The 57,671-nt window shown below is 71.0% G+C and carries 44 protein-coding genes and 1 tRNA gene (2 of these 45 cut by a window edge); 14 read left to right on the top strand and 31 right to left on the bottom strand.

What is annotated here, in order from left to right; translation table 11 throughout:
- From dop to NQO67_RS26750, 5 genes are all read right to left on the bottom strand, one after another.
- A protein-coding gene (dop, locus tag NQO67_RS26770; protein WP_255952835.1) for a depupylase/deamidase Dop crosses the window boundary here: on the bottom strand, positions 1-1,323 show its 5' portion. Its footprint begins 189 nt before the window's first position; only the first 1,323 of its 1,512 coding nucleotides appear in the window; the start codon lies at positions 1,321-1,323; its stop codon lies off the left edge, out of view.
- A 234-nt stretch (positions 1,324-1,557) separates the two neighbouring features.
- The gene (arc, locus tag NQO67_RS26765) at positions 1,558-3,324 is read right to left on the bottom strand and encodes a proteasome ATPase (RefSeq protein ID WP_255952834.1); all 1,767 of its coding nucleotides are present in this window, start codon (positions 3,322-3,324) and stop codon (positions 1,558-1,560) included.
- A gap of 528 nt (positions 3,325-3,852) precedes the next feature.
- A complete protein-coding gene (locus tag NQO67_RS26760; RefSeq protein ID WP_255952833.1) occupies positions 3,853-4,461 on the bottom strand; it encodes a hypothetical protein in 609 nt (202 codons plus the stop codon).
- Between the two features lie 508 nt (positions 4,462-4,969).
- A complete protein-coding gene (locus NQO67_RS26755) occupies positions 4,970-5,872 on the bottom strand; it encodes a tRNA (adenine-N1)-methyltransferase (protein WP_255952832.1) in 903 nt (300 codons plus the stop codon).
- A 200-nt stretch (positions 5,873-6,072) separates the two neighbouring features.
- The gene (locus NQO67_RS26750; RefSeq protein ID WP_255952831.1) at positions 6,073-7,851 is read right to left on the bottom strand and encodes a site-2 protease family protein; all 1,779 of its coding nucleotides are present in this window, start codon (positions 7,849-7,851) and stop codon (positions 6,073-6,075) included.
- A gap of 70 nt (positions 7,852-7,921) precedes the next feature.
- Here NQO67_RS26750 and NQO67_RS26745 point away from each other — a divergent pair, with 70 nt between their 5' ends.
- Together NQO67_RS26745 and NQO67_RS26740 are read left to right on the top strand one after the other, a co-directional pair.
- A complete protein-coding gene (locus tag NQO67_RS26745; RefSeq protein WP_255952830.1) occupies positions 7,922-8,950 on the top strand; it encodes a RecB family exonuclease in 1,029 nt (342 codons plus the stop codon).
- A gap of 15 nt (positions 8,951-8,965) precedes the next feature.
- Positions 8,966-9,637 carry a response regulator gene (locus NQO67_RS26740; protein ID WP_255952829.1) on the top strand — a complete coding sequence of 224 codons (672 nt, stop codon included), beginning with the start codon at positions 8,966-8,968 and terminating at the stop codon, positions 9,635-9,637.
- A 452-nt stretch (positions 9,638-10,089) separates the two neighbouring features.
- Here the strand turns inward: NQO67_RS26740 and NQO67_RS26735 are convergent, their stop codons facing one another.
- Both NQO67_RS26735 and metH read right to left on the bottom strand, forming a co-directional pair.
- Positions 10,090-10,797: an HAD family hydrolase gene (locus NQO67_RS26735; RefSeq protein ID WP_255952828.1), complete on the bottom strand. Its 708-nt coding sequence runs from the start codon at positions 10,795-10,797 to the stop codon at positions 10,090-10,092.
- A gap of 359 nt (positions 10,798-11,156) precedes the next feature.
- On the bottom strand, positions 11,157-14,720 hold the full coding sequence (gene metH / locus NQO67_RS26730; RefSeq protein WP_255952827.1) for a methionine synthase: 3,564 nt from the start codon (positions 14,718-14,720) through the stop codon (positions 11,157-11,159).
- A gap of 463 nt (positions 14,721-15,183) precedes the next feature.
- On the opposite strand from metH, the gene NQO67_RS26725 reads away from it, so the two are divergent.
- The 5 genes from NQO67_RS26725 to NQO67_RS26705 all read left to right on the top strand — a co-directional run bounded on the left by NQO67_RS26725 (position 15,184) and on the right by NQO67_RS26705 (position 20,855).
- Positions 15,184-15,951, top strand: coding sequence for an IclR family transcriptional regulator (locus tag NQO67_RS26725; RefSeq protein WP_255952826.1), 768 nt, complete (start codon positions 15,184-15,186; stop codon positions 15,949-15,951).
- A gap of 311 nt (positions 15,952-16,262) precedes the next feature.
- Entirely contained in the window at positions 16,263-17,054 is a 792-nt protein-coding gene (locus tag NQO67_RS26720) for an MIP/aquaporin family protein (RefSeq protein WP_255952825.1), read from the top strand.
- Between the two features lie 130 nt (positions 17,055-17,184).
- Positions 17,185-18,741 (top strand): glycerol kinase GlpK, encoded by a 1,557-nt coding sequence (glpK, locus tag NQO67_RS26715; RefSeq protein WP_255952824.1) that lies wholly within the window; start codon positions 17,185-17,187, stop codon positions 18,739-18,741.
- Between the two features lie 167 nt (positions 18,742-18,908).
- Positions 18,909-19,580, top strand: a complete 672-nt coding sequence (locus NQO67_RS26710; protein ID WP_255952823.1) for a FadR/GntR family transcriptional regulator — start codon at positions 18,909-18,911, stop codon at positions 19,578-19,580.
- A 249-nt stretch (positions 19,581-19,829) separates the two neighbouring features.
- Positions 19,830-20,855 carry a PAC2 family protein gene (locus tag NQO67_RS26705; protein WP_255952822.1) on the top strand — a complete coding sequence of 342 codons (1,026 nt, stop codon included), beginning with the start codon at positions 19,830-19,832 and terminating at the stop codon, positions 20,853-20,855.
- Positions 20,856-21,214: 359 nt separating this feature from the next.
- On the opposite strand, the gene mshC is transcribed toward NQO67_RS26705, so the two are convergent.
- The 8 genes from mshC to NQO67_RS26665 all read right to left on the bottom strand — a co-directional run bounded on the left by mshC (position 21,215) and on the right by NQO67_RS26665 (position 30,835).
- Positions 21,215-22,444 (bottom strand): cysteine--1-D-myo-inosityl 2-amino-2-deoxy-alpha-D-glucopyranoside ligase, encoded by a 1,230-nt coding sequence (gene mshC / locus NQO67_RS26700; protein WP_255952821.1) that lies wholly within the window; start codon positions 22,442-22,444, stop codon positions 21,215-21,217.
- 133 nt (positions 22,445-22,577) lie between these two features.
- A complete protein-coding gene (locus tag NQO67_RS26695) occupies positions 22,578-23,405 on the bottom strand; it encodes an SCO1664 family protein (protein WP_255952820.1) in 828 nt (275 codons plus the stop codon).
- A complete protein-coding gene (locus NQO67_RS26690; protein ID WP_255952819.1) occupies positions 23,369-23,959 on the bottom strand; it encodes a DUF3090 domain-containing protein in 591 nt (196 codons plus the stop codon). The genes NQO67_RS26695 and NQO67_RS26690 overlap by 37 nt, the downstream gene beginning before the upstream one ends.
- Before the next feature lie 194 nt (positions 23,960-24,153).
- The gene (locus NQO67_RS26685; RefSeq protein WP_255952818.1) at positions 24,154-24,864 is read right to left on the bottom strand and encodes a histidine phosphatase family protein; all 711 of its coding nucleotides are present in this window, start codon (positions 24,862-24,864) and stop codon (positions 24,154-24,156) included.
- A gap of 223 nt (positions 24,865-25,087) precedes the next feature.
- Complete coding sequence (locus NQO67_RS26680; protein ID WP_445195105.1) at positions 25,088-27,433, bottom strand: beta-xylosidase/alpha-l-arabinosidase; 2,346 nt, start codon at positions 27,431-27,433, stop codon at positions 25,088-25,090.
- Positions 27,434-27,549: 116 nt separating this feature from the next.
- Positions 27,550-28,371: a carbohydrate ABC transporter permease gene (locus NQO67_RS26675; protein WP_255952817.1), complete on the bottom strand. Its 822-nt coding sequence runs from the start codon at positions 28,369-28,371 to the stop codon at positions 27,550-27,552.
- Positions 28,368-29,306, bottom strand: coding sequence for a carbohydrate ABC transporter permease (locus NQO67_RS26670; protein WP_374119130.1), 939 nt, complete (start codon positions 29,304-29,306; stop codon positions 28,368-28,370). The genes NQO67_RS26675 and NQO67_RS26670 overlap by 4 nt, the downstream gene beginning before the upstream one ends.
- Before the next feature lie 230 nt (positions 29,307-29,536).
- On the bottom strand, positions 29,537-30,835 hold the full coding sequence (locus tag NQO67_RS26665; RefSeq protein ID WP_255952816.1) for an ABC transporter substrate-binding protein: 1,299 nt from the start codon (positions 30,833-30,835) through the stop codon (positions 29,537-29,539).
- A gap of 142 nt (positions 30,836-30,977) precedes the next feature.
- On the opposite strand from NQO67_RS26665, the gene NQO67_RS26660 reads away from it, so the two are divergent.
- Both NQO67_RS26660 and corA read left to right on the top strand, forming a co-directional pair.
- The gene (locus NQO67_RS26660) at positions 30,978-32,021 is read left to right on the top strand and encodes a LacI family DNA-binding transcriptional regulator (RefSeq protein ID WP_255952937.1); all 1,044 of its coding nucleotides are present in this window, start codon (positions 30,978-30,980) and stop codon (positions 32,019-32,021) included.
- Positions 32,022-32,194: 173 nt separating this feature from the next.
- On the top strand, positions 32,195-33,193 hold the full coding sequence (corA, locus tag NQO67_RS26655) for a magnesium/cobalt transporter CorA (RefSeq protein ID WP_255952815.1): 999 nt from the start codon (positions 32,195-32,197) through the stop codon (positions 33,191-33,193).
- Between the two features lie 62 nt (positions 33,194-33,255).
- Here corA and NQO67_RS26650 read toward each other — a convergent pair whose 3' ends face one another.
- Complete coding sequence (locus tag NQO67_RS26650) at positions 33,256-34,044, bottom strand: ferritin-like domain-containing protein (RefSeq protein WP_255952814.1); 789 nt, start codon at positions 34,042-34,044, stop codon at positions 33,256-33,258.
- 235 nt (positions 34,045-34,279) lie between these two features.
- Entirely contained in the window at positions 34,280-35,353 is a 1,074-nt protein-coding gene (locus NQO67_RS26645; protein ID WP_255952813.1) for an LLM class F420-dependent oxidoreductase, read from the bottom strand.
- Positions 35,354-35,645: 292 nt separating this feature from the next.
- Between NQO67_RS26645 and NQO67_RS26640 the strand changes: the two genes are divergently transcribed.
- Entirely contained in the window at positions 35,646-36,629 is a 984-nt protein-coding gene (locus NQO67_RS26640) for an aldo/keto reductase (RefSeq protein WP_255952812.1), read from the top strand.
- On the top strand, positions 36,626-39,139 hold the full coding sequence (locus tag NQO67_RS26635; RefSeq protein WP_374119127.1) for a helix-hairpin-helix domain-containing protein: 2,514 nt from the start codon (positions 36,626-36,628) through the stop codon (positions 39,137-39,139). Before NQO67_RS26640 ends, NQO67_RS26635 begins: the two co-directional genes overlap by 4 nt.
- A gap of 109 nt (positions 39,140-39,248) precedes the next feature.
- Here NQO67_RS26635 and NQO67_RS26630 read toward each other — a convergent pair whose 3' ends face one another.
- A complete protein-coding gene (locus NQO67_RS26630) occupies positions 39,249-40,052 on the bottom strand; it encodes a hypothetical protein (protein ID WP_255952811.1) in 804 nt (267 codons plus the stop codon).
- A gap of 47 nt (positions 40,053-40,099) precedes the next feature.
- Between NQO67_RS26630 and NQO67_RS26625 the strand changes: the two genes are divergently transcribed.
- Positions 40,100-40,288, top strand: a complete 189-nt coding sequence (locus tag NQO67_RS26625; RefSeq protein ID WP_255952810.1) for a DUF5703 family protein — start codon at positions 40,100-40,102, stop codon at positions 40,286-40,288.
- Between the two features lie 203 nt (positions 40,289-40,491).
- Here the strand turns inward: NQO67_RS26625 and NQO67_RS43920 are convergent, their stop codons facing one another.
- The 3 genes from NQO67_RS43920 to NQO67_RS26605 all read right to left on the bottom strand — a co-directional run bounded on the left by NQO67_RS43920 (position 40,492) and on the right by NQO67_RS26605 (position 43,312).
- Positions 40,492-41,322, bottom strand: a complete 831-nt coding sequence (locus NQO67_RS43920; RefSeq protein WP_305126294.1) for a chaplin — start codon at positions 41,320-41,322, stop codon at positions 40,492-40,494.
- A gap of 157 nt (positions 41,323-41,479) precedes the next feature.
- A complete protein-coding gene (locus NQO67_RS26610) occupies positions 41,480-41,713 on the bottom strand; it encodes a chaplin (RefSeq protein WP_255952809.1) in 234 nt (77 codons plus the stop codon).
- A gap of 264 nt (positions 41,714-41,977) precedes the next feature.
- Positions 41,978-43,312 carry a M20/M25/M40 family metallo-hydrolase gene (locus NQO67_RS26605; RefSeq protein WP_255952808.1) on the bottom strand — a complete coding sequence of 445 codons (1,335 nt, stop codon included), beginning with the start codon at positions 43,310-43,312 and terminating at the stop codon, positions 41,978-41,980.
- Between the two features lie 196 nt (positions 43,313-43,508).
- On the opposite strand from NQO67_RS26605, the gene NQO67_RS26600 reads away from it, so the two are divergent.
- A tRNA-Leu gene (locus tag NQO67_RS26600) sits at positions 43,509-43,593 on the top strand.
- A 663-nt stretch (positions 43,594-44,256) separates the two neighbouring features.
- Here NQO67_RS26600 and NQO67_RS26595 read toward each other — a convergent pair.
- From NQO67_RS26595 to NQO67_RS26550, 10 genes are all read right to left on the bottom strand, one after another.
- Positions 44,257-45,150, bottom strand: a complete 894-nt coding sequence (locus NQO67_RS26595; RefSeq protein WP_305126293.1) for an aldo/keto reductase — start codon at positions 45,148-45,150, stop codon at positions 44,257-44,259.
- A gap of 209 nt (positions 45,151-45,359) precedes the next feature.
- A complete protein-coding gene (locus NQO67_RS26590; RefSeq protein ID WP_255952805.1) occupies positions 45,360-46,574 on the bottom strand; it encodes a metal-dependent hydrolase family protein in 1,215 nt (404 codons plus the stop codon).
- Between the two features lie 98 nt (positions 46,575-46,672).
- Complete coding sequence (locus tag NQO67_RS26585; RefSeq protein WP_255952804.1) at positions 46,673-47,650, bottom strand: succinylglutamate desuccinylase/aspartoacylase family protein; 978 nt, start codon at positions 47,648-47,650, stop codon at positions 46,673-46,675.
- A 69-nt stretch (positions 47,651-47,719) separates the two neighbouring features.
- The gene (locus tag NQO67_RS26580; protein ID WP_255952803.1) at positions 47,720-48,499 is read right to left on the bottom strand and encodes an IclR family transcriptional regulator; all 780 of its coding nucleotides are present in this window, start codon (positions 48,497-48,499) and stop codon (positions 47,720-47,722) included.
- 202 nt (positions 48,500-48,701) lie between these two features.
- The gene (locus NQO67_RS26575; protein ID WP_255952802.1) at positions 48,702-50,273 is read right to left on the bottom strand and encodes a DUF885 family protein; all 1,572 of its coding nucleotides are present in this window, start codon (positions 50,271-50,273) and stop codon (positions 48,702-48,704) included.
- A 56-nt stretch (positions 50,274-50,329) separates the two neighbouring features.
- Entirely contained in the window at positions 50,330-52,138 is a 1,809-nt protein-coding gene (locus tag NQO67_RS26570) for an ABC transporter permease (RefSeq protein WP_255952801.1), read from the bottom strand.
- Between the two features lie 32 nt (positions 52,139-52,170).
- On the bottom strand, positions 52,171-53,337 hold the full coding sequence (locus tag NQO67_RS26565; RefSeq protein WP_255952800.1) for an ABC transporter substrate-binding protein: 1,167 nt from the start codon (positions 53,335-53,337) through the stop codon (positions 52,171-52,173).
- 18 nt (positions 53,338-53,355) lie between these two features.
- Positions 53,356-54,438: an ABC transporter ATP-binding protein gene (locus NQO67_RS26560; protein WP_255952799.1), complete on the bottom strand. Its 1,083-nt coding sequence runs from the start codon at positions 54,436-54,438 to the stop codon at positions 53,356-53,358.
- 666 nt (positions 54,439-55,104) lie between these two features.
- Entirely contained in the window at positions 55,105-56,349 is a 1,245-nt protein-coding gene (locus tag NQO67_RS26555) for a flavin-dependent oxidoreductase (protein WP_255952798.1), read from the bottom strand.
- A gap of 82 nt (positions 56,350-56,431) precedes the next feature.
- Positions 56,432-57,265: a fumarylacetoacetate hydrolase family protein gene (locus NQO67_RS26550; RefSeq protein WP_255952797.1), complete on the bottom strand. Its 834-nt coding sequence runs from the start codon at positions 57,263-57,265 to the stop codon at positions 56,432-56,434.
- Between the two features lie 244 nt (positions 57,266-57,509).
- On the opposite strand from NQO67_RS26550, the gene NQO67_RS26545 reads away from it, so the two are divergent.
- Positions 57,510-57,671, top strand: the beginning of a protein-coding gene (locus tag NQO67_RS26545; RefSeq protein WP_255952796.1) for an IclR family transcriptional regulator. It continues 591 nt past the right edge of the window; the window shows 162 of its 753 coding nt (coding positions 1-162); it begins with the start codon at positions 57,510-57,512; its stop codon lies beyond the right edge, outside the window.

Genomic DNA, 57,671 nt, shown 5'->3' with positions numbered 1-57,671 from the left:
GCAGCGTCCTCGGAAGTAGGCCCTGGTGTCCTCTGGCGGCTCCGTGCGGGCCCGCGTGACCTCTTCCTCGTCCAGCAGGCGCTTCATCTTGCCGCGGGCCTCCAGACGGTTGTAGAGGCCCTTGTCGGGGCGTACGTCCGCGTACTGGAGGTCGATGAGGTGCAGCCGGGCGGCGTCCCAGTCGAGGCTGTCACGGCGCCGGTACCCCTCCATGAGTTCACGCTTGGCCACCCAGTCGAGCTCTCCGGAGAGGCTCATGGGGTCGCGCTCCAGGCGGCCCAGGACGTCCTCCCAACGGGTGAGGACATCCTTGGTCTGCTCGTCGGCATCGCCGCCGTAGCGCTCCTCCACGTACTTGCGCGCCAGTTCGAAGTACTCCATCTGGAGCTGTACGGCCGTCAGGGTGCGGCCGCTGCGGAGCGTGACGAGGCGTTGCAGCGTGGCGTCGTGGGAGACCTCGTGGAGGGTGCGCACGGGCTGGTCGACTGCGAGATCGACGGCGATGAACCCGTCTTCGATCATGGACAGGACGAGCGAGGTGGTGCCGAGCTTGAGGTAGGTGGAGATCTCGGAGAGGTTGGCGTCGCCGATGATGACGTGCAGGCGACGGTACTTCTCCGCGTCGGCGTGCGGCTCGTCCCGGGTGTTGATGATGGGACGCTTGAGCGTCGTTTCGAGGCCCACCTCGACCTCGAAGTAGTCGGCGCGCTGGCTCAGCTGGAAGCCGTGCTCGCGGCCGTCCTGGCCGATGCCGACGCGGCCGGCGCCGGTGACCACCTGCCGGGAGACGAAGAACGGTGTGAGGTGGCGCACGATGTCGGAGAAGGCGGTTTCCCGCTTCATCAGGTAGTTCTCGTGCGTGCCGTAGGAGGCGCCCTTGTTGTCGGTGTTGTTCTTGTAAAGGTGGATGGGCTGCGCACCGGGGAGCTGGCCGGCGCGTTCGGCGGCCTCGGCCATGATGCGCTCGCCGGCCTTGTCCCAGAGGACGGCGTCACGGGGGTTGGTGACTTCGGGGGCGCTGTATTCGGGGTGTGCGTGGTCGACGTAGAGACGTGCTCCGTTGGTCAGGATGACGTTGGCGAGCCCGATGTCCTCGTCGGTGAGCTGGCTGGCGTCGGCCGCTTCGCGGGCGAGGTCGAAGCCTCGGGCGTCGCGCAGGGGGTTTTCCTCCTCGAAGTCCCAGCGGGCACGGCGGGCCCGTTGCATCGCCGCCGCGTAGGCGTTGACGATCTGGGACGAGGTGAGCATGGCATTGGCATTCGGGTGGCCGGGGACGGAGATGCCGTACTCCGTCTCGATGCCCATTACTCGCCGTACTGTCATGCGGCCCTCCTTGCCAGGCGGCGTCCCCGGATGGGGGCGGCGCTCGTGTACCGCTGGTGGTGCCGTGCGTGTGCGGTGCCCGTCCCCGCACTGCGCTGCCCGGCGGTACGAAAGAGCCTAGAACGCCTTTGCGCTGGTGGGGAGATCATTTCGGTCATTGGTCAGGGTGGCTACGGTCGGTAAAAACAGCTGGCTGCGGGTACCCCGTGGAGGGCACCCGCAGCCACCCTGCTTTTACAGGTATTGCCCGGTGTTCGCCACAGTGTCGATGGAGCGACCGGTGTCTGCGCCTTGCTTTCCGGTTACCAGGGTGCGGATGTACACGATCCGCTCGCCCTTCTTTCCGGAGATCCTGGCCCAGTCGTCCGGGTTCGTGGTGTTGGGCAGGTCCTCGTTCTCCTTGAACTCGTCCACGCACGCCTGGAGCAGGTGGGAGACTCGGAGGCCTTTCTGCTCCTGCTCGAGGAAGGCCTTGATGGCCATCTTCTTGGCGCGTCCGACGATGTTCTCGATCATCGCGCCCGAATTGAAGTCCTTGAAGTAGAGGACTTCCTTGTCACCGTTTGCGTAGGTGACCTCCAGGAAGCGGTTCTCCTCGGACTCCGCGTACATCTGCTCGACGACGGACTGGATCATGGCCTGGACGGTCGCAGCCTTGTCGCTGCTGTGCTCGGCCATGTCGTCGGCGTGCAGCGGGAGCCGATCCGTGAGGTACTTGGAGAAGATGTCCTTGGCGGCCTCCGCGTCGGGCCGCTCGATCTTGATCTTCACATCGAGGCGGCCGGGGCGGAGGATGGCGGGGTCGATCATGTCTTCGCGGTTGGAGGCGCCGATGACGATGACGTTCTCCAGGCCTTCGACACCGTCGATCTCGGCGAGCAGCTGGGGGACGATGGTGTTTTCCACGTCGGAGCTGACGCCGGAACCCCGGGTGCGGAAGAGGGATTCCATTTCGTCGAAGAACACGATGACGGGTGTGCCTTCGCTCGCCTTTTCACGGGCGCGCTGGAAGACCAGGCGAATGTGCCGCTCTGTTTCGCCGACGTACTTGTTGAGCAGCTCCGGTCCCTTGATGTTCAGGAAGTAGCTCTTTCCGGCGGGCTGACCCGTTACTTCGGCGACCTTCTTCGCGAGGGAGTTGGCGACCGCTTTGGCGATGAGCGTCTTGCCGCAACCGGGCGGGCCGTAGAGCAGAACACCCTTCGGTGGGCGGAGCTCGTGCTCCTTGAAGAGGTCGGGGTAGAGGTAGGGAAGCTCGACGGCGTCGCGGATCATTTCGATCTGGCCGCCGAGACCGCCGATCTCGTTGTAACTGATGTCCGGGACTTCTTCGAGGACGAGTTCTTCGACCTCGCTCTTGGGAATGACCTCGTAGACATAGCCGGAGCGCGGTTCGAGCAGCAGGGCGTCACCGGGGCGAATGGTGACGTCGAGCAGTGGTTCCGCGAGGCGTACCACCCGCTCTTCGTCGGTGTGCCCGAGCACCAGGGCCCGCTCGCCGTCCTCCAGGATCTCCTTGAGGGTGACGATTTCACCGGCGCGCTCGAACTCCATGGCGTCGACCACGTTGAGCGCTTCGTTGAGCATGACTTCCTGGCCACGCTTGAGCTCGTCGAGTTCGATGCTGGGGCTGACGTTCACACGGAGCTTGCGGCCGCCGGTGAAGATGTCTGCGGTGCCGTCCTCGTTCGCCGCGAGGAAGACGCCGAAGCCGGCGGGCGGCTGCGCGAGCCGGTCGACCTCCTCCTTGAGGGCCACGATCTGGTCGCGGGCCTCACGGAGAGTGTTGGCGAGTCGCTCGTTCTGCGCGGAGACGCCGGCCAGATTGGTCTGCAGCTCGACGATCCGCTCTTCGAGAATTCTCGTGTGCCGCGGAGAGTCGGCGAGCTTGCGTCGCAGGACGGCGATTTCCTGCTCGAGATAGGCAATCTGACCGGCGGGGTCCTCGGACCCGCGACCCGGGCGGATGCCGCGGTTCATGTCGTCGTCGTGGGCTGCCACGGTCCTCACCTCCTCCAAGGGGAGCTGGACGCTTCCTGACCCTACCTGGGTGGGTGTCGATTGAAACCCCTAGATCACAAAGACTCCGGGAGTGTGTCCGATCTTCACCCTTGCGCTCTCCCTCACGCCAGGGGAATACCCACCCAACAACATCGGAACAACATCGGAAAGGCGGCGGTTGCGTCATAGATTCGGTCAACACCCGTCAGAGGTGGCCGGACTTGATCGGGACGGGTTTGCTACGGAGCTTCGGGGTCAGGGTGTACGAGGTGTTCGGCGAGTACCGTCGTCGCGCTCCGTGGCGGCGCTTTTGAGGTGCCTCGGTCGATCAGGGCCGCATAGGACGACGGCATTCTGGGGATGCCAAGGACTCCACAGGGGAGTGTCCTGAGAGTGTACGCACGACCGACGCATTTCGGACAAGGTGAAATCCGAGACCGGGCATCGTCCGCCGGGTGGGCTCGTCCACGAGCCGGCCGGCGCGCAGCGCGCAGGCCCGTTGGGGTACCGGGGCGCCGGGGCGCAGGTTCAGGAGGAGTGCGCCAGGGGTTTGGTGGAGCGCTGGAACGCACCGTCGCGCCACTGCCACTCGTCCTGCTGCTGCTGGTCGGGGCAGCACCTGGGCACGTCGGGTGACGAGTACCCGAGCAGCGTCGCGGAGATCGTGGCGTTGTGTACGGCGATGTCGCTGACCGTGTACTGGTCCTGCGGGTCGACGAGGGTGGCGACGATGCGGGGTTCCGCACCGGCCGTCGCGGCCGCGGTGACGACGTAGACGCCGTTGGGGGGCGTTCCCGAGCCCGCGTCGCAGTGCACGACGGACACCGTTTCGGGACGGCCGTCGCCGTCGAGGTCTCCGCTGGCCGATTTCTGGACGAGGACCTTGGCCGGTCCGCACTCCACGGGGTAGGTCACACCGTGCGGGTCGGGCGCGGGGAGGGCACCGGAGGCGCTGTTGGTGTGAGCGTGCGCCTTGGTGTGGCCGTGGGCCTCCGGCTGGGCGGCAGTGGCGTCGCCCGTCTGCACGAACGACGAACCGGCGACGACCGCAGCGATCGCCGTGGCGGTGGCGACCCAGTGGATCGGGCGGGTCGCGGTCTGTTCGAGGGCGAGTTCCGGGACAACGGATGGCTGCACTAGGAGTGTCTCCTGTGAGAGCTGCGCCGGTGGGGGGATGGGGGCGGAGGGCTAGGTGGCCAGCATGGTGCCATATCTCACACTCGCTGGGAACGGCGGGGTGCCTGTCAGCTGCTGTGGCCCGGGGGAAACGGCCAGGTAGGACGGGTTGTGCCGGCGGTAAACCACGGAGCTGGCGTGGGCGAGGCGGCGGGTTGACACCATGGCGGGCGCTCGGGGCGCGCCTCGTTTCGGTGCCTCGGACCTGCTCAGGGCGGCCTGGTGGGCGGGTGGAGGACTGTCCTGGCGGTCTGCGGGTCCCTCAATACGAAAGGGTCGCCGTCCAGTTCTCTGCGTGGTGCAGGAACTGGACGGCGACCCTGATGGGTTGTCCACGGCCCGGGACCGGTCGGCGGGCGAGCGGGCTGGGTCGTGACGGTGGGCGGCCGCTGGTGTCACCGGTCGGCTCGATGCGCACGCGGGCGGTGCCCCTGCCGTACGGGTGACGGGCTGGCCTGGAGTGGGTCGTCTAGCGGGGCGTGCCACCGTCGGCGTTGGGGCCGGCGTAGTCCTCGCCGTAGGCGCCCTTGGCCGGCCGGCGTCGACGCATCGGGGGTTCCACTCCGTCGGCGAGGCGGCGGGCGGTGAGCAGGAAGCCGGTGTGCCCGATCATGCGGTGGTCGGGGCGGACGGCCAGGCCCTCGATGTGCCAGTTGCGGATCATCGTTTCCCAGGCCGTCGGCTCGTTGAAGCAGCCCATCTCCCGGATGGACTCGACGGTGCGGGCCAGCTGGGTGGTGGTCGCGACGTACGAGCAGAGGATGCCGCCGGGGACGAGGGCCTTGGAGACGGTCTCCAGGCACTCCCAGGGGGCGAGCATGTCCAGGATGACGCGGTCGACGTCGGTGTCGGAGAGGTTGTCCTGGAGATCGCCGACGGTCAGCTGCCACGCGGGATGGGGGGCGCCGAAGTAGCGTTCCACGTTCTGTCGCGCGATGTCGGCGAAGTCGGCCCGGCGCTCGTAGGAGTGCAGCATGCCCTGGTCCCCGATGGCGCGCAGCAGGAAGGCGCTCAGCGAGCCGGAGCCCACGCCTGCCTCGACGACGCGGGCGCCGGGGAAGATGTCCGCGAAGGACAGGATCTGGCCGGCGTCCTTCGGGTAGACCACGGCGGCGCCGCGGGGCATGGACAGGACGTAGTCGGGGAGCAGGGGGCGCAGCGCAAGGTAGGGGATGTTGCCCGTGGTGCGGACGACACTGCCCTCGGGGGCGCCGATCAGCTCGTCGTGCGGGAAGGAGCCCTTGTGGGTGTGGAAGTTCTTTCCCGCTTCGAGCGTGAACGTGTAGTGGCGTCCCTTGGGGTCGGTGAGCTGGACCTGGTCCCCGACCTTGAAGGGCCCGCGACGGCGGGCGGCACCGGTCGGTTCGGACATGTGACCAGCGTACCGGTCCCGGAAGGCTCGCCGACCACGGGCGGCCCCGGGGCACCCTTGGGCGATCACCGCACACAAGCGAGTGAGCCGAAGGGCGCGCCGGTGTCGAGACTCCCACCGCGCGCAGGCCCGACGAAGGAGGGCTGAGCACGGTGGGAGTCTCGACACCGGCTGAGGCGCCCGGAGGCGAACCGAGCGTTTTAAGCAGTGCTCCGGGCCATGGCCTTGACGAAGGCGCGCTCGACGTCGGCTGCGGAGAGCACCCCGTAGATCTCGCCGGTCTCTTCGATCACCAGGTATTCGCTGGCGGGGGTGGCGCGCAGCACGTCGAGGAGTTCTTCGCCGGTCAGCTCGGCGGAGACGCGCATGCCTTCGGTGATCTCCTGGGCGAGCCCGCTGACGGCGACCCATGGGCGGCGGTGTTCGGGGATGCCGACGATGGCGGACTCGCGGACGAGGGACAGGGGTGTGCCTTCGGCGTCGACGACGACCAGGGCGCGCGCACCGGCCTCGTTGGCACGGCGGAGGGCTTCGGACAGTGGTGTGTCGGTCTGGACGGGCACGGCACGCCTGGTGAGGTTCCGGGCGCGTAGTTCGGGCAGGTGCTGGCGCAGCCGGGCCATGCGCAGGCTGTTGCCGGCGCCGGTCCACATGATGGCGGCGAGGATGGCGGCGAGCAGTGCGTCGGTGAGGGTGTCCATGCCGCTGGTCTCGTCGGCTCTGGAGCCGAGCACGCCGGACTGGGTGAGCAGTGGCAGGCCGATGAGGACGCTGATGGCGAGGGCGCGCCCGACCCAGGCGGCGGCGACGGTGCCGGCCATGGGTTTGCCGCTGATTTTCCAGACCACGGCGCGGAGCATGCGGCCGCCGTCCAGGGGCAGGCCCGGCAGCAGGTTGAAGGCCGCGACGAGCAGGTTGGAGATCATCAGGCCGGCGAGCAGCACGCCGGGGACGGTGCCCGGCTCGACGGCGAGCAGGCCCGCGTAGAAGACGCCGGCGAGGACCAGGGACAGCAGTGGGCCGACGAAGGCGAGGATGAATTCGCGGCCGGGTGTCTCGGATTCCTTCTCGATCTCGGAGACGCCGCCGAAGAACTGCAACTGGATCCGGCGTACCGGGAGCCGGAAGCGGAGGGCTGCGACGGTGTGCGCGAGTTCGTGGACGAGTACGGAGGCGTAGAAGGCGACCGCGAAGAAGAGCGAGACGAGGTAGCGCAGCGCGCCCAGCTCGGGCAGCACGCGGTCGAGCTGCCCGCCGAAGACCCAGGTGATCAAGGCGGCGACCAGGAACCAGCTCGGCGCGACGTAGACGGGGACGCCGAAGGGCCGGCCCATGAGGATCCCGCCACGGGGTTCGGGTTTGCGGGGTGGCGGCGGCCGCTTGCGCCCGCCGGAGGGTGGCGGGGGCGCCGGTGGTCCGGGGTGTCCGGAGCCGCCGGGTGCCGGGGCGGGTGCCGATCCGGGGGTGCTCCCGCTGGCGCCGGATTCCGCTGCGGGGGGCGGCTCGGGGGCCTGGGGTCGCGGTTCCGTCGCACCGGGCTCGGGCTCGCTTGACGGCTCGGGCTCGCTCGGCGGCTCGGGCTCACTCGGCGGCTCGGCGGCCTCGGACCTGGGCTCTGCGTGCGGCTCCGGTGTGGTGTCGTCGGGGTGCGGCTCGACGAGTTGCTCGGGCTGCTCAGGCGGCTCGGGCTGCTCAGGCGGCTCGGGCTGCTCAGGCGGCTCGTCGGATGCAGGTGTTTCCTCGGCGGGGGCCTGCTCGGGCCGTTCCGCTTGCTGTGGGCGCTTCAGGCTTTCCACCGTGCCCTCTGAGTCCTCGTGGTGCTGTGTGGTGTGAGAACTCGCGGGAGGCTCGTCGTGTTCCCCGGCGCTGCGACGGTCTCTCCCGTCGTCGTCGCCGGCGTCTTCGGACAGCGGCTGCCCGCTCCGGCCGCTCTCGTCCACGATGTCCCCTCGTCTGAAGCGTCCCTCGCTCCTGATCATGCAGGGCGAGAGGGTCTGACGTCGATGGTATGCGTCGGGATGTCAGTGGCGGGTCGTAGGGTCTTGGGTCATGGAGATCGGCGCGGCCGGTGGGACCGGCTCGGTGGGCGGGTCCGGCTCGGACGGGACAGCGGGTACGGAGAGCGGGGTCGTCCCCGACGACGGGGCGGGTGCGGGAGACGGGCGCGGCTCCGGCGGTTCGGGGCGGGGCAGACGGGGGTCGGGGGTGGTGCCGCCTGCTTCGTTGTCGCCGTCACGGGCGAGCGACTTCATGCAGTGCCCGCTGCTGTACCGCTTCCGGGTGATCGACCGGCTGCCCGAGAAGCCGAGCGCAGCGGCCACCCGGGGCACCCTGGTGCATGCCGTCCTGGAGCGGCTGTTCGACGCGCCCGCCGCACAGCGCACCGCGCTGCGGGCGAAGGCGCTGATCCCGGGGCAGTGGGAGCGACTGAGGCGGACGCGCCCCGAGCTGGCGGAGCTGTTCCCGGGGGCGGACGAGGAGCAGGCGGGTGCCGATCTGGCGCGTTGGCTCGCCGAGGTCGAGGGTCTTGTGGAGCGCTGGTTCACGCTGGAGGACCCCACTCGTCTGGAGCCCGCCGAGCGTGAGCTGTTCGTGGAGACCCGGCTGGACTCCGGCCTGCGACTGCGCGGCATCATCGACCGCGTCGACGTGGCCCCCACCGGCGAGGTGCGCATCGTCGACTACAAGACGGGCAAGGCCCCGCGCCCCGAGTACGCCCAGGGCGCGCTGTTCCAGATGAACTTCTACGCGCTGGTGGTGTGGCGGCTGAAGGGGGTCATCCCGCGTCGTCTCCAGCTGGTGTACCTGGGCAGCGGTGATGTGGTGACGCACGACCCGGTCAAGGCCGACCTGGAGGCGGTCGAGCGCAAGTTGCTCGCGCTGTGGGAGGCGATCCGGCTGGCGACCGAGACCGGCGACTGGCGGCCGCGCCCCACCAAGCTGTGCGGCTGGTGCGATCACCAGGCGGTGTGTCCGGAGTTCGGCGGTACTCCCCCGCCGTATCCGTTGCCGCTGGCCCTCCCCCTCGGGGCGGCTGACCCGGATGACGCGGCGCAGGGCAGAATGGGGCCCCACTAGCCGAAGGAGAGTCACGTGGCCATCCGCGTCCTACTGGTGGACGACCAGCCGCTGCTGCGTACGGGGTTCCGGATGATCCTGGAGGCCGAGCAGGACATCGCGGTCGTCGGCGAGGCCGGGGACGGCCTACAGGCGCTGGACCAGGTGCGGGCGCTACAGCCCGATGTGGTGCTGATGGACATCCGTATGCCGCGGATGGACGGGGTGGAGGCCACCCGTCAGATCTCCGGTCCCGGGCGGGACGGCCCGGCGAAGGTACTGGTGCTGACCACGTTCGATCTGGACGAGTACGTGGTGGAGGCGCTCCGGGCCGGTGCGAGCGGTTTCCTGCTCAAGGACGCCCCGGCCAATGAGCTGGTCCAGGCGATCCGGGTGGTTGCGGCCGGCGAGGCGATGCTGGCGCCGAGTGTCACCCGGCGGCTGCTGGACAAGTACGCGGGGCACCTGCCGTCCGGGGACGAGCCGGTGCCGGACACCCTGCACACCCTCACCGAGCGTGAGGTGGAGGTGCTGAAGCTGGTGGCCCGCGGGTTGTCGAACGCGGAGATCGCCGCGGATCTGTTCGTCAGCGAGACGACGGTGAAGACGCACGTGGGGCATGTCCTGACGAAGCTGGGGCTGCGCGATCGGGTGCAGGCGGCGGTGTACGCCTATGAGAGCGGACTGGTGCGGCCCGGTTCGCAGTGAGGTTGGCTGCGAACCGGTTGTTGGGGGCACCGCTTGGCGCGGGGCGCTTCGCGGACCGGCGTTCCGCCGGCGCCTCGTTGAACGGCCGGGACTTGCCCCTACGGGCCGGTGACGGTCTCGCGGTTTCGTGGTGGCCGGGCGCGCAGTTCCCCGCGCCCCTCCCGGGGTCGACGCGCCGTTCCCTCCGCCCCTCGCGGTACGACAGAGCAACCCGGTCCGCAAAGCCGCCCCGCGAGCGCGCGGCCGTAGCCGTAGCCCGGCGGCTTCGCCGCGGCCTCAAGCGTCGCGATGTGGTCCGGTCGGTCCGGTCGGTCCGGTCGGTCCGGTGACGGTCTCGCGGTTTCGTGGTGGCCGGGCGCGCAGTTCCCCGCGCCCCTCCCTGGGTACGGGGCGCACGGGGCCGTCAGAGGCCGTCCGGTGCCGTCGTGATCTGCTGCACCCGGTTTACCGGCTCATGCGCTGGCGGGCAGGGCCACCAGGTCGCGGAGGAAGGCCAGGTCGACCTCTTCGAGGGTGGTGACGATGGTGCGGCCGGGGGCGGGGGCGATGGGGGTGATCGACGGGACCGCGACGACGCGGCAGCCGGCCGCCTCCGCGGCGGCCACCCCGGTGGCGGTGTCCTCGATGACGGCGCACCGGGCCGGGTCGGCGCCGAGTCCGGCCGCCGCCAGCAGGTACGGGTCCGGGTGCGGCTTGGTGCGCGCGACGTCGTCTCCGGCGACGGTCAGCGCGAAGTGCTGGGATCCGAGCGAGGCGAGGATGCGGTCCATGACGCGCCGGTGGGTGGCGGACACCAGGGCGGTCGGGATCCCCTGAGCGGCGAGTTCGCCGAGCAGCCGGCCGGCGCCGGGCATCAGCGGCAGGCTGCGGCCGATGCGCTCCTCGAAGCCGTCGTTGAGGAGCACCGTCAGTTCGGGGATGCTGATGCGCGCACCGGTGGCCTCGATCAGGAAGGCCGCACTGCGGGTCATGGGGCCGCCGACCACGACGTTGCGCCAGGCGTCCTCGAGGGTGTGCCCGAGTCGGGCGAAGACCTCGACCTCGGTGTCCCACCAGAAGCCCTCGGTGTCCACGAGGGTGCCGTCCATGTCGAGCAGCACGGCCTGAAGAGCCGGCCCTTCTGCCATCCGGGTACCCACGGCGGGGACCGTACTGGTCATCCGTGCACCTCCGTACGGGACGAGAAGGCCGGTCGCCTCCTCACTGCGGAAGGGGCAACCGGCCAACGCTGGACCGACCAGTGTACGGCCCCCGGGAGCCGGACGCGCGGGAAAGCGGGCCGGATGACCGGGTCTGGGCAATCATGTCCGGCGCATCCGCCCTGGTCACGAGGGGCGCGCCGGACGCTCGGCGGCATAATCACCAAACGTCCGACGTGGGCGATATCACTCCATGTGGAGGGTTCGATACCGTGTGTCCGAGTGTCCGATACCCGGTGTTCGATCGCCCGACCGGTCCAGACCTTTCGCCGGCCTTTTGCCGCCTACGCGGTCCCCGCGATGCGTGTCGTGCCTCAGCGTCAGCGTGCGTTGAAGTACTTCGCCTCGGGGTGGTGGATGACGATGGCGTCGGTGGACTGCTCGGGGTGGAGCTGGAACTCCTCCGAGAGCTGGACGCCGATGCGCTCCGGCTGGAGCAGTTCGGCGATCTTCGCGCGGTCCTCCAGGTCGGGGCAGGCACCGTAGCCGAGCGAGAAGCGGGCGCCGCGGTACTTCAGGGCGAACATGTCCTCGATGCCGGCGGGGTCCTCGCCGCCGAAGCCGAGCTCGGCGCGCACCCGGGCGTGCCAGTACTCCGCGAGGGCCTCGGCCAGCTGGACGGACAGGCCGTGCAGCTCCAGGTAGTCGCGGTAGGCGTCGGCCTCGAAGAGTCGGGCGGTGGCCTCGCTGACCCGGGATCCGACGGTGACGACCTGGAAGCCGACGACGTCGGTCTCGCCGGAGTCCTCCGGGCGGAAGAAGTCGGCGAGGCAGAGCCTGCGGCCGCGGCGCTGGCGCGGGAAGGTGAAGCGGGTCCGCTCGTTGCCCTCCTCGTCGAGGATGATCAGGTCGTCGCCCTTGGAGACGCACGGGAAGTAGCCGTACACGGTGGCGGCTTCGAGGAGGTTCTCCGTCTGGAGTCGCTCCAGCCAGCCGCGCAGCCGGGGCCGGCCGTCCGTCTCCGCCAGTTCCTCGTAGCTGGGTCCGTCGCCGGTGCGGGACTGCTTCAGGCCCCACTGGCCCTTGAACAGGGCGCCTTCGTCGAGCCAGGACGCGTAGTCCTTGAGGGGAACGCCCTTGACGACGCGGCTGCCCCAGAACGGTGCAGTGGGGACGGGGTTGTCCGTGGCGACGTCCGAGCGGACGTCGCCCGTCTCGGGGCCGTCGTCCGGGAGGGCGGCGGCGGCCTTGACGCGGCGCTGCTTCAGCTCGGGCAGGGTGGCGCCGGGTACGCCGCGCTTGACGGCGATGAGGGCGTCCATCAGCCGCAGACCCTCGAAGGCGTCGCGTGCGTAGCGCACCTCGCCCTGGTAGATCTCGTGCAGGTCCTGCTCGACGTAGGCGCGGGTGAGCGCGGCGCCACCGAGGATGACGGGGTAGTCGGCGGCCAGCCCACGCTGGTTGAGCTCCTCCAGGTTCTCCTTCATGATCACGGTGGACTTCACCAGCAGTCCCGACATGCCGATGACGTCGGCGCGGTGTTCCTGCGCGGCTTCCAGGATCGCGGAGACGGGCTGCTTGATGCCGAGGTTGACGACGTTGTAGCCGTTGTTGGACAGGATGATGTCGACGAGGTTCTTGCCGATGTCGTGGACGTCGCCGCGGACGGTGGCCAGCACGATGGTGCCCTTGCCGGCCTCGTCCTCGTCGGCCTTCTCCATGTGCGGCTCCAGATGGGCCACCGCGCTCTTCATGACCTCGGCGGACTGGAGCACGAACGGCAGCTGCATCTGGCCGGAGCCGAACAGTTCGCCGACGACCTTCATGCCGTCCAGGAGGGTGTCGTTGACGATGTCGAGGGCCTTGCGGCTCTCCAGGGCCTCGTCGAGGTCGGTCTCCAGGCCGTTCTTCTCGCCGTCGATGATGCGCCGCTTGAGGCGCTCGTCCAGCGGCAGCGCGGCCAGTTCCTCGGCCTTGCCGGCCTTCAGGGACTTGGCGGTGGCGCCCTCGAACAGCTCCATGAGCTTCTGGAGCGGGTCGTAGCCCTCGCTGCGCCGGTCGTGGATCAGGTCGTGGGCGGCCTTGACCTGCTCCTCGTCGAAACGGGCGAGGGGAAGGATCTTGGAGGCGTGCACGATCGCCGAGTCCAGGCCGGCCTTGACGCACTCGTCGAGGAAGACGGAGTTCAGGACGATACGGGCGGCCGGGTTGAGGCCGAAGGAGATGTTGGACAGGCCGAGGGTGGTCTGCACGGCCGGGTGGCGCTTCTTCAGCTCGCGGATCGCCTCGATGGTGGCGACGCCGTCCTTGCGAGACTCCTCCTGACCGGTGCAGATGGTGAAGGTCAGGCAGTCGACGAGGATGTCCTCCTCCCGGATGCCCCAGTTGCCGGTGAGGTCGGCGATCAGCCGTTCGGCGATCTCGACCTTCTTCTCCGGGGTGCGGGCCTGGCCCTCCTCGTCGATGGTCAGCGCGATCAGCGCAGCGCCGTGCTCAGCGGCCAGCCGGGTGACCTTCGCGAAGCGGGACTCGGGGCCGTCGCCGTCCTCGTAGTTGACGGAGTTGATGACCGCGCGCCCGCCCAGCTTCTCCAGGCCGGCCTGGAGAACGTCGACCTCCGTCGAGTCCAGCACGATCGGCAGCGTGGAGGCGGTGGCGAAGCGGCCGGCCAGTTCCTGCATGTCGGCGACGCCGTCGCGGCCCACGTAGTCGACGCACAGGTCGAGCATGTGGGCGCCCTCGCGGATCTGCTCGCGTGCCATCTCCACGCAGTCGTCCCACCGGGCCTCCAGCATGGCCTCGCGGAACTTCTTCGAGCCGTTGGCGTTGGTCCGCTCGCCGATCGCCAGGTAGGCGGTGTCCTGGCGGAACGGCACGGCCTGGTAGAGGGAGGCGGCGCCGGGCTCGGGGCGCGGGTCGCGTTCGCGCGGTGTCATGGCGCGCACCCGGGCGACGAGCTGGCGCAGGTGCTCGGGGGTGGTGCCGCAGCAGCCGCCGACCAGGCTCAGCCCGTACTCCCGGACGAAGGTCTCGTGGGCGTCGGCCAGCTCGCCCGGGGTCAGCGGGTAGTGGGCGCCGTCCTTGCCCAGCACGGGCAGGCCCGCGTTGGGCATGCAGGTCAGCGGGATCCGGGCGTGCTGGGACAGGTAGCGCAGGTGCTCGCTCATCTCGGCGGGTCCGGTGGCGCAGTTCAGGCCGACGAGGTCGATGCCGAGGGGTTCCAGGGCGGTGAGGGCGGCGCCGATCTCGGAGCCCAGCAGCATGGTGCCGGTGGTCTCCACGGTGACCGAGCAGATCAGCGGCGCGTCGGAGCCGGTGGCCCGGCGGGCGCGGTGTGCGGCGACCAGCGCGGCCTTGGTCTGGAGCAGGTCCTGGCTGGTCTCGACGAGCAGGGCGTCGGCGCCGCCGGCCAGCAGGCCCTCGGCGTTGCGCTGGTAGGCGTCGCGCAGTTCCGGGTAGGCGGCGTGGCCGAGGGTGGGGAGCTTGGTGCCGGGGCCCATGGAGCCGAGCACCCAGCGCTGCCGGCCGGTCGCGGCGGTGGACTCGTCGGCGACTTCGCGGGCGATGCGGGCGCCGGCCTCGGAGAGCTCGACGATGCGGTCGGCGATGTCGTACTCGCCGAGGGCGCTGAGGTTGGCGCCGAAGGTGTTGGTGCCCACGCAGTCGACGTCGGCGGCGAGGTACTCCCGGTGGACGGAGCCGACGACGTCGGGCCGGGTGACGTTCAGGATCTCGTTGCAGCCCTCGAGGTCCTGGAAGTCCTCCAGGGTGGGGTTCTGCGCCTGGAGCATGGTGCCCATGGCGCCGTCGGCGACCACGACACGCGAGGCGAGGGCGGAGCGCAGGGCGCGGATGCGGTCGCGGCTGTCGGCGGGTTCCGGCGGGGTACGGTCCGCCTGCGTGGAATCGGCCGATGGGGACGACGGGCTGGGCAGCGAGGCCATGAGAGTGCTCCCTGGATGCGACGGCTGTCGGCTTTGCGCCTCCCGCGCGGAAGGCGCACCCCGCAAGGGTAGCCGGGGGTGGCCGGGTGGCGCCGGGTTGTCCAGGTAACGGACGGACCGGCGAAAGGGCGAAACACCAACGGAACAGACATGCCGGGTGGGGTGCCCGGGGCAGTGGCGCCCGGTGCCGGCGCGTTCGGCCGACCGGGGCCCCGGGGATTCGTCCGGGTGGCGGGGGGGGTGGGTGCGTCGGGGCCTGCCCCGTGGGTGCTGCATTCTTCGACGTCGGGCCCGTGGGTGCCGGGAAGGCCGGCGCTCCGGAGGCGCGATCCACACTGTTGGCAGCAGGTCGACAACGACCGATACTGTTCCGCATTGCCGAACGCCTCCTAGGAGGTCGTCGTGCGACCGTAGGGGGCCATGGGAGGCCGTGGTCGAGGAAGGAAGCGGAGGTAGCCAGGCGATGGCGCGGAACATCCAGTCCCTCGAACGAGCCGCCGCGGTGCTGCGGCTGCTGGCGGGCGGCGAGCGGCGACTGGGCCTGTCGGACATCGCCGCCGCCCTCGGGCTGGCCAAGGGCACCGTGCACGGCATCCTGCGCACCCTCCACGACGAGGGATTCGTCGAGCAGGATCCGGCCTCGGGGCGCTATCAGCTCGGCGCTGAGCTGCTGCGCCTGGGCAACAGCTATCTGGACGTGCACGAGCTGCGCTCGCGCGCCCTGGTGTGGACGGACGACCTGGCACGCGCCAGCGGTGAGCGCGCCTACCTGGGCGTGCTGCACCAGCGCGGCGTCCTCATCGTGCACCACGTCTTCCGGCCCGACGACAGCCGCCAGGTGCTGGAGGTGGGCACCATGCAGCCCCTGCACTCCACCGCACTGGGCAAGGTGCTCTGCGCGTACGACCCGGTGGCCCGCACCCAGGCCTCGCAGATGGCACGCAAGACCTTCACCGCGCGCACGGTGAGCGAGTCGAACGCGTTCGAGGCAGGGCTCGAGCGCACCGGTGCGCGGGGCTACGCGATCGACATAGAGGAGACCTGGGAGGGCGTCGCGTCGGTGGCCGCACCGATCTACGACCGGCGCCGCATACCGGTGGGCGCGGTGGGGATCAGCGGTGCCGTGGAGCGGGTGTGCGCGGCGGACGAGGCACTGCGCCCCGAGCTGATCGCGGCGGTGCGGGACTGCGCCCGCGCGGTCTCGCGCGACCTGGGCGCGTCTCGCTTCTGACGGTCCGGGCGCCGCCCCGAAAGGCGCGCCGCGGCACGTCAGGGCACCACATCGACCGCCTTGTCGACCGGCCCGGTTCAGGGCTCCCCGCACGGGGTAACGATCGGGTTTTCGGTACGCGGGCTCTTGACGAGCCAGTAACACCGGAGTGAGACTCGCGCCCGACGGTCGGCATTGTCGAACGCTTTGCGGCATTACTCGCCAGGGTGCGGCGGCGCCGCGGCCGTCACGCCCTCACCACGAGGGCGCGGACCACCGGGGCGGGAATCCTGGGGTTCGCCTTCCCTGGACGAAGGACAAAGGAGTCGCGGGTGTCCAGCTCCGACATCTTCATCGGCGAGACCACAGGTACCGCCCTACTCATCCTGCTGGGCGGTGGCGTCTGCGCCGCCGTCACGCTCAAACGCTCCAAAGCACAAGGTGCCGGCTGGCTCTCCATCACCTTCGGGTGGGGCTTCGCCGTGCTGACCGGCGCCTACGTCGCGGGCGGCGTGTCCGGCGCCCATCTCAATCCGGCGGTGACCATAGGGCTCGCCATCGAGGGCGGCACGAAGTGGAGCGATGTGCCGCTCTACCTGGTTTCCGAGCTGTTGGGCGCGATGATCGGTGCCGTGCTCGTCTGGCTCGCATACCTGGGGCAGTTCCAGGCCCACCTCACCGACCCGGAGATCGTCGGTGCCCAGCCGGCCGAGGAGGGACTGGTGGACCAGAAGTCGGCGCCCGCGGCCGGCCCGGTCCTCGGCGTCTTCTCCACCGGACCGGAGATCCGGCATGTGGTCCAGAACCTGCTGACCGAGATCATCGGCACGTTCGTGCTGCTCATCGCGATCCTCACGCAGGGTCTGAACAACAACGGCGATGGTCTCGGCCCGCTCGGCGCCCTGATCACCTCCCTTGTCGTGGTCGGTATCGGCCTGTCCCTGGGTGGTCCCACCGGCTATGCCATCAACCCGGTGCGTGACCTCGGGCCGCGCATCGTGCACGCCCTGCTGCCGCTGCCGAACAAGGGCGGCTCTGACTGGAGCTACTCCTGGATACCCGTGGTGGGTCCGCTGATCGGCGGAGCCCTTGCGGCCGGTCTCTACAACGTCGCCTTCGCCTGAGGCAGCGTGGACCTCACAGAGGCCGGTGGACCTTCGCCCAGGCCGGGCGAGCGGCCGTACGCCACTGACCCGGGCCCCTGCGGGACCCCCACCCGCCCAAGAAGCCAACGACGATCCCCTGGAGCACACCGTGACTGACGCACCCACCACCGCAGCCCACTCCCATGGCGTAGGACCGTTCATCGCGGCCATCGACCAAGGCACCACCTCGAGCCGCTGCATCGTCTTCGACCGGGACGGCCGCATCGTCTCCGTCGACCAGAAGGAGCACCAGCAGATCTTCCCGAAGCCGGGCTGGGTCGAGCACGACGCCACCGAGATCTGGGTCAACGTGCAGGCCGTGGTCGCCGGAGCCATCGAGAAGGCCGGCATCACCCGTGATGACATCAAGGCGATCGGCATCACCAACCAGCGCGAGACCACCCTGCTGTGGGACAAGAAGACCGGCAAGCCGGTGCACAACGCCATCGTCTGGCAGGACACCCGCACCGACGCGCTGTGCAAGGAACTCGGCCGCAACGTCGGCCAGGACCGTTTCCGGCGCGAGACGGGCCTGCCGCTGGCCTCCTACTTCGCCGGTCCCAAGGCCCGCTGGCTGCTCGACAACGTCGAGGGCCTGCGGGAGCGCGCCGAATCCGGCGACATCCTGTTCGGCACCATGGACACCTGGGTCATCTGGAACCTGACCGGCGGGGTCAACGGCGGTGTGCACGTCACCGACGTCACCAACGCCTCCCGCACCCTCCTGATGAACCTGCACTCCATGGAGTGGGACGAGCGGATCTGCAACTCCATCGGGGTGCCGCAGCAGATGCTGCCCGAGATCCGCTCCTCCGCCGAGGTGTACGGCGAGATCACGGGTGGCGCGCTCGGCGATCTGCTGGGCGGCATCCCGGTGGCGTCCGCGCTCGGCGACCAGCAGGCGGCGCTGTTCGGGCAGACCTGTTTCGCCGAGGGCGAGGCCAAGTCCACGTACGGCACCGGCACCTTCATGCTGATCAACACCGCCGACAAGGCGATCAACTCCTACTCGGGGCTGATCACCACCGTCGGCTACCGGATCGGCGACCAGCCGGCCGTGTACGCCCTGGAGGGCTCCATCGCCGTCACCGGTGCGCTGGTGCAGTGGATGCGTGACCAGATGGGCCTGATCAGCACCGCCGCCGAGATCGAGACGCTGGCCTCCTCCGTGGAGGACAACGGCGGCGCCTACTTCGTACCGGCCTTCTCCGGCCTGTTCGCCCCGTACTGGCGCTCCGACGCCCGCGGTGTGATCGCCGGCCTCACCCGGTACGTCACCAAGGCGCACATCGCCCGGGCCGTGCTGGAGGCCACCGCCTGGCAGACCCGCGAGATCGCCGACGCCATGAAGAAGGACTCCGGTGTCGAGGTGACGGCGCTGAAGGTGGACGGCGGGATGACCGCCAACAACCTCCTCATGCAGACCCTCTCGGACGTCCTGGACGCGCCCGTGGTGCGCCCGATGGTCGCCGAGACGACCTGCCTCGGCGCCGCCTACGCCGCCGGCCTCGCCACCGGCTTCTGGCCGGACACCGAGGCGCTGCGCGCCAACTGGCGCCGGGCCGCCGAGTGGACGCCCCGGATGGACGCCGAGACCCGCGAGCGGGAGTACAAGCAGTGGCTCAAGGCCGTCGAGCGGACCATGGGCTGGCTCGACGAGAGCTGACCCAGGGGGCGGGTGCCTGCTTCGGCCGGCGCCCGCCCCGGCCCACCCCGGAGCAAGCCCGCCACGCCGACAGCCGCCGCCGGCAAGATCGGCATAGGGGTGCGGGCACGATGCGAGAGGCGGCATAATCTCGCCATACATCGGATGTCTGGTGAGACGGGGTCCCCATGGCTGTCACGGACGAGGCCATCGAGAAGATCAAGGGAATGATCGTCTCCGGTGCGCTGCGGCCAGGCGACCGGCTGCCCAAGGAGAGCGAGCTGGCCGCGGACCTCGGCCTGTCCCGCAATTCCCTGCGCGAGGCGGTGCGCGCCCTGTCGCTGATCCGGATCCTGGACGTGCGCCAGGGCGACGGCACGTACGTCACCAGCCTGGATCCGCAGTTGCTGCTGGAGGCCCTGAGCTTCGTCGTGGACTTCCACCGCGATGACACGGTCCTGGAGTTCCTCGCGGTGCGCCGCATCCTGGAGCCGGCGGCGACGGCCATGGCGGCCGCCCGGATCACCACGGCCCAGCTGGACGAGCTGACCACGCAACTGGATGCGCTCGGCGCCGCGCCCTCCGTGGAGGACCTGGTCGCCTGCGACCTGGAGTTCCACCGGGGCATCGTGCAGACCTCGGGAAACTCGGTGCTCTGCTCGCTGCTGGACGGCCTGTCGGGGCCGACGACCCGGGCGCGCATCTGGCGCGGCCTGACGCAGGAGGACGCGGTCAGCCGCACCCTGCACGAGCACCGCCAGATCCTCGCCGCGCTGCGTGAGCGGGACGGGGAGGCCGCCAGATCGTGGGCGACGGTGCACATCGCCAGTGTGGAGCAGTGGCTCCGCTCCACACTGTGACGAAGCTCTCCTCCGAGCACGCCCCGCGGCACCCTGCGGTGTCCCCACCTCCGGTCCCTCCACCCACCCGTGTGCCCGGCCGCGGTGTGCCGTCGTGCTCGAGGGTGGTGGCACGTGGTGAGGTCTTCACTCCGGTGCGCAAAGGGGCTGCAGAGGGTGGCGGCCGGAGCCGTAAGGTTGGTGCGTACGTGAGTGGGGGTACCCCCAGGCCGTCCAAGGCTCTGGGGGAACGTTGGAAGGAGGCGCTGGGTGATCGAGCTCGAAGGGCTCCCCGAGCTGGTCGACCCGGTCATGGTGGCCGCGTTCGAGGGCTGGAACGACGCTGGCGACGCCGCCTCCACTGCGGTCGCGCATCTCGACAAGGAGTGGAAGGGCGAGGTGTTCGCGGCCCTGGACGCCGAGGACTACTACGACTTCCAGGTCAACCGTCCCACCGTCTTCATGGAGGCGGGTGTACGGAAGATCACCTGGCCGACGACGCGGCTCTCGGTGGTGCGGGTGGGCGGCGAGAAGCCGCGTGACCTGGTCCTGGTACGGGGTATCGAACCGTCGATGCGCTGGCGCTCGTTCTGCAACGAGCTGCTGGCCTTCGCCCATGAGCTGGGTGTGGAGTTGGTGGTGGTGCTCGGTGCCCTGCTCGGCGACACCCCGCACACCCGTCCCGTCCCGGTCAGCGGGGTCACCTCCGATCCGGATCTGGCCCGCGCCATGGACCTGGAGGAGACGAAGTACGAGGGACCGACGGGCATCGTCGGCATCCTCCAGGAGGCGTGCACCCATGCCGGGGTGCCCGCGGTGAGCCTGTGGGCGGCCGTGCCGCACTACGTGTCGCAGCCACCGAACCCGAAGGCCACGCTGGCCCTGCTGAACCGTCTCGAAGACCTCATCGACCTGCGCATTCCGCTGGGCGAGCTGCCCGAGGACGCGCGTGCCTGGCAGCTCGGCGTGGATCAGCTCGCCGCGGAGGACAGCGAGGTCGCGGAGTACGTGCAGACGCTGGAGGAGGCCAGGGACACCGCCGACCTCCCGGAGGCGTCCGGTGAGGCGATCGCCCGCGAGTTCGAGCGCTATCTGCGCCGGCGCGACGGCGGTGGCCCGGCAGGGCCGGGCGCACCCGGCACCGCGGGCGGCCCGGGCACGGCGGGCGGACACGCCACGGACAGCGGGGACGGTTCGTCGTTCCTGCGGGACAACCCGAGCGGGCGCACGCGGCCGCCTAAGCGGCCGCGGCGGGGGGACGAGGCGGATGGCAGCGAGGACACGTCAGAAGACTGATCCGGCCTGACGGCCCGTCGGCCGGTCGGCCCGTCGTGGCTTTTTTTGTCCGTCGTGGTGCGCCTTGTCCGTCGTGTGCGGGGTGCGGTCGTTGTGCGCAGTTCCCCGCGCCCCTTTTGGGGAACAGCGCCCTCGGGACAGTGGCAACCAGCGGGCACCGTTGTGGCTGGTCGCGCAGTTCCCCGCGCCCCTTGAGTGCGTCGTGCGTGCCCTTGGCCACAGGGACGCCCGCAGGGGGCAACCTCCTCGGGACGGTGGCCGCACCGGCGTAGTGCCGCCATCCCCTGCGTCCCCTGCCAGGGGGGCGCCCGCCAAGCAATGGGCGCCCGCGGCAGGGGCGAGGGATGCGGGGGTGCGCGCTAGAGGGCCACCCCCAGGAGTGCATCCACCGCGCGGGAGACGACTCCGGGCGCCCCTTCGTCCTGACCGCCCTGTTCCTGCTGGAGGGCCGCCCAGCGGTCCACCGCGGCGAGCGCGGCCGGTGAGTCCAGGTCGTGCGCGAGCGCCTTGCGCATCTCCTCCAGGAGCGAGGTGGCGGACGGCCCGTCGGGGCGGGACACCGCGTCGCGCCAGCGCGCCAGACGTGCCACCGCCGTCTCGAGGTCGCCGGCCGTCCACTCCCAGTCCGAGCGGTAGTGGTGGGCCAGCAGGGCCAGCCGGATCGCGGCCGGGTCGACGCCGTCGCGACGAAGCTGCGAGACGAAGACCAGATTGCCCTTGGACTTGGACATCTTCTCGCCGTTCAGACCCACCATCCCGGCGTGTACGTAGGCACGCGCGAAGGGGAACTCGCCGGTCAGCGTCTGGGCGTGCGAGGCGCCCATCTCGTGGTGCGGGAAGGCGAGATCGCTGCCGCCGCCCTGCACGTCGAAGCCCATGCCGAGGTGGTCCAGGGCGATGGCCACGCACTCGATGTGCCAGCCGGGCCGGCCGGGGCCCAGCGAGCCGCCGTCCCAGCTGGGCTCACCCGGCCGGGTCGCACGCCACAGCAGCGGATCCAGGGGGTTCTTCTTGCCGGGCCGCTCCGGGTCGCCACCACGCTCGGCGCAGAGCGGGAGCATGGCGGCCGCGTCGAGGCCGGAGACGGCGCCGAAGTGCGGATCGGCGGCGACCGAGAAGTAGATGTCGCCGTCGAGTTCGTAGGCGGCACCGGCGTCCCGGAGTCGCTCCACGAGCGGGACGATGCCGGGTATCGCCTCCACGGCACCGATGTAGTGCTGCGGAGGCAGCATCCGCAGCGCGGTCATGTCCTCGCGGAACAGGGTGGTCTCGCGTTCGGCGAGGGAGGCCCACTCGATGCCGTCGCGCTCGGCGCGCTCCAGCAGGGGATCGTCGACGTCGGTGACGTTCTGGACGTACTGGACCTGCCGCTGGGTGTCGAGCCACACGCGCTGGACGAGGTCGAACGCGTTGTAGGTCGCCGCATGACCCAGGTGGGTCGCATCGTACGGAGTGATTCCGCAGACGTAGATACGGGCGACGGGACCTGGGTCAAGGGTGACGAGACCACCGGTCGCGGTGTCGTGAATCCTGAGGTCGCGGCCTCTGCCGGGCAGGGCGGGGACCTCGGAAGCGGGCCAGGCATACATGTCATGAGCCTAACCGGATGGACGCTCCCCTTACGAACCGGAGCTGCACTGATGACCGGTTGGGCCCTCTTGCGTTCTGGGTGCCGGTGTGCATGGGCGCACCCGGTCCTCCGGTTCGGCGGTCCCGGTGGCCCTACACGGGCGGCCACGGTATGGCCGGCCACTCCCCCGACGGTTCCGGATGGGCGCCGCTCTCCAGGAGCGCCCGCACCCGCACCCGGGTGGCCGCCAGCTCGGCGGGCGTGATCAGCTCGGCGAGCCGCCCGGCGAGCGGGGTGCCGTCGGCGAGGTCGGCGTCGAGCGCGGTCAGTGCGGTGCGGGCCGCTTCGGGAAGGGGTTCCCCGGCCCACCCCCACAGCAGCGTGCGCAGCTTGTTGTCGGTGTGGAAGGTGACGCCGTGGTCGATGCCGTAGAGCCGCTCGCCGGCGGCGGGGAGGAGATGGCCGCCCTTGCGGTCGGCGTTGTTGATGACCGCGTCGAGGACGGCCATCCGCCGCAGCCGGTCGTCGTCGGCGTGCACGAGCAGGGCCGTACGGCCCTCGGCGGCCTCGGCGAGCCCGATGGCCTTCCAGCCCGGCTCGGGTTCCTCGGCATCGACGAGGGCGAGGAGTTCGGGCGCCGCGTCCGGCGGCAGGGTCTCGATCCACAGCTGGCACATGCCCTCGCCGTAGGGGCCGTCACGCAGCACGGTCGGGGGCACCAGATCCCAGCCGAGCGCCTGGGAGACCTCGTAGGCGGCCACCTCCCGCTGGGCGAGGGTGCCGTCCGGGAAGTCCCACAGCGGGCGCTCGCCGGCGACCGGCTTGTACACGCACTCCGCACGCTCGCCGTCCTGCTCGACGGTGCAGAACAGCACCGCGTTCGACGCCTCCCGGATCCGTCCGCGCACCGTCAGCTCGCCGTGCGCGAGCAGATCGGCCGCGGTCATGCTCCGCGGCGGTATCCGTTCTGGCGCGGACATACGTGTCCCTCCGGGTCGAGCGGCAGGCTGCACAGCGGGCACGGCGGGCGTCCGGCGTTGACGACGTCGAGGGCGCGTTTGGCGAAGGCCCTGGCCTGGGCGCCGCTGAGCCGGACGCGCAGCATCGGCGGGCCGTTCTCCTCGTCCTGGAGGAGCCTTTCCTCAGCGGCGGCGAGGTCGTCCTCGGAGTCGGCGTCGAGCTCGACCAGGGCCTGCGCCTCCACGATCATGCGCTGGTCCTCACCGTCCCAGGCGAGGGCCATGGTGCCGACCCGGAACTCCTCCTCGACGGGGGTGTCCAACGGGGCGGTGTCGGAGACCTCGGCCGGCGCGACCGCGGGCACCGCCGCACTGCCGCCGCTGCGCCGCACGACCTCGTCCAGCAGCTCGTCCATCCGCTCGGCAAGGGCGGCGACCTGCGTCTTCTCCAAGGCGACGCTGGTGACCCTGCTTCCCTCTGAGGCCTGGAGGAAGAAGGTGCGGCGTCCGGGCAACCCGACCGTACCGGCCACGAAACGTTCCGGTGGGTCGTAGAGGAACACCTGACGGGACACGTCCTGTCTCCATGTGAGTCGACGGTGGGATGGGCTGCGGGGGGTCGGTGCTGGTTGCTCTGTCGTCGGGCCTGCGTTCGGTTCGTGCGGTCAGTGGACGGGGGCGGGTCGTCTGGTCCGCCGCAAGGTCGGGCGTACGGCCGTGCGCCCGGCCGCCGGCCGGGGTGATCGCCTCACCCTACTGCGCGGAACGATCACGGTGCGCCCGCACCACCTCCCACCTCTGCGTCGCCCGTGCCACCGGTCGTCTCGCCGTGGCCTTCCGCCGGCGGCCGGGGGGCGATGGAGGCGAGGTCGCCGGTGTCGCCGAGGCGGACCAGGAAGGGGCGCAGGCGGGTGTAGCGGATGACGGTGACCGAACAGGGGTCGACGGCGATGCGCTGGAAGAGGTCCAGGTGGAGCCCGAGGGCGTCGGCGATGAGGGATTTGATGACGTCGCCGTGGGAGCAGAGCGCATAGACCGCGTCGTCCCCGTGGTCGCGCGTGACGCGCGCGTTCCAGTCCCGCACCGCGTCCGACGCGCGGGACGCCATCTGGGCCAGGGCCTCGCCCCCGGGGAAGGCGGCCGCGGTCGGATGCTGCTGGACGGTCTCCATCAGAGGCTCGTCCTTGAGTTCGGCGAGCTTGCGGCCGGACCATTCGCCGTAGTCGCACTCGTTGAGCCGGTCCTCGGTGTGCAGCTCGAGGCCGGGCCGTGCCTCCAGCAGGGGTGCCACGGTCTCCTGGCACCGCTGGAGGGGGCTGCTGACGACGAGGGCGAGCGGAATCCCCTCCAGGCGCTGGGGCAGGCCGGCGGCCTGGGCGAGGCCGCGCTCGTCGAGTCCGACGCCGGGGGTGCGGCCGGCGAGCACACCGGTGGTGTTGGCGGTGGACCGGCCGTGCCGGAGGAGTATCAGCGTGGGCATGTGCGCCAGCCTAGAGCCTGTCCGTGGCGAGCGGTGGCCACCACCGCTCGCGGTCCGGCCGTGCGGCGCCGGCCGGCCCATGGCGCGGCTGCGGGGCGCTGGCTGCGGCTTTGCCACGGGTGCCGTTCCAGCGGCGGTGTCCTGGGAGCGGCCCCAGGCCACAGCCCCGTGCCCCGGAAGGAAGCGTGGGGCGCGGGGCTGTGCATCACCGGTCTGGAGAGGGTCAGGCGCCTCCTTCCGCGGTGGCCGTACCGCGTTCGATCACCGCGTGCAGGGCACGGGTGTGGTCGACGTGCCGGACCGGCCCGGTGAGCTGGACCCGGGCGGTGAGCCGGACGTCGGCGCTGGAGGCGGCGAGCCGCAGCTCCAGGTCGCCGGGTTCGACGCGGCGCCTGCCGTCGCGGCCCGTGAAGGAGGTGACGTCGGCGGGGACCGCCACCTGGATCCGGGTGCTCTCGCCGGCCTCCAGGGAGACCTTCAGGTAGCCGACGAGCCGCTGCACGGGCTGGACCACGGAGACGACCGGGTCGTGCACGTACAGCTGCACCACCTCGGCGCCGGCCCGCTCACCGGTGTTGGCGAGCGTGAACGACATCCGCAGGGTGCCGTCGGTGGGCGCGGAGGCGGTCTCGGTGCTCAGGTCGGACCAGGCGAAGGTGGTGTACGACAGGCCGTGGCCGAAGGGGAAGGCGGCCGTGGGGTCGATGTTGGAGACGTCGGTGGCCTTGCCGAGCGGGGCGGCGAGGTACGTCGACGGATGCACTCCGGCCGTGGCGGGCACGCTCACCGGCAGCCGCCCGGACGGGTTGATGCGGCCCGCGAGGACGCCGGCGACTGCGCCGGCCCCCTCCTGGCCGGGGAAGAACGCCTCCACGACGGCGGCGGCCTCGTCGGCTGCGCGGCCGAGCACGTAGGGGCGCCCGGCGAACATGGTGAGGACGACGGGGGTGCCCGTGTCGAGCAGCGCGTCCAGCAGCTGGCCCTGGACGCCGGGCAGCGCGAGCGACTCGGCGTCGCAGCCCTCGCCGCTGGTGCCGCGGCCGAAGAGCCCGGCCCGGTCGCCGAGCGCGACGACGGCGACATCGCTGTTCAGGGCGGCCCGCAGCGCCTCGGCGAAGCCGTCGGTACCGGGCCCGTCGATGGTGCAGCCCTCGACGACGTCGATATCGGCGTCGGGGAACTCCGCCGCCAGCGCCTCGTGCAGGGTGGGCAGCTCGATGCCGACCGGAACCTCGGGGTGCTGGCTGCCGACGTGCACGGGGAAGGAGTAGCAGCCGAGCACGGCGGTCGGCGTGGTGGCCTGCGGTCCGATCAGCGCGATCCGGCGGGGCTGCCGCAGCGGGAGGGCACCGTCGTTGTGGACGAGGACGATGGAGGCCTCGGCGAGCCGGCGGGCGCGCTCCCGGTTGCGGGGGCTGTCCAGGTCCACGCTGCCGCGCAGCTGCTCGGCGTCGCCCCAGGTCGCCTCGCCCAGGGCCGTCAGGGCGGCCGGTACCGGCGTGAAGTCGGCGTCGAGCAGTCCGAGTTCGGCCTTCTGCAACAGCACCCGGCGCAGCGCGCCGTCCACCAGCTCTTCGGGCACCGTGCCGGCGGCGATGGCCGCGCGCAGCGGGGCGCCGTAGGCGTTCACGGTGGGCAGCTCGACGTCGACGCCGGCCTGGAGGGCGGCATGGGCGGCGTCGCCGAGGTCGGCGGCTATGCCTTGCAGCTCCTTGAGGAAGGCGACGGCGAAGTAGTCGGAGACCACGGTGCCGGTGAAGCCCCAGGTGTCGCGGAGCAGGCTGGTCACCAGGACCTCGTCCGCGTGCGAGGGGATGCCGTCGGTGTCGGTGTAGGCGGGCATGACGGAGCGCACCCCGCCCTCCCGTACCGCCATCTCGAACGGCGGCAGGATGACGTCGGCGCGCTCGCGCGGTCCCATGGAGACGGGTGCGTGGTTGCGTCCGGCGCGGGAGGCCGAGTACCCGGCGAAGTGCTTGAGGGTGGCCACGATGCCGGCCGACTCCAGGCCCTGGATGTACGCGGTGGCCACGCTGCCGACGAGGTACGGGTCCTCGCCGATGGTCTCCTCGACACGGCCCCAGCGTGCGTCGCGCACCACGTCCAGGACGGGTGCGAGCCCCTGGTGGACGCCGACCGCGCGCATGTCGGTGCCGATGGCATGGGCGATGTCACGCACCAGGCCGGGGTCGAAGGAGGCGCCCCAGGAGAGCGGGACGGGATAGGTGGTGGCGCCCCAGGCGGCGAATCCGGCCAGGCACTCGTCATGGGCGAGCGCCGGGATGCCGAACCGGTTCGCGGCCATGATCCGCTCTTGGGTGCGCATCAGGGACAGCGCGCCCAGCGCCGGGTCGACCGGCACGGTCCCGAAGGGGCGGGTGAGCTGGCCGAGCCCGTGTGGCAGCAGCTCCTCCAGGGAGGGCGGTTCCTCCATGTCGTGCTGGTGCGGGGCGACCTCGGCACCGTCCGCCGAGGCGCCCGCCCACAGCCCGTACAGCTGGGCGGTCTTCTCCTCCACGGTCATGGTGGCGATCAGTTCGTCGACCCGGGCCAGGGCGGCGTCCGACACCGGGCGCCGGGCGGGGAAAGGGTTCCCCTGGGCGGCCGCGGAGGCAACGGAGGGCGCGGGGGCGGCTGCATCGGGTGCCTGAAGGGACCCTGTGTCGTCAGCGGTCACGTCGGTGGTCACTTTCCTCCCACTCCCATCAACCCTTGGATCAGGGCGCGGCGTGCGAACAGATAGACGAGCAGGATGGGCACGGTGGACATCAGGACGGCCGCGAGCAGGGCCGGCACGTTCGTGCCGTACTGCGTACGGAAGTTGTAGAGGCCGAGCGTGATCACCTTGCTGGACTCGGACTGGGTGAGCACCAGCGGGAAGAGGAAGCCGTTCCAGGCCTGTAGGGCCGAGAAGACCACGATGGTGGACAGGCCGCCGCGGGACAGCGGCACCACCAGCTGGAAGAAGACCCTCCGGGTGGAGGCCCCGTCCATGGTCATCGCCTCGAAGAGCTCGGGCGCGATCTCCCGCATGCTGCCGGTGAGGATGAGCGCGCACACCGGCAGGCAGAAGGCCGCGGTGGGCAGGATGACGCCGATGAGGTTGTCGTACAGCCCCACCTGGCTCATCACGTAGAACATCGGCACGATCACGGCCTGGGCGGGGACGGCCAGGCCGAGCAGGAAGAGCCGGAAGACACCGCGGGTGGAACGCCGGCCGATGTTGCGCACGATCGTGAAGGTGAGCGGCGGGACGAGCAGCACCACGATGGCCACCACGCTCACGGTGACGACCAGGGTGTTCACGAAGTACTGCCCGAAGCCGTTCTGGAAGTCGTAGACGAAGTTGTGGAACGTGAGGTGGTCGGGCCAGCCGAGCGGGCCGTTGTCGCTGAAGTCGCTCTGGGACTGTAGGGCGGCGCCCAGCATCACGTAGACCGGCAGGCCGATCAGGACCAGCCACAGCAGGGTCGCGAAGCCGGCCAGGTAGTTGGGGCGCTGTTTCATGACACGCCCTCCTGGGTGCCGGACATCTTGTCGAAGCCCGACATCCGCACCACGACCAGCGAGATCACCGTCGCGACGATCACGAGCAGCAGGGCGACCGCGGCGCCGGTGCCGTAGTCGAAGCTCTTGAAGGCCTTGTCGTACATGTAGTACGCGCTGATGGTGGTGTCGGTGCCGGGGCCGCCCTGGGTGAGGATCAGCACCGTGTCGAAGGTGGTGAGGCCACCGACGATCATCAGGATCATCGACGTGATGATGGCGTTGCGCAGCTGCGGAATGGTCACGTGGAAGAACTGCCGCACCCGTCCCGCGCCGTCGATGGCGGCGGCCTGGTAGAGCACTTCGGGGATGGCCCGGGTGGCGCCCTGGTAGATGAGGGTGTGCAGCGGCGTGTACTGCCAGGCGCTGACGAACACCAGCACACCGATGGCGGTGGTCTGGTGGCCGAAGAGGTTGCCGTCCCCGAACAGCCACTGCAACTGCGAGGGCACACCGAAGTTCGGGTCGAGCAGGGAGCGCCAGAGGATCGACACAGCGGTGGCGGACAGCAGCAGCGGTACGAAGAAGATGGTGGACAGCACGGCCCGGTTCCGCTGCGTTCCCGCCGCCCAGACCCCGAGCAGGATGCTCAACGGGGTCTGCACGACGACGCCGAGCCCGGTGAGCAGCACGCTCAACCAGAGGCTCTTGATCATGACCGGATCGTCGAAGAGCTTGGTCCAGTTGTCGAGCCCGTTGAACTCCAGATCACCGAGCCCGCTCCAGCTGGCGAAGGAGAGCACGGCGACGAGTATCAGCGGCACGATGGCGAACAGGATGAAGAAGACGGCTGCGGGCAACGCCCAGGCGATGCCCGGGCGCCCGGTCGAGGTGACGACCGGGCGCCTTGTCCGCCTCCGCTTCCCATGCCGGGTGGATGCGGCGAGGGTGACCAATGGAGTGAGTCGCTTTCGAAGGGGGGTCAGGTGGCTTCGGCAGTGCCGGTCCTGTCGTCAAACTCCCGTCGTTGCCCGAAGGGCGGCCCGGCGGCGTCAGGTGCGTGCTCTCGGCGCGCCGGGCGCGAGTCCGCGTACTGGATGTACGTGGGCTTGTGCCCGGTGCGGCGAGAGGGCGTGCATGGCGCCGCCGGGCAGGCGGGAGTTTGACGACAGGGCCGAGGCCTGCGTCAGCTGGTCTTGAGGGCCTGCATGGCCTTGATGAAGCCGTCCTCGTCGAGGCTGCCGTTGAAGAACTGCTGGACGGCTTGGTGCATCGGCGTGGCGTTCTCCTGCGTGTACGCCTGGTCCCAGGAGAGCTGGAAGGCCGGCGCCTTGGAGACCAGGTCGTACTGGTACTGGAGGTAGGGGGCGTTGTCCGAGGTGGACAGCGACTCCTTGGTGTTGGTGGTGGTGGGAAGGTTGCCGATGGACAGCTGCGAGTTGACGAAGCGGTCGGAGTACATCAGCTCCAGGAACTTCGCGATGGCCTCGGGGTGCGCGGCGTTCTTCGTCACCGAGTAGTAGTTGTTGGTGTTGCCGACGATGTCCTTGGCGTTGCCCTTGCCGCCCGGGATGGTCGGGAAGGTGGTGTACAGCAGGCCGCCCTTGGCGAACTTGGGGCTGTTCTCCTGCTGCTGGGAGTAGTACCAGGAACCCATCAGCTCGAAGCCGGCCTTGCCCTTGGCGACCAGGGCGGGCGAACCACCGTCGGTGTACTTCACCGAGTCGAAATTCTTGCCGAAAGCGCCGGTGTCGACCAGCTCCTTGATCTTCTTCAGCGCCTTCTTGCTGTCGGCGCTGGCCCAGACGTCCTTGTCACCGGCCAGTGCCTTCTTGAGCAGGCCGGGGCCCGCGATGCGGTCGTAGAGGTACTCGAACCACATCAGGGTCGGCCACTGGTCACCGCCGCCGAGCGCGATCGGGGTGACGCCGGAGGCCTTCAGCTTGGACACCGCGCCCAGCAGGTCGTCCCAGGTCTTGGGCTGCGAGACACCCGCCTTGTCGAGCACTTCCTTGTTGGAGAAGAGCAGCACGGGCTGGGTGCCGCGCATCGGCACACCGTAGGTCTTGCCGTCGACCTTGGCGGCGTCCAAAACTGTCGGCAGGAACATGCTGCGCAGCTTCGGCTGCTTCTTGATCATGTCGTCGAGGGGCAGCAGCAGCCCCGCGTCCACGAAGGGCGTGATGCTGCCCCCGCCCCAGTTGAAGAAGACGTCGGGCGCCTGCTTGGTGTTGATGATGGTCTGCAACTTGGACTGGTAGTCGGCGCCCGGGATGGTGCTCAGGACAGCCTTCACCTTGGAGGTCTTGTTGAACTCCGCGACGATGTCCTTCTCCACCTTGTTGCCTGCGTCTCCGTAGACCAGCACCTCGAAGGTGTTGCCCTTGTCCTTCCCGGAGTCGTTGCCGCAGGCGGCCAGTGACAGCCCCATGACCATGGCTGTCGCGGCAGCGAGTGCGCGAGGGAATCGTGCGGGTGCTTTCATCATCTGCCCTTCGAAAGTTTCGGCAGCTTCGCCGAAAGTCTGTTGCCGAGCGACGCTATGGCTGCGGCGCATAGTGGTCAACATGTGGAGAAGGGTGCTATCAAACCGTTATCCGGGGAACCGTTTCCCAAGCTGGTGTCCTATCCTTCCCACCATGCGTGACGACGATGAGCAGACGGGGCGCGTCACCCTGGCGCAAGTGGCGGCAAAAGCCGGGGTATCGCTTTCGACAGTTTCGAAGGTCCTAAACGGGCGGCCAGATGTGTCGGCGCCCACCCGGGTGAAGATCGAGAGCCTGCTGGATGCGCACGGGTATCGGAGGACCTCCGCCGCCGCCTCCGAGGCGCCCCTCATCGAGCTCGTCTTCCACGAGCTGGAGAGCACCTGGGCGATGGAGCTGATCCGCGGCGTGGAGAACGCCGCGAAGTCGGCCGGCGCCAGTGTCGTGCTCACCGAGTCCGGCACCAGACACGCCCCCGGACCCGAATGGATCGACGGCGTGCTGCGCCGCCGGCCGCTCGGCGTGGTGCTGGTGTTCTCCACCCTGCCGGACGAGCTGAAGCACAAACTGCGCTCCCGTGCCATCCCGTTCGCCATCGTCGACCCGGCCGGCGACCCGGAACCCGACGTGCCCTCCGTGGGCTCCGCCAACTGGGCCGGCGGGCTCGCCGCCACCCGGCATCTCATCGAGCTCGGGCACCGCAGGATCGCCATCATCTCCGGCCCCGAGGACATGCTGTGCTCGCTGGCCCGGGTGGACGGCTTCCGCTCCGCCATGAGCATGGCGGGAATAGACGTCGACCCCGATTTCGTCCGCTTCGGCGACTTCCACGTCCAGGGCGGCTTCCGACACGCCGAAGCGCTGTTGGACCACGCCGACCCGCCCACCGCCATCTTCGCCGGCAGCGACCTCCAGGGACTCGGCGTGCTGGAGGCGGCGCGGGTCCGGGGCCTGCGGGTGCCGGCCGACATCTCGGTGGTCGGGTACGACGACATCCCCCTGGCGCGCTGGTCGAGCCCGGCGCTGACCACGGTCCACCAGCCGCTGCGCAGGATGGCGGAGACCGCCGCCCAGATGGTGCTCCAACTGCGCCGCGGTGACACCACCGAGTCCCGCATCGAGCTCGGCACGGAACTCGTGGTACGCCAGAGCACCGCTGCGCTGGGCGGCGACGCGGAGGGCTAGGGCCTGCCGTTCGCACCAGCATGCCGGGCTCGCGGGGGAGCCGCAGCATGCGGGGCTCACGAGGTCCAGGAGAGCCGCCGGGTGCACCTCACCGACGCTGCCGACCCGTCCGGGCGCCACTGCGCCCGGCGCCAGGGATGCGCGCCGGCGCGGCGCGCGGAAGAATGCCCGCCGTGATCGTCGACTGCGCCATCTACCAGCATGGGCGCCGCACCGAGCGCCCGGCCGATCTCTCCGATGCCCTGGACCAGGCCCGCGCGCAGGACGACGCGTTCGTCTGGATCGGGGTGCACGAGCCCTCGCAGGAGGAGTTCGATCATGTCAGCCGGGAGTTCGGACTGCACGTCCTGGCGGTCGAGGACGCCCTCAAGGCACACCAGCGGCCCAAGCTGGAGATCTACGACGACTCGCTGTTCATGGTCCTGAAACCGGTGACCTACGAGCCGCGCAGTGACGAGGTCTCCTCCGGCGAGGTGATGATCTTCATCGGCGACTCGTTCGTGGTGACCGTCCGGCACGGCGAGGGCTCACCGCTCAGCGCGGTGCGCAAGCGCCTGGAGGCCGAGCCCGACATGCTCCGGCACGGCCCGACGGCGGTCCTGTACGCGGTCGCCGACGCGGTCGTCGACCACTATCTGGAGGTCGCCGTCGAGCTCCAGGCCGACCTGGAGGAGCTGGAGGCGGAGGTCTTCTCGCCGGACATCGGCGGCGCCGGGTCCACGGCCTCGCGCATCTACCGCTTCAAGCGTCAGGTGATGGAGTTCCGCCGGGCCACCGGGCCACTCGCGGTACCGGTGTCGCGGCTGGCCGGCGTGGCACCGTCCGTGGCGGAGGTGCCGTTCGTGGACCGCTCGGCACAGCTGTTCTTCCGCGACGTCAACGACCATCTGACCCGGGTGAACGAGTCGGTGGACGGCCTGGACCGGTTGGTCTCGGACGTCCTGTCGGCGCATCTCGCGCAGACCAGCGTGCGGCAGAACGACGACATGCGGAAGATCTCCTCATGGGCGGCCATGGCGGCCGTACCCACCATGATCGCCGGGATCTACGGCATGAACTTCGACCACATGCCCGAGTTGCACTGGGTGTGGTCGTACCCGGCGGTGATCCTGGTGATGGTCCTGCTGGAGTTCGGCCTGTACCGGCTGTTCAAGCGGCGCGGTTGGCTCTAGGTCCCGCCGTCTGGATCATGACCGCACCAGGGCGGACCTCCGCGAGCCTCGGGTGGCGTAGCTCAGGCGTACTCGGGTGCCGTGGTGGGCGCGCCGTCCAGGGCGCCGGTCCGCTCCGGCATCCGCAGGGACACCATGCGCCGCCAGCCGCCCAGCCGTTCGTAGCCGTACGCGGCGTGGATGCCCGCGGTGACCACCATCATCCTCGACCGCGGCCAGGACAGGATGCGGCCCATGTGGCGCATGACGGCGAGGCTGACGTCGCGGTGCACCCTGATCTCGGCCCGCGCGCTCTCGTGCAGGATCCGCTGGATGGCCCGCCCGTGCCCGGCGTGCGCCAGCCGCAGCAACTCCTCGTGGCAGTAGGCGAGGTGGTTCTCCTCGTCGTCGGAGATCAGCCGCACGGCCCGGCCGATGTCCGGATGGTCCGCGAAGTATCGGCGCAGCAGCGCCATCTGTTCGGCGGCACGCTGCTCGGTGACCCTGCTGTGCGCCAGGTAGACGATGATGTCGGCCACGTCGAGCGGCTCGTCGTGACGCAGCCGGTTGTGCTCGAGCCCGATGCCGCAGCGCTCCAGGAGCAGCGTGTAGTCGGTCTCCAGGGGGACCTCGACGGGGCGCAGCCCGCGCTTCTTCAGCAGCCCCCGGAAGATCCGCCCGTGCTTGTCCTCGTCCGCCCCGTGCCGGGCCACCTTGGGGGCGAGCGGGCGCTCCGACTCGGGGACGAGGGCTGCGATGCGGCCGTTCTCCCAGCCGCCCTGGGCCTCGCCGCTGGCCGCGATGGAGCAGAAGAGCCGGAACGACTCGTCGTTGTCGAGGATCTCCTGGAACAGGGTCTTGGCCGAGAGCATCAAGCTACCTCCGTGCAGTGTGCCGCAATCAACGAGTCAAATGCGGACAGGAACACACGGCAACAGCAGGTTGGGGCGACTCATCCGAAAGAGGGACGAGAGGAACCGATCGGCCCGTAACCACGGCGGGCAGCACCCGTTGGACGCGGTGACGGCCGTGGCGGGGAGACCCCGAGCCCCCACCACGGCCGCGGGCGACCTGGGCCGATCCCCCGCCGCCTCGGCGCCCCGCCGCCTACGCGAGGCCGGCGTGCTCCAGCGCCTCCGCCCCGGCCCGCAGGGAAGCCAACCGTTCGTCGAGCGTGAAACCCGCCGGGGCCAGCGTCAGCGTCGTCACGCCCGCGTCGGCGTAGGCCTGCATACGGTCGGCGATACGGCCCACCGAGCCCAGCAGCGCGGTCTGGTCGATCAGCCGGTGCGGCACGGCGGCCGCGGCGCCCTCCTTGTCGCCCGCCAGGTACTTCTCCTGGATCTCGGCGGCCTCCTTCTCGTAGCCCATGCGCTGCGCCAGCTGGTTGTAGAAGTTCTGCTTACGGCTGCCCATACCGCCGACGTAGAGCGCCGTGTACGGGCGGAAGATGTCGGCGAGCGCGGCCAGGTCGTCATCGCCGTCGCCCGAACCCTCGGGCGCCACGGCAAGCGGCAGGGTGGGCACCACGTCGAATCCCTCCATGGTGGCGCCCGCCTTCGCGCGCCCCGCACGCAGATGCCGGATCGTGGTCTCCTCCAGGTGCTCCGCCGCCGAGAAGACCAGCAGCGCACCATCCGCGATCTCGCCGGTCTGCTCCAGGTTCTTCGGGCCGATCGCCGCGATGTACAGCGGAATGCGCTCGCGCTCGGGATGCACGATCAGTTTCAGGGGCTTGCCGGGACCGCCCGGCAACGGCAGCGTCCAGTGCTCACCCTCGAAGGTGAGCCGCTCACGGCTCATCGCCCTGCGGACGATCTCCACGTACTCCCGCGTACGCCCCAGCGGCTTGTCGAACTTGACGCCGTACCAGCCCTCCGACACCTGCGGGCCCGACACGCCGATCCCCAGCCGGAACCGGCCCCCCGACAGGGTGTCCAAGGTGGCCGCCGTCATCGCCGTCATCGTCGGCTGCCGCGCCGGGATCTGGAGGATCGCCGAGCCGACGTCGATCCGCTCGGTGTGCGCGGCCACCCAGGACAGCACGGTGGGAACGTCGGACCCATAGGCCTCCGCCGCCCAGCAGACCGCGTAACCGAGCCGGTCGGCCTCCTTGGCCACGGCCAGGTTGTCCGCGTCCATCCCGGCGCCCCAGTATCCGAGGTTGATCCCGATCTCCATGCCCACGTCCCCTTACCCGTCGGTAACGTCTGTGCTGCCGACCCTAGCGCGCCGGTGTGCGGGGCGTCAGCGACAGGGCACCGTGAGGGCGCCGGACGAGCGGAAAGACGGGCGGCGGCGGGTCGGGCGAGGTGGCAGGGCCGGCGGGTCGGGGCGCTGCGCCGAAGCCGGCACGCCGGCCCGTCCGGGACGAGTACACCCGGATGAAGGCGGGGTGTCGCCCGGTCGGCGGGTTGACGGCTTGTCCACAGGCTTCCCCGCTCGCGACGGACGACCAGTAATCTCAGCGCTCATGGAGCAAAGGCATCTCGGCCGCACCGGCCTGCGCGTGTCACGGCTCGGCCTCGGCACCCTCACCTGGGGCCGGGACACCGACGAGCACGACGCCGCTGATCTCCTCAAGACGTTCTGGGAGGCGGGCGGCACACTCATCGACACCGCCGACGTGTACGGCGACGGAGAAGCCGAGTACCTCCTGGGCCGGCTCACCGAGGGCCTGGTGCCCCGGAGCGATCTCGTCATCGCCACCAAGGCGGGCAGCGTGCCCGACCTCGACCGGCGCTTCGACGGCTCACGGCGCCATCTGCTCGCCGCGCTCGACGCCTCGCTGGCCCGGCTCGGCACGGACTACGTGGACCTGTGGCAGGTGCACGCCTTCGACCCCACCACGCCGCTGGACGAGACCCTGCAAGCCCTGGACATCGCCGTGGCCAGTGGCCGGGCCCGCTACGCGGGCGTCTCCAACTTCTGCGGCTGGCAGCTGGCGAAGGCGGCCACCTGGCAGCTCGCGGGCGGCGGCGCGCGGACCCGGCTGGCCAGCACCCAGATGGAATACTCGCTGCTCCAGCGCGGCATCGAGCGCGAAGTGCTGCCCGCGGCGCTCGACCTCGGCATCGGACTGCTGCCGTCCTCCCCGCTCGGCCGCGGGGTGCTCACCGGCAAGTACCGCAACGCCATACCGCCCGACTCGCGCGGTGCGTCCGAGCACCTCGCCCTCTTCGTCGAGCCCTACCTCGACGACGCGGCCCGCCACATCGTCGACGCCGTGACCACCGCGGCGGACGGCCTCGCCGTGACCCCGCTTCAGGTCGCGCTCGCCTGGGTGCGCGACCGCCCCGGAGTAGCCGCCCCGATCGTCGGCGCACGCAACGCGCAGCAGCTCACGGCGGCCCTGTCAGTGGAGGCGCTTACTCTTCCTGACAAGATCTGCCAGGCGCTGGACGACGTGTCGGCGCCCGTGCACCGCTATCCCGATCACCACTGGAGCACGCTGTGAGTACGGAGCCCGCCGAGGGGCCTGCCGCCCCGGAGGGACCCGAGCCGAAGGCACGGGCCGCCCAGACCGCGCCCCCGCAGGGCACGGACGACCCGGCGGGCCCGGATGCCGGGACACCCGGGAGCGTGCAATCGCAGGGTGACGTCCCCGACGATGCAGGGCTGGAGACCGCCCGGTCCGACGCCGCCGGCTCTGCCGCTGCGGAGTCAGGGGCTGCCGAAGGGGCTGCCGCATCCGACGCCGGGCGGTCCGAGGCTGCCGCGTCCGGGGAATCCGCTGATGCCGACGATGCCGGATCCGAAGGCAGTCGAGCCGAGCAGGGGGCCGGTGCCGCAGACGCCGAGGAGATGTCCGAGGCCCAGGCCGAGCTGACCGCCCAGCGGGAGCTGCGACAGCGGATCGCGCAGCGCAAGGCCGACCGGCAGCAACCCATCCGAAGCGGCGGCAAGCTCAACGGAACGGCTGCCGATCTCCTGGCGGCCGTACGCGCGGTGGAGAGTGGCGAGCGACCGGTACAGGTCTTCGACGCATCGGAGCCCGCCCCGCGCAGGGCCGCCCCGGTGGAGCGCTCGGCGCCCGTGGCACCGGCCCCCGGTCCGGAGTTCTCTGCCACGGCCCTGGACGCCGTGCGGGAGGTGCTGACCGCGGGCGGCGCACCGACCGACCTCGCCCGGCCGGCGGCCGAGGCGCTCGGCGAGGAGGCGGCCGAGCTGCTACGGCAGGATCCCTGGCAGCTCCTCAGGGTCACCGGCGTCCGCCCCGACCAGGCCGACGGGTTCGCCAGGGCCCTGCTGGGCCCCGCGTGCGGGCCGCACGACGAGCGGCGCGGCCGGGCCCTCACGGTCTGGCTGCTCGACCAGGCGGCCGTCGCCGGACACACGGCGCTCGACCTGCCGGTGCTCAGCGACACCCTGGGCCGGTACACCGTGACCGATCCCGACGCCGCGGTGCAGAGCGCCATCACCGAGGGCGATGTGCTGGTGTTCCAGGACGCGCTGGACGCCGCACCCGGGGCCCCGGCCGGCACGGCAGCGCCCGCGCCCGCTCGCCCCGAGCCCGCCGGTCCCAGCACCGACGCCGACGCAGCACCCTCCGAGGACGACCAGGACGGCGAGGCCGACTCGGACGCCGGCCCGGTCCGCGTCCTCGTCGGCCTGGAACGCTACGCGCTCGCCGAGGAAAGCCTTGCCGACGGCCTCGCCCGGGTGGTGAACGCCGCGCCGGCCGCCGCCCCCGACCCCTCGGCATGGGCAGCGGCGGTGCCCACGGCACGCGGTTCGGCGGCCGAGCTGCTGCGCGCGGTCGCCGGGCACAGCCTGGTGCTGCACACCGGCGGCGAGGCGGCACGGGCCGAGCCCGCGACCCTGCTCCGCGCCGCGCACACCCTCGGGCTACGGGTCTGTGCCGCCACGCACACGGTGGACGGCCGCCAGCGCTTCGCCGCCCTGGTCGCCGGGGCGAGTGCCGCGGCCGCCGGCTCGGGAACCGCCGATGAGGCTTCCGCAGCCGGGCTCGCTCCCCTCCCCGACACCGCGTTCGCCACCGTCGCCGGACTGCTGGCGTCCACTGAGGGGCCCGGCCGGGAGTCCGAGGGCGCGCTGGCCGTGGACCTGCTGGTGGTCCTCGACGCACCGCAGCTGGACGTGGAGACGGCCGCGATGCTCGTCGAGTCCCTGTCGGACGGCGCACGGCTGGTGCTGAGCGGCGATCCGGCGGTGCTGTGGTCCGCCGGCCCCGGCCGGGTGTTCGCGGACCTCCTCGCGGCCGGCGGCTGCCCGCGCGTCGTCTCCCGCATCCCCGACCCGGGCCCGATCGGTGAGCTGGTCTCCGGGATCGGCATCGGCGAGCTCCAGCAGGTCGAAGCGCCCGGCAAGGAGGTCGTGGTCGTCCCCGTGCGTGACGCGGGGGAAGCGGTGCACCGCACGGTCCAGCTGGTCGCGGACTCGGTACCGCGTGCCTTCGGGGTGGCCGCCGAGGAGACACAGGTGATCACGCCGGGTCATGGCGGCGCCGCCGGCACCCGGGTACTGAACGCGGCGCTCAAGGAACGGCTCAATCCGGGCCCCGGCCGCTTCGGCGGGTTCGACGCCGGCGACCGGGTCGCCTACGTCCCCGCGCCCGGCCGCATGCTGCCCGGCCGCGTCGTGAAGGGCGACGCCGAGGGGCTGCACCTGGACTGCGACGGCTCCCCCGTCGTCGTGCCGAAGGAGCGGGTGGAGGACTCGGTGCGGCACGGCTGGGCGCTCACCGCGCATCAGGCGGTGGGCCTACGCCGGCCGGCCGCGGTCGTGGTGCTGCCCGGCGACGCCACGAAAACGCTGACCCGGCCCTGGGTGTACACCGCCTTCGGCCGCGGCGAGCGGCATCTGTCCGTGGTCCAGGGCGCCGACCAGGCGCTGCCGCGCGCGGTCGCGGAGGTGCCGGCCAAGCCTCGTACGACCCGCCTGGTGACCCTGCTCAGACCGCAGCTCACAAGCGCCGGAAACGCTGGGGATCGTCCCGCACCCTGAATCGCCGGGGCCGGTCCGCGGGGCGGGTTACGCGGCCGTCCGGCTCGTGACGCGTTGGTCGTTCCGCACGCTGATCGCCGGCCGGGGCGCGTGCGCCCCGGCCGGTCCGTCAGCGGTCCGCCTCCAGTCTCTCCAGGTCGTCCTCGTCCACGTCGTCCGGCTCGTCGTCGAAGAGGTCCGTGTCCCGGGCGGCGCGGGCGGTGCCGCCGCGGCGGGCGCCGTCGAGATCGTCGTCGTCCGTCAGGTCGGCGTCCTCCAGCAGGTCCTCGGTGTCCTCGGCGTCCTCGTCGTCCGACTCGTCGTCGAAGACGGCGCTGACGTCGAAGCGGCACACCGCATACTCCGGATCGACCTGGTCGAAGGGGGCGTCAAGCCAGTCGCCGGGGTCCGGGAGCTCGTCGGCACCCAGCACCCAGAGGGTGGAGTCGCCCTCTTCCAGCCCGAACTCCGTGTGGCGGGCGGCGATCTCGTCCGGCTCGTACTCGCCGAAGAGGATGCCGAGGGCGCCGTGCACGGTGCCGCTGACCGGTTCCGGGGCTCCGACGCCGTCCGCCAGGTCCTCGTCCGCGGCCTCCACCCGCTCGGCCTGGGCCTGCAACCGCTGCGGCTCCACCACCGCGTAGTCACGACGGATCAGCACGCTCAACGCGGTCGGCTCGTCGGGGCCCGTGTACGGCGGATGGGCGTCCTCCGCGGCGGGGATCTCGAAGGGGGTGACTTCGTCATAGCGGTCGTAGAGGAGCTCGTCGTACTCCTCGGCCGCCGCGGCCAGCTCGTTGAACGCCTCGTACACGGCCGGGTCGTCCTCACCCGACCTCCGCTCTACCGCCGCCAGGTGGCGGTCCAGCGCGGCCTTGACCGCCTCGGCGGCGGCCCGTACCTCGGCAGCGGTCGGCTGCGCAGCATCAGACATAGTGCAGACGCTATCCGTATCGGGCCGGTGGCCGCACAATAGATTCGATGCCGGAATACGAATTTGTCGATGTGTATGTGCCGCGTGGGGTGTCCCGCAAGGAGACCACGCGCCTGCTGACCGACCACGCCGAGTACGGGCACTGGGAGCTGCACCGACTGAGGCTCGACCCCGATGGAAGCCGCAGGGTGCGGCTGCGCCGCCGGATCATCCGCCAGATCCGCGCCACCTGGTGACCGCCCCCGGCGCGGGCCCTGACCGGGTCGACGACCTGCGGCTGGGACACCGACGGTGAACGGGCCGCCGCTGGGTATCGCAGCGGCGGCCTCGCAAGCTGACCGAAAACAATATGGCGGGGATGTGTCATCCCCCGGGAGCAAATCGAACCGGAGCGGGCCCCATGGCTGTGGGGCCCGCTCCGTGCTCGTGTGGCGATCGCCTAGCGGAGGGCCCGCGCCCTCCGGTAGAGCACGGCGCCCGCGAGCAGGGCTCCCCCGCTCGCCGTGAGGGCGGTCCCCAGCGGCAGGCCGCTGCCCGTCTCCGCGAGTTGCTCGGCGCTCTCGACCGGGCTCTGCGGGTGGTGGTCGGCCGGTTCGTCGGGGTGCTGCGGCTCTCCGGGCTCCCCGGGGGTGCCGGGGTGTCCGGGAGGGGGCGGCGTGGGGTGGGTGGGAGGCTTGTCGTGCCCGCCGGTGTGGACGCAGGAGTTGCCCACCGCCACGTTGCCGAGGGAGGCCACGTTGACGCTGTTACCGCACACATTCACCGGCACATCCACCGGCACCTGCACCTCGTTGCCGGAACCGACACCCGGAGAACCACCGGTGCGGCCACCCGCCGACGACCCACCACCCTGCCCAGAACCACCGGCGCAACCATTACCGGCCGCCGCATTACCAGCACCGAGAACATTCACGGAGTTACCGCACACATTCACCGGCACATCCACCGGCACCTGCACCTCGTTGCCGGAACCGACACCCGGAGAACCACCGGTGCGGCCACCCGCCGACGACCCACCACCCTGCCCAGAACCACCGGCGCAACCATTACCGGCCGCCGCATTACCAGCACCGAGAACATTCACGGAGTTACCGCACACATTCACCGGCACATCCACCGGCGCCTGCACGAGGTTGCCCGACAGCACGCCGGGTGAGCCGACGGCCGCGCCGTGGGCGCCGGCGTCGGCGTGGGCGTAGCCGCCGGTCACGGCGAGCACGCCGGTCGCGGCCGCCACGGTGATCAGGCCTTTGCGCATGACCTGTCGCATAGCTGTTCCTGCCTTAGAGCGTTGGGAGATGCCTGCTGAAGGGGCGCACGGATCCTTGGCACATGCGCCCCATGCCCGGCGGTCCCGGAGCGCCGGCGTACCGCGGCACACCGCTCCGGGACCGGAGCTCAGGCCCGTGAGGGGGCGGGAGAGGGCGTCAGTCGTTGACGCAGGTGTTGCCGAACGTGGGGTTGAGCAGCCCGACGACCGAGACGGTGTTGCCGCAGGCGTTCACCGGCACGTGCACCGGGGCCTGGACGACATTGCCCGACACCACGCCCGGCGAGTGCACGGCGGCACCGCCGGCGCCGGAGTCGGCGGTGGCGATACCGGCGCCCGCCAGGACGAGTCCGCTGGTGACCGCGGCGGCGGCGACGATCTTCTTGATCATTATTCCTCCTGTATGGCAAGCGACCCCAAGTGCGGATCGCATCAGCTGTAACGAGGAGGGAGTAATCAAGCTACGACCTGATCGTTGTATTCACTCATCCCGGGCGGGCTGCGTACGTACACACGATTACTCGACGGTCATCTCAACCGCAGGACGGCGCAGGACGGCGCAGAGCGGCGTTCGGGGCGCCGCGCGGGCGCCCCGGACACTTCCGCAGGTCTCCCTTCAGGTCTCCCTTCGCTTCCGCAGGTACCCCCGCTGCTCTCAGGACGCGTCGATGAACCGGTCCAGCACGCGCACGCCGAACTTCAGCCCGTCCACCGGAACCCGCTCGTCGACCCCGTGGAACATGCCCGCGAAGTCCAGCTCGGGCGGCAGCTGGAGCGGCGCGAAGCCGAAGCAGCGGATGCCGAGGTCGGAGAAGGACTTGGCGTCGGTGCCGCCGGAGAGCATGTACGGGACGGCGCGTGCGATGGGGTCCTCGGCACTCAGCGCGCTCTGCATGGCGTCCACCAGGGAACCGTCGAAGGTGGTCTCCAGCGCCTTGTCGTGGTGGACGTCCTCGCGCCGCACCCCCGGTCCCAGGATCCGGTCGATCTCGGCCAGGAACTCCTCCTCGTGGCCGGGCAGGAAGCGTCCGTCGATGTGGGCGGTGGCCTCGCCGGGGATCACGTTGACCTTGTAGCCGGCGCCCAGCATGGTCGGGGCGGTGGAGTTGCGCAGCGTCGTGCCGATCATCCGGGCGATGCCGCCGAGCTTGGCGAGGGTGGTCTCCATGTCCTCCGGGTCGAGCGGGATGCCCAGCGCGTCGGAGAGTTCGTCGAGGAACGCCCGCACGGTCTTGGTGACCCTGACCGGCCACTGGTGCCGCCCCAGCCGGGCGACGGCCTCGCAGAGCTCGATCACCGCGTTGTCGGGGTTGGTCATCGAGCCGTGTCCTGCCGTGCCCTGCACGGTCAGGCGCATCCAGTGCATGCCCTTCTCGGCGGTCTCGACGAGGTACAGGCGCAGCTTCTCGTTCACGGTGAAGGAGAAGCCGCCGACCTCGCCGATCCCCTCCGTGACGCCCTCGAACAGGTCGGGGTGGTTGTCGACGAGGTGCCGCGCGCCGTAGATGCCGCCGGCCTCCTCGTCGGCGACGAAGGCCAGCACGATGTCGCGCGGCGGCTTGCGGCCGGTGCGCAGCCGGTCGCGCACGACGGCGAGGGTCATGGCGTCCATGTCCTTCATGTCGACGGCGCCCCTGCCCCACACGCACCCGTCGGCGATCTCGCCGCTGAAGGGGTGCCGCGTCCAGTCCGCGGCATGGGCCGGCACGACGTCGGTGTGGCCGTGGATCAGCAACGCGGGCCGCGAGGGGTCCTCGCCCTCGATCCGGGCGACGGTGGAGGCCCGTCCGGGCTGTGACTCGAAGATCTTCGGCTCCAGGCCGACCTCGGCGAGCTTCTCGGCCACGTACTCGGCTGCCTCGCGCTCGCCAGGACCCGAGTTGTCGCCGTAATTGCTGGTGTCGATCCTGATGAGATCGCGACAGAGGTCGACGACTTCGTCCTCACCGCTCGCCCGTGCGCCGGCCCTGCCCGCTGTCGGCTCGCTCACGCTGCTACCTCCCACTATCGCTGCCGGTACTGCCCTGACATCCTCCCTCGGCGGACCCCGCTGCCCAAGGCCGGGACCCGGCCGTCATGCCCTGTTCACGGCAGCGGTCCGGGGTGGTGATCGCAGTGCGTCGGACGGGCCGGATTCTTTGCTATGGTTTCCCACGTCGCCGCGGTGAACCGCACGACATCACCTGGTCCGGGTGGCGGAATGGCAGACGCGCTAGCTTGAGGTGCTAGTGCCCTTTATCGGGCGTGGGGGTTCAAGTCCCCCCTCGGACACTCTGGAAAACCCCCTCTGAGCAGGGGGTTTCTTTATTTCGCCGGGATGGGTCCCACCGCCGTGACCGCGGGCGTGACCGGCCGGTAACCGGCTGGAACGCGAGCCCCCCGCATGAGCGCCCAACGGTGATCATGTTCGATCGACCGGCGCAGCCCTCGCGATCCGGCCATCACGGGGCGGACCGCCCGTTCGCCCTTTCGAACATCGCCGGTCACGGTTGCCCCCACCCGGGGCCCGTCTGTAAACACCAGGGACGGCCAGTTTTCTCACAGGTTCCTCTCTCGCCGCCCTGACCGGCGAGCTGGCCCCGATCGGAGCGGACGAACTGATCGCACGCGCCGAACTGATGACCCCCCAGGACAGCAAGTACGTCCTGCCTACCGGCGACGTACCGGCGTCCCCGGCCACCCTTCCCGGGGACGCCCAGGTGCTGGAGATCGGCGGGCGCCCCGGTCAACGCCGCCCTCTTCAGCGCCGGCGATCTGACGGTCAGCGGCGCAGGGGCACTCACCGCGGGCCAGGCCCGGCCGGCGGTGGCCCCGGGGGTGGCCCCGGAGGCGGCTTCCTCGGCACCGGGCGGTAGCCGGATTAGCCAGGGTGCTGCGGACCGGCGTCGTACCGGTCCGCAGCACACCGCGGGCCCAAGGGGTCGCCCGAATTCCTCAGGCGGCCCAACCAGTCAGCCGGTCCAGGTCGCGCAGCGTCTCCGGGGCCAGCTCGAGTGCGGCGGCGGCAGCGGAGTCCCGGATGGTGGCCGCCCGCCGGGCGCCCGGTATGGGGATCACGGCGGGGCTGGTGGCCATGAGCCAGGCCAGCGCCACCTGCTGGGGGCTCACGCCGTGTGCACGGCCCACCCCGGTGAAGGCGGCGGTGAGGTCGTCGGCGTGCTTCCCGATGGTGCCCAGGGGGCGCCAGGCGAGGAACGCCAGGCCCAGTTCCTCCGCCCGGCGCAGCACGGCGGCGTGTTGCGTCGCGCTCGGCGAGAACTCGTTCTGGACGGCGACCAGGGCATCGCCCAGGGTGTCCCGGGCCAGGTCGAGTTCGGCCACCGTGACGTTCGAGACCCCCACCGTGGCGGCCACGCCTTCGCGCACCAGGAACCGCAGCGCTTCCAGGGAGCGCACCAGCGGCACGGTGGGGTCGGGCGCGTGCAGGAAGAACAGGTCGATCCGAGCACGGCCCAAACGCTTCCTGGACGCCTCCGCCGTGCGGATCACGTGGTCGGGGCTGCTGTCGGTGAGCCACCGGCCGTCGCCCGGCCGGACCCTGCCGGCCTTGGTGACGACCGTGATCTGGTCGGTGTCACCGTGCCAGCCGGCGAGGGCCTCGGCGATCAGGGTCTCGTTGTGGCCCACCTCGTCGGCTCCGACGTGATAGGCCGAAGCGGAGTCGATCAGTGCCACCCCGGCGTCCAGCGCGGCGTGGATGGTCGCGATGGCCTGGGCCCGGTCCGGCCGGCCTTCGATGGAGAGCAGCATGCCTCCCAGGCCGATCGGGAAGACCTTCGAGGGCCCGCACGAACGGGGGGAGCCTACGGGTTGGTGAGTGTGTCGCATGCCTTGCCTGTCTTGTAGGGTGCGGGCGGGCTGTGGGGTGGGTGGGACGGGCCGTCGCCCGGGAGGCGCAGTCGGAACGGAGGGCGGGCGGAGAGCAGCGGGCGGTTCCGGCTGCGGGCAGCGCTCAGCGCCGTGCGGCGCGGCTGGTTTCCCGAGCCGGCCGGCTGCGGACGGTGGACGGCGATGCGGGCGTGTGCCGCCGACCGCGGCTACCGTCTGACGGCCGTCCTCCCCCGTGAGATCACCGCGGCGATCTCGGCGTCCGGGTCCGCGAGCAGTTCGATGTGGGTACCGGGGTTGTGCCGGCTGAGCACGAGGTCGGCGCGGGCGCCCGCGGCGATCACCCCGAGGTCGCCGGCCGCGCCGAGCAGCCGGGCCCCGGTGGTGGTGGCGCTCCGCAGCACGGCCCAGCCGGGCTGCACCCGGGCGCGCAGCGCGAACTCCTCGGACTGCCGGCCGTGCAGCTGCCCGAGCAGGTCCGTGCCGAAGGCGATGGCGGCGCCGGCCCGGTGCGCGTGCCCGAGCGCGTCAAGACCGCCGTCGCGTACCGCCGCGACCTTGGCGACGCTCTGGGGCGGGAGGCCGAAGCGGGGCCCCTCCTCGGCCAGCACGGTGTAGGTGACCAGCGTCGGCACCAGGTAGGCGTCGTGCTCGACCAGCAGCTTCGCCTCCCCGGGCCCGATGAGGTTGCCGTGCTCGATGGTGCGCACTCCCAGCCGCAGCGCGCGGGCCACGGCCGCCGGCGTGTAGGCGTGCCCGGCGCAGTACACCCCCGCCCGGGACGCCTCGTCCACTGCGGCGCGTATCTCGTCGTCGGAGTACTGCTGCCCGTCGATCCGGTCGGTGGTGCTGGCGATGCCTCCGGAGAGCATCAGTTTGATGAACGAGGCGCCGCTGCGGACGAGTTCGCGTATCGCGGCCCGCAGGGCGTCGGGGCCGTCGACGATCCGGCCGATGCCGGGGACGGCCGGGTGGTCGTCGGCGTGGTGGCGGCCTCGTGGCCGCAGGTCGCCGTGGCCGCCGGTCTGGGACAGTGCCCGGCCGCAGACGTGGAGACGGGGACCGGGTGCCACGCCCTCGTCGAGTGCGTCCGCGAGCCCCGCGTCGGCCCCGCCGGCGTCCCGCACCGTGGTGAAGCCCCGCCGCAGCATGGCGCCCAGTTCGCGCAGGGCGTGCGCGGTGACGTAGCTGGGTGCCATGCCGGTGTCGGCCCATTCGTCGGCGGTGACCGACGTGACGTGGACGTGGCAGTCGATGAACCCAGGCAGCGCGTACAGGCCGGTGCCGTCCAGGTCGTCCGGTGCCGGCGGCTCGGTGCTGTCGGCGGTGACGGCGACGATCCGGTCGCCGTCCAGGACGATCCGCTGGTCGGTGTGGACCCGTTCGGTCTCCGGGTCCACGACGCTGACGTGCCTGATGTCCATCGGTGGGTGCTGTCCTTTCGCCGTGCGGCACGGGGCTGGTGGGGGCAGGCGGGCGCGGGCCCGGGGCGAGCGGGTCCGCGCCCGCGGTGGGACCTGCGTCAGCGTCCGAAGAGTTCCGCCACCGTCGTGGTGGTGCCGGCGTTGCCGACCATGAATCCGTAGTCGCCCGGCGTGGTGCGGGTGTAGCCCTCGCGGGTGAGCACGAGGATGTTCGAGTCGAAGGGGGCGACGAGTTCCTCGACGACGTCGAAGGTGTAGGGGTCGACGACCTGGCCCAGCACCGTGCCGCCCTTGATCACCTCGCCGAGGCGGTCCGGCGTGAAGTGGGAGAGCATCGCGCCGCCCTTGGTCGGCCGCAGGGTGACCAGCTCGGTCATCACCGTCTGGCGCTCGACGAGGGTTTCCGGCTCGCCGTCCAGCATGCCGAGCGCCTTGAGCATGTTGCGGCCCTGCCGCACGGCCTTGGCCAGGAACGCGTCGGTCAGCTGGCCGCCGCCACCGAGCTCGCACACGGTCGAGGAGATGCCGTTCTTGATGGCCCAGGCGTTCGAGGTGCCTTCGTACGGCGCGTGGTGGTAGAGCAGCGGGGCGCCGAAGCTGGTGGCCATCTCCCGGCCGTCGTCCATGAGGTAGGAGTACTCGACGGTCGAGTACAGGCCGCTGGAGTGGAAGTCGATGAAGTGGTCGCCCTGGAGCATGATCTCGGCGAGCGCGGCGGCCAGTTGCTCGGTGACCGACCCGCCCGGGTCACCGGGGAAGATGCGGTTGAGGTTGAGCCCGTCCTGGGGCGTGAAGCGGGACATGGCGTCGTAGGCGTACGGATTGGCCACCGGAACGGCGACGAGGGTGCCGGACAGCTCGGCCGGGTCGACGGAGGACACCAGCCGGCGCACCTCCTCAGGACCCATCGCCTCGTCGCCGTGGATGCCGCCGAAGGCGACCAAGGTCGGTCCGGGCCGGGCACCGACCACGCGGTGGACGGTCAGTTCGAGGGTGTGCCCGTTGCCCAGGCGCGTGACGGGCACGGTCTCGATGGTGTGGCCCGGCTCGGCGGTGCCGGCTGTGGTGTCGCTCATGGTGGGTTGTCCCCTTCGGTGCGGTAGTGGTGCGCGCGGTGGATCGGAGCCCGGCTGGCCGGGCCCGGATCACCGCAGGTCGCCGATGGCGGCCGCCTCCCGGCGCAGCGCCGGGACGGCCTCCTCGGCCAGGTCGTGGGTGAAGCGGGCGGCGGGGCCGCTGATGGACAGGCCCGCCACCGCCACGCCGTCCGGGCCGAGCACGGCGACCGCCCGGCAGCGCAGGCCGACGGCGTAGGTCTCCTCGTCCACCGCGTAGCCGCGGCGACGCGCCTCGGCCAACTCGGGCTGCATCTCCGCCAGCACCGCCTCGGGTGCGCCGGAGCCCGCCCCGCCCAGCAGGGCGAGCTGCTGGGAGCGTGGCAGGTGGGACATGATCGCCTTGCCGAGGGCGGAGCGCTCCGGGGGGATCGGCTCGCCGATCCGGTTCACCGCGCGCAGCGGCTGGTCCGACTCGGTGCGCGCGATGATGTACATGCTGTTGCCGACGATGCGGCCCGCCGTGGTGGACTCCCCGGTGATGCCGGTGAGCAGCCGGGTGGCCTGCTGGAGGCGGTCGTTGCTGTACAGGTGCTCGCCCACGGCGGTGGCCATCGCGACAAGACGCCGCCCCGGCACGAACCGGTGGGTGGGCGTCTCGTCGAGGAATCCCCAGGTGACGAGCTGGGCGGTCAGCCTGGACGCGGTGGACAGCGGGGCGTCGGCCGCCGCCGCCAGCTCGCTCAGCGTCAGCGGCGCGCGGTCGGCGATGACCGACAGCTCCAGCAGGCTCAGTATGCGGCCCATGTAACTGGGTGACTTGGTGGTGTCGGTGGGGGTCACGCCGCGTCCCCCGGTCGCCTCTGCCATGGCTGTGTGTCTCCTGTTGTCCCGTCGGCTGCTGCCGGCGCCCTGTCGCCCGTGCACGCGGACCGTTCGCCTTCCGGACGCCGGTCCCGGGCGCCGCGGGGCGCAGTATCTTCGGCGCGCCCCTGCGCCGTCGACCGCGGCCGGGTGCCGGGCGCGCGGCCGGCTACGGATCGGGCCGTTCCGCGACCGGTGGAACGGGCCGTCATGACCGTGCGCCACAGGAGCCGAAGGGCGCCGTGGCGTGGTCGATGCCCATGGCCGCCGCGACGATGCCGACCGGCGGGGAGCCGAAGGCCATCAGCTCGCGGTGGAACCGCTCCAGGGAGAAGTCGGCTCCCCAGGCGGACTCGGCCTGCGCGCGCAGCCGCCGCATGAGGACCTTGCCCCAGGTGTAGCGGATGCAGGTGGGCTCCCAGACCGCGCGGAGCGCTTCGGCGCGTGCGGCGGGGCCGGCCAGGAAGGCCCTGCGTTCGAAGAGTTCGACGGCGTCGCCGAGGGTGAGGGCACCGGTGTGGATGCCGAGCACCGCCTGGACGCGGACGGTCCGGATCATCGCTTCCTGCGCCATGCCGAACTGGTAGCGCGGGGTGTCGTCCTGGTACCCCGCCTCCCACATCATCTCCTCGGCGTAGTGCGCCCAGCCTTCGAAGAACAGCTCCGACCAGAGGGTCCTGCGGACGGGGTTGTCCACCTGGCCCATCATCAGGGCGTGCGAGCAGTGGCCCGGGCCGATCTCGTGGACGGCCATGACGGCCATCGCCGGCCGGTTGAAGCGGTCGAGCCAGGCCTGGTGGTCGTCGGGTGACCACGCCACCGACGGCCCGGTGACGTGGAACAGGGAGTGGCCCTGGGTCTCCCAGGGGGCGATCCAGCTGACCCGTCCCGAGGCCCAGGTGCGGGCCGGCGGTGAGGGTTCCACGACGCACCCCTCGTCCACCAGCGGCAACAGCCGGCGTTCCCGCACGAAGCGGGCCGCCTTGGCGACCTCGGCCTGGGTGTCGGCGATGATCTCCGGGAAGGTGCCGTGGTCGGCCCGTATCCGGGCGTTGACCCGGTCGGTGCGCTCGGCGGGGTCGGTGGCGGTGTGGTCCAGGCGGGCGGCGGCGTCGTGGCGGATCTCGCGCATCCGGTCGTATTCGGACTCGGCCAGGGCGGCCAGCTCATCGAGGTCCACCGGGACGCGGTCCTCGCATCCGAGCAGTGCGGCGAGGTCCTCCCGGCCCAGGCCGGGTGCGGGGTCGCCTTCGTTGGTGGCGCGCGTGAGATGGTCGGCCAGCCGGTCGAGGGCGGCCAGGCCGCGCCGGCCGTCGGCACCGTCCTCGTCCCGTACCGCGCTGGACAGGCCGCGTACGGCGGGCAGGAACATGGCGGCCACGGGCGCCGACAGTTCGTCCAGGGCCTCCACCGCGTTGTCGACGGCGTCCGGCCACCGGCTCAGGTGGCGGGCCCGGGCCTGCGCGCGGTGGGCGGCGTCGGCGTAGGGGCGGTCGTACGGCGACAGGTCGAGCCCCTCGACGTGCACCCAGGGGTCCCAGCGGTGCTGGCTCAGGCGGCCGAAGCGGGTGCGCATGGCGTTCTCGGTGGCCGCCAGCTGGGCCTCGTCGTGGGCGTCCGGCAGGGTCGGGCCCCCCAGGGCGGCCAGCGAGGAGGCCACGCCGGCCGGTGACAGGTCGGCGATCGTGCCGTCGTACGCGTCGTGCAGTCCTGAGTACTCGCGCAGGTAGGCGGCGTCCAGGTCGCAGACGTGGCGCAGGCGCGGGAACAGCTCGGCCATGGAGTGTCTCCCTCGGAAGTGGTGCGGGCGCTCGGGCGTGGGCCGGTGCGGAACGGTCAGATGGTGAAGCGGCGCTCGCGCGGTGTGAGCCGCAGCACCAGCGCACCGAGTCCGACCACGACCAGCGAAAGACCCGTCATCAGGGTGGACAGGGCGGCCGGGGTCGGGTCCTGGTAGTTGTTGAGGTAGGTGAACATCCAGACCGGCAGGGTCTGCTGGTCGCTGTTGAGCAGGAAGATCGACAGGTCGATCTCGTTGAAGCTGACCAGGAACGCGAAGACGCCGCTGATCAGCATGGCCGGCGCGATCTGCGGAAGGGTGGCGCGCAGGAAGGCCGTGAGCGGGCGGGCGCCGAGGTCGATGGCGGCGTAGTCGAGGGTGCGGTCGGCGCGGGTGAGCGCGGCGGACAGCAGCACGATGACGAACGGGACGGTGGCCACGGTGTGCGCCAGCACCACCGCCCACCGGCCGGGCGCCAGACCCAGCCTGGCCAGCAGCATGAACACCGCGAACCCGAAAGCGATCTTGGGCACCACCACGGGCGAGAACAGTGCGGACTGCACCGCCCCGCTGCCGCGGAAGCGGTACCGCACCAGGGCCACCGCGCCCGCCGACCCGAGCAGCACCGCGAGCAGGGCCACCAGTGCGCCGATCCACAGGCTGCCGAGGAAGGCGTGCATGACCCCGTCCTGCTGGAGCAGGTTGCCGTACCACCGGGTGGAGAAGCCCGGCGGGGGCCACTCGCCATAGGACACCGACGACAGCGAGCTGATCACCACGATGGCGGCCGGCACCAGTTGGAAGGCGTAGACGACGGCCAGCCACGCACCGAGTCCCCGGATGCCGCGGGGCAGCGAGGGGCTGACGGTGATGCCGCCCTGGTCGGCCTCGGCGAAGCGCCGCTGGATGAGGACGAAGGCCCCGGTGGAGACCAGGGCGAGGACGAGGAGCACCAGGGCGCACACCGAGGCGGCGGGGAAGTCGGTGGTGCCCACCAGCGAGTAGACGGTGGTGGAGAGCGTCGCCACCCGTCCGCCGCCCAGCAGGCTGGGGGCGGTGAAGCTGGAGATGCTCAGCGCGAAGGTGAGCTGGCACCCTGCTATCAGCCCGGGGGCGCTCAGCGGGAGCGTGACGGTGCGGAAGGCGCGCCAGCGTGACGCGCCGAAGTCGTCGGCCACCTCGGCGAGGGTGCCGTCGATCTGCCGCAGGCTGCTGCTGATCGGCAGGACCATCAGCGGCAGCAGCGTGTGCACCAGGGCGAGCACGACGGAACTCTTCTCGTACAGCAGGTGGACCGGGCCCACCCCGACCAGGCCGAGCGCCGAGTTGAGGAACCCCGCCTGCCCCAGCAGCAGCTGCCACGCGTACACGCTGGCGATGCCGGAGAAGACCAGGGACGAGAAGACCACGGCGTAGCCCGTGTTGCGCCAGCCGGCGCGCTTGGTGTGGTGCAGCGCCAGCGCGGTCAGATAGCCGACGACCGCGGTGATCGCGGTGACCAGCAGCCCCACCAGGACCGTCTGCCAGATGACCGACCAGTAGTAGGAGTCCCCCAGCACCTTCGCCCAGGACGCCAGCGTGCCCCGGACGTTCAGGGCGCCGGGCCGGTACTGCTGGAACGAGTACTCGGCCAGCGATTCCACGGCGAACGCGAACACCGCGAGCAGCAGCACCAGACTGGGGCCGAGCAGGAGCAGTGCGGTGCGGCGGTTTCGGCCGCGGGTGGGCCGCGGCGGCTGCTCCGGGCCGCCGGCTGGTGCCGTGGCGGGCTGTTCCGCCGGCCCGTGCCCGGTGGTGGGGCGCTCCGCCGTGGCGGTCACGGCACCCGCCGCTGCGGGGGTGCGCTCCGGTCGGCCGTCCGTCATCTCGCGTCTCCTTCCGGTGGTGGTGGCGGGCGTCAGATCTTGGAGACGACGTCCTGGTTCCAGCGATCGGTCCAGGCGGCCATGTTCTTGCCGACCGTGTCCCAGTCGACGGGCACGAACTTCTGGTCGGGGCCGGCGGCGATGGCGGGGATGCCCTTGAGCTTGGCGGTCAGCTTCGAGGTGCTGACGGCGGGGATCTCGATGGAGGTGTCGACCCAGCGCTGGTTCCAGCGGGGTTTGAGCATCTCGTTGACGATGTCGTAGCAGACCTCGACCTGGTCGTCGGTGGCGCCGGAGTTGATGTTGACCCCGACCGGGTCGAAGAACGCGCCCTCCGTGGGGCGGCTGTAGCCCAGGGGCGCGCCCTGGCTGCGCCACACCGTGGACGTGCCGAGGTAGTGCGAGGTCAGGGGCGCCTCGCTGGTGGACAGCATGTTGAGGAACTGGGGGTTGGCGGTCACGATGGTGCGGATGTTCTTGGCGTGCTTCTCCCACAGCTCGAAGCCCGGGTCCATGTGGTCCCAGCTGCCGCCCCCGACCTTCGCGGCCATGCCGATGACCCACCACGGGACGGTGAAGAAGCAGAGCTTCCCCTGCTGGGCGGGCGACCACAGGTCGGCCCACGAGTGGAAGCCCTCGGGGTAGGTCTTCGTGTTGTAGACCAGCCCCATCTGGTCGGCGCCGAAGACCACTCCGCAGTGGTCGCGCTCGACGAACTGGGAGTGCAGGTGCCTGGTGTTCGGGATCTTGGAGTAGTCCAGCTTCAGGTACATGCCGGTGGCCTTGCCGGTGGCGGTGGCGCCGCCGTTGCAGAACACCAGGTGGTTCAGCGGCTGGTGGGGATTGGCCTGGAAGGCCGCGGTCTGCTTCGTCAGGATGAGGGTGTCGTCGATCTTTATCTGGACGTTGCGGTGCCGGTCCTGGTAGTCCTTCGCGAACTCGCGCGGCATCAGGCCGAGATCGGCGCCGGCGAACGGGGTCATCGTGATGACGAGCTTCTTGCCGGCACCCCCGCCCGCCGACGCACCCGGCTGGCTGGCCGGTGCGCACCCGTCGACGAGGAGTCCCGCAGCGACCGCACCGCCACCGGCCAGCAGGGAGCGCCGGGACACCGGCGTGGCCCCGAACGCGCCGCGGGTGCCCGAAGCGGTGCCGGCCCGGCGGCCCTCGTTGGGGGTGGTGCTCGTGTTGCCGTTCATGGTCTCTCCTGGCTGTCGCTAGCTGTCCGCGCCGAGCATGACGGCCGCGTCGGCCCGCCAGCCGATCTCGACCTCGTCGCCCGGGGCGATCCCCGCCGCCTCGTGGGCGGGGAGTTGCACGACGAGCTCCGGACCCGTGCGGGCCACGGCCACCTGGAAGCGGACGCTCGCGCCCTGGAAGGTGAGGTCGGCGACGCGCGCGGGGAAGTGGTTGTCGAAGCCGGTGGTGGTGAGCCGGTGGCGCATCGCGATGACCTCCGGCCGCAGGGACAGCGCCGTGCCGGGTCCCGGGGTGCGGCAGGTGAACCCGCCGTCGACGCTCAGGACCCGGTCCTCGACGGTGCCGCGCACGATGTTGGTGTCGCCGAGGAAGGTCGCGGCGAACTCGGTGGCGGGGCGGTTGTAGAGCTCGTCGGGCCGGCCGACCTGCTCCAGGCGCCCCTGGTTCAGCAGGGCGATCCGGTCGGAGACGGTGAACGCCTCGGTCTGGTCGTGCGTGACGAAGACGAAGGTGGTGCCGGACTCCTGCTGGATCTTCTTCAGGGCGCGCTGCATCTGCACCCGTAGCCGCAGGTCGAGCGCGCCGAGAGGCTCATCGAGCAGGAGCACGGACGGCCGGTTGGCCAGCGCACGGGCGATGGCCACCCGCTGCTGCTGCCCGCCGGAGAGCTGCGCCGGCTTGCGGTCGGCGTAACCGGTCAGCTCCACCAGCTCGAGCATCTCGGTGACGGTGCCGCGGACCTCCGTCCGCGACATGCGCCGGATCTTGGGGCCGAAGGCGATGTTCTCGGCGACCGTCAGATGCGGGAAGAGCGCCAGCTTCTGGAAGATCAGGTTGGTCGGCCGCCGGTTCGGCGGCACGCCCGTCATGTCCTTGCCGGCGATGCTCACGGTGCCGGTGGTCGGCTGCTCCAGGCCGGCGAGGATGCGCAGCGTCGTGGACTTGCCGCAGCCGGACGGTCCCAGCAGCGAGAAGAACTCCCCCCGCCTGATGCCGAGGTCCAGTCCCGTGACCGCGGTCTCGCCGTCCGGATAGATCTTGCTCACGCCGGTCAGCCGCGCGTCGAGGTCCGACGGGTCGTCCACGTCCACAGCACTCACCTCAACTTCCACTCACTGAGAGTTGGATTCCATTGACGTTGCCGGGACGGTAATGAAACGCAGCGCCGAGGTCAACGAGTCTGGCGAAAATCAGACCTCGCGGGACGGCCCTACCGGGCTCAGGGAACGAAGTAACCGCCCGCTGTGGAGCGTTGCGGGGACGGTGCCGTCGCACGGCGATTCAGGGCGCGTAGACCCCCGCTGACCTGGTCTGTCTCTCAGTGACTCGCATCCTGCTGACGTCGCGTCAGCCGGCCGCGGGGGCAGGACACGGCCGGTGGTGCTTTGGTAAAACCTGTGTGACGCACCTGGCCGTCGTCGATCGGATCGGACCGGCAGAAGAGCGATGCAATCCAGCCGCTCGCCCTCCGGGGCTTCGGGAGGGGCGGCCGGTGCGACGACGGCCGGCCCGTGAGCGTCGTCGCGCGAGCCGGTACCGTGCGGCCAGGTGCATCTCGGCGGGTGAGGCCGCGTTCTCCGGCACGATCGTGCACTGCGGACGGCAGCACCACCCCGAGCACGGCCTCATCCACGTGCTGGGCTACCGGAACACCGCGGTCAACCTGGCGGACGGCCCGAACGCCATGCCGGCGCCATGCCACAAGCGCGTTCGACCTGCCGCGCAGGCGGTGCGGCCGGCACGGCAGGTCGAACGATCGAGGGTTCTCAGTGCTGTTGGAGCTCGCCGGGCGAGTAGCCCGCGACGCGCTTGTAGGCGCCGATGATCCCTTCCAGCTCCGTGGCGGATATGACGTCTTCGATGCGCTCGAAGGGCTGGTCGCCGGTGCGCTCGTACACCTCGCGGAGCACCGCGTCGGGCGGGTTGGTGCGGTTGGCGCGGACGACGGCCGCGGTGGCGGGGCGACGTTCCGCCTCGTAGGCGGCGAACGCGTCGGTCACGTCAGGGTGCTGCACCAGGGTGCCGGCGAGGCACGCCGCGTCGAGGATGGCCTGTCCTGCGCCGTTGGACCCGCGCGGGACCATCGGGTGGGCGGCGTCCCCGAGCAGGGTGACCCTGCCGCGGCCCCACCAGGGCAGCGGCTCCTGGTCCACCATGGGGTACTCGAGGATGTCGTCGGTGGCCCGCAGCAGTGCGGGCACGTCCAGCCAGTCGAAGTGCCAGTCGGCGAAGTGGTCGATGAAGTCCTCGATCCGGCCGGTCCGGTTCCAGTCACGCTCGGCGTGGTGCGGCGTGGCGATCTCGACGACCCAGTTGACGAGCTGACGCCCCTGGTCGTCGACACGGTCACGGATCGGGTAGAGGACCAGCTTGCCGGTGTCGAGCCAGCCGGCCCGCAGCATCGAGGCACCGCCGAGCACCGCCGGCCAGGGCGCCACACCGCGCCACATGTTGTACCCCGAGTAGACCGGTCGGCCCTCGTCCGGGTGGAGCTGCTTGCGGACGGCGGAGTGGATGCCGTCGCAGGCCACGACCGCGTCGGCGCGGGCGGTCGAGGTGCTGCCGTCGGGGTGGGTGAAGGAGAGGGTGACACCGGTGCCGTCGTCCTCGACCTGGGTGCACCGGTGCCCGGTCAGCAGGGCGTCCGGGCCGAGCCGGTCGCGTACCGCGTCGGCCAGCACCTTCTGGAGGTCGCCGCGGTGGATGGAGAACTGGGGCCACTCGTACCCAGCGGCGCGCCCGACGGCCTCGGTGTGGATGTGCTGGCCGAACCGGTTGAAGTACAGGGACTTCTCGGTCGTCACCGCCACCGCGGCGAGGGCGTCCTGGAGTCCGAGCCGGGTCAGGTGGCGGGTGGCGTGCGGAAGGATGTTGATGCCCACGCCCACCGCTGACACCTCGGGAACCGCCTCGTACACCCGGCAGGGAATGTCGGCGGCGTGCAGTTCGAGTGCCAGGGTGAGGCCGGCGATGCCGCCTCCGATGACGGCCACGTGGGGCTGGGTGCTCATGAGACTCCGTTCGGCACGGTGACGCGGGTGACGGGGGTGGCCGTGGTGGGTTCGGTGGGGCGGTGCCGGCCGGGTCGGACCATCACTTCTCGGCCCGGCAGGTGTTGCGGCACTCGCCGATCCCCTCGATCCGGGTGGTCACGACGGAGCCGTCCGTCAGGTAGCGCTTGGGGGTACGGGCGTGGCCCACGCCACCGGGCGTGCCGGTGGCGATCAGGTCGCCCGGGCTCAGGGGCATGATCCGCGACAGGTAGCCGACCAGTTCCGCAGGGCCGAACACCAGGTCGGCGGTGGAGGCGGACTGCATCTCCGCGCCGTCGACGTGGCAGGTCATCCGTGCATCCAGGGCCGCGGCTGCCGCGTCCTGCGCGTCGGACACCACCAGGTGGGGGCCGACCGGGGTGGTGGTCGCGAAGGTCTTGCCCTGAAGCCACTGGAGGGTGCGGTACTGCCAGTCACGCGCCGTCACGTCATTGAGCACGGTGTAACCGGCGATGGCGCGTGCGGCCGTGTCGAGGTCGGCTCGGTGCACCGGGCTGCCCACGACGATCGCGAGCTCCGCTTCCCAGTCCATCGCCTCGGATTCGGCCGGCAGCACGATGTCGTCGTAGGCGCCGACGAGCGCGGGCGGGAACTTCGCGAACAGGGTCGGGAACTCCGGCACCTCGCGGCCCATCTCCGCGATGTGGGCGCGGTAGTTGATCCCCACGCACACGATCTTCTCCGGCCGTGGCACCACCGGAGCGACATCGCGGCCGGGGTCGGGAAGCCGGGCACCGTCAGCGGCGGCACGTGAGCGCCAGTCCGGCTGGGCGAGCAGCGCGCCGAGATCGGGCAGCCCGAGGTCGACGGCGTGGTCGTCCTCGACGCGCACGGCGCGGGTGCCGGCTGAGGTGCGGATGGTGGCGAGTTTCATCATGCGTCCTTTTCTGCGTCCGCCGTTGCTGGGAGGGGTGAAGCGGCCCGCGGCACGGTCGGACGCACCGCACCGTCGGTGCCCTTCGCGCTCCGCTTCGAGCCGGGTCGTGAAGAGGCCTCGGGTGTCCGGCCGGCGGAGCGTCCTCGCTGGTCATGGGGCTGCTCTTCACGGCTCGCTCCGACCTGGCCACGGTAGGCACGGTGCTCGCGTGTGCAGAACAGATACGCTCTATAATTCTTCAGTGCGCAACAAACCCTGGTATCCCGTCGAGTCGGCCGACAGCGTGCTGCGTCTGCTGCTCCTCCTGTCCGAACGGCAACGGCTGCGCGTGAGCGATGCCGCCGAGCATCTGGGGGTGGCACGCTCCACCGCCCACCGGCTGCTGCGCACCCTGTGCGCACGT

It is taken from the genome of Streptomyces odontomachi, from assembly GCF_024435355.1.
GTDB classification, from domain to species: domain Bacteria; phylum Actinomycetota; class Actinomycetes; order Streptomycetales; family Streptomycetaceae; genus Streptomyces; species Streptomyces odontomachi.
This window is presented reverse-complemented; position numbering and strand designations above follow the sequence as displayed.

Coding starts and splice junctions, on each gene's coding strand:
- NQO67_RS26755 (WP_255952832.1), bottom strand. CDS start 5,872: ATGTCCGAACCGACCGGTGCCGCCCGCCGTCGCGGGCCCTTCAAGGTC.
- NQO67_RS26750 (WP_255952831.1), bottom strand. CDS start 7,851: ATGATCAGGAGCGAGGGACGCTTCAGACGAGGGGACATCGTGGACGAG.
- NQO67_RS26745 (WP_255952830.1), top strand. CDS start 7,922: ATGGAGATCGGCGCGGCCGGTGGGACCGGCTCGGTGGGCGGGTCCGGC.
- NQO67_RS26735 (WP_255952828.1), bottom strand. CDS start 10,797: ATGACCAGTACGGTCCCCGCCGTGGGTACCCGGATGGCAGAAGGGCCG.
- metH (WP_255952827.1), bottom strand. CDS start 14,720: ATGGCCTCGCTGCCCAGCCCGTCGTCCCCATCGGCCGATTCCACGCAG.
- NQO67_RS26725 (WP_255952826.1), top strand. CDS start 15,184: ATGGCGCGGAACATCCAGTCCCTCGAACGAGCCGCCGCGGTGCTGCGG.
- NQO67_RS26710 (WP_255952823.1), top strand. CDS start 18,909: ATGGCTGTCACGGACGAGGCCATCGAGAAGATCAAGGGAATGATCGTC.
- mshC (WP_255952821.1), bottom strand. CDS start 22,444: ATGTATGCCTGGCCCGCTTCCGAGGTCCCCGCCCTGCCCGGCAGAGGC.
- NQO67_RS26695 (WP_255952820.1), bottom strand. CDS start 23,405: ATGTCCGCGCCAGAACGGATACCGCCGCGGAGCATGACCGCGGCCGAT.
- NQO67_RS26685 (WP_255952818.1), bottom strand. CDS start 24,864: ATGCCCACGCTGATACTCCTCCGGCACGGCCGGTCCACCGCCAACACC.
- NQO67_RS26675 (WP_255952817.1), bottom strand. CDS start 28,371: ATGAAACAGCGCCCCAACTACCTGGCCGGCTTCGCGACCCTGCTGTGG.
- NQO67_RS26665 (WP_255952816.1), bottom strand. CDS start 30,835: ATGAAAGCACCCGCACGATTCCCTCGCGCACTCGCTGCCGCGACAGCC.
- NQO67_RS26650 (WP_255952814.1), bottom strand. CDS start 34,044: ATGCTCTCGGCCAAGACCCTGTTCCAGGAGATCCTCGACAACGACGAG.
- NQO67_RS26645 (WP_255952813.1), bottom strand. CDS start 35,353: ATGGAGATCGGGATCAACCTCGGATACTGGGGCGCCGGGATGGACGCG.
- NQO67_RS26640 (WP_255952812.1), top strand. CDS start 35,646: ATGGAGCAAAGGCATCTCGGCCGCACCGGCCTGCGCGTGTCACGGCTC.
- NQO67_RS26630 (WP_255952811.1), bottom strand. CDS start 40,052: ATGTCTGATGCTGCGCAGCCGACCGCTGCCGAGGTACGGGCCGCCGCC.
- NQO67_RS26625 (WP_255952810.1), top strand. CDS start 40,100: ATGCCGGAATACGAATTTGTCGATGTGTATGTGCCGCGTGGGGTGTCC.
- NQO67_RS43920 (WP_305126294.1), bottom strand. CDS start 41,322: ATGCGACAGGTCATGCGCAAAGGCCTGATCACCGTGGCGGCCGCGACC.
- NQO67_RS26610 (WP_255952809.1), bottom strand. CDS start 41,713: ATGATCAAGAAGATCGTCGCCGCCGCCGCGGTCACCAGCGGACTCGTC.
- NQO67_RS26595 (WP_305126293.1), bottom strand. CDS start 45,150: ATGCGACACACTCACCAACCCGTAGGCTCCCCCCGTTCGTGCGGGCCC.
- NQO67_RS26590 (WP_255952805.1), bottom strand. CDS start 46,574: ATGGACATCAGGCACGTCAGCGTCGTGGACCCGGAGACCGAACGGGTC.
- NQO67_RS26585 (WP_255952804.1), bottom strand. CDS start 47,650: ATGAGCGACACCACAGCCGGCACCGCCGAGCCGGGCCACACCATCGAG.
- NQO67_RS26580 (WP_255952803.1), bottom strand. CDS start 48,499: ATGGCAGAGGCGACCGGGGGACGCGGCGTGACCCCCACCGACACCACC.
- NQO67_RS26575 (WP_255952802.1), bottom strand. CDS start 50,273: ATGGCCGAGCTGTTCCCGCGCCTGCGCCACGTCTGCGACCTGGACGCC.
- NQO67_RS26570 (WP_255952801.1), bottom strand. CDS start 52,138: ATGACGGACGGCCGACCGGAGCGCACCCCCGCAGCGGCGGGTGCCGTG.
- NQO67_RS26565 (WP_255952800.1), bottom strand. CDS start 53,337: ATGAACGGCAACACGAGCACCACCCCCAACGAGGGCCGCCGGGCCGGC.
- NQO67_RS26555 (WP_255952798.1), bottom strand. CDS start 56,349: ATGAGCACCCAGCCCCACGTGGCCGTCATCGGAGGCGGCATCGCCGGC.
- NQO67_RS26550 (WP_255952797.1), bottom strand. CDS start 57,265: ATGAAACTCGCCACCATCCGCACCTCAGCCGGCACCCGCGCCGTGCGC.